49 protein-coding genes, 1 tRNA gene, 1 other RNA gene and 1 pseudogene (2 of these 52 only partly in view) are annotated in these 57,000 nt (G+C 68.4%); 5 read left to right on the plus strand and 47 right to left on the minus strand.

Annotation, left to right across the window (positions count from 1 at the left end; translation table 11 throughout):
• The 24 genes and pseudogenes from lpxC to GBZ48_RS06310 form a co-directional block, all read right to left on the minus strand.
• Nucleotides 1-728, minus strand: the 5' portion of a protein-coding gene (gene lpxC, locus GBZ48_RS06195) for a UDP-3-O-acyl-N-acetylglucosamine deacetylase (protein ID WP_343049340.1). It extends 208 nt beyond the left edge of the window; the window shows 728 of its 936 coding nt (coding positions 1-728); its start codon is at nt 726-728; its stop codon lies off the left edge, out of view.
• Nucleotides 729-1,144: 416 nt separating this feature from the next.
• Nucleotides 1,145-3,073 carry a cell division protein FtsZ gene (gene ftsZ / locus GBZ48_RS06200; protein ID WP_174470218.1) on the minus strand — a complete coding sequence of 643 codons (1,929 nt, stop codon included), beginning with the start codon at nt 3,071-3,073 and terminating at the stop codon, nt 1,145-1,147.
• Between the two features lie 121 nt (nt 3,074-3,194).
• Entirely contained in the window at nt 3,195-4,469 is a 1,275-nt protein-coding gene (ftsA, locus tag GBZ48_RS06205; protein ID WP_174470289.1) for a cell division protein FtsA, read from the minus strand.
• Between the two features lie 84 nt (nt 4,470-4,553).
• A complete protein-coding gene (locus tag GBZ48_RS06210; RefSeq protein ID WP_174470219.1) occupies nt 4,554-5,513 on the minus strand; it encodes a cell division protein FtsQ/DivIB in 960 nt (319 codons plus the stop codon).
• Nucleotides 5,498-6,445 (minus strand): D-alanine--D-alanine ligase, encoded by a 948-nt coding sequence (locus GBZ48_RS06215; RefSeq protein WP_109052115.1) that lies wholly within the window; start codon nt 6,443-6,445, stop codon nt 5,498-5,500. The genes GBZ48_RS06210 and GBZ48_RS06215 overlap by 16 nt, the downstream gene beginning before the upstream one ends.
• Nucleotides 6,446-6,579: 134 nt before the next feature.
• A pseudogene (gene murB, locus GBZ48_RS06220) lies at nt 6,580-7,536 on the minus strand (UDP-N-acetylmuramate dehydrogenase); the annotation flags it as partial.
• Nucleotides 7,533-8,951 (minus strand): UDP-N-acetylmuramate--L-alanine ligase, encoded by a 1,419-nt coding sequence (gene murC, locus GBZ48_RS06225; protein ID WP_174470220.1) that lies wholly within the window; start codon nt 8,949-8,951, stop codon nt 7,533-7,535. The pseudogene murB and the gene murC, both read right to left, overlap by 4 nt.
• Nucleotides 8,952-8,958: 7 nt before the next feature.
• Nucleotides 8,959-9,198, minus strand: a complete 240-nt coding sequence (locus tag GBZ48_RS06230) for a hypothetical protein (protein WP_244592762.1) — start codon at nt 9,196-9,198, stop codon at nt 8,959-8,961.
• 8 nt (nt 9,199-9,206) lie between these two features.
• Complete coding sequence (murG, locus tag GBZ48_RS06235) at nt 9,207-10,466, minus strand: undecaprenyldiphospho-muramoylpentapeptide beta-N-acetylglucosaminyltransferase (protein WP_281362374.1); 1,260 nt, start codon at nt 10,464-10,466, stop codon at nt 9,207-9,209.
• Nucleotides 10,463-11,584: a putative lipid II flippase FtsW gene (ftsW, locus tag GBZ48_RS06240; protein ID WP_174470221.1), complete on the minus strand. Its 1,122-nt coding sequence runs from the start codon at nt 11,582-11,584 to the stop codon at nt 10,463-10,465. The genes murG and ftsW overlap by 4 nt, the downstream gene beginning before the upstream one ends.
• On the minus strand, nt 11,581-13,002 hold the full coding sequence (murD, locus tag GBZ48_RS06245) for a UDP-N-acetylmuramoyl-L-alanine--D-glutamate ligase (RefSeq protein ID WP_174470222.1): 1,422 nt from the start codon (nt 13,000-13,002) through the stop codon (nt 11,581-11,583). The genes ftsW and murD overlap by 4 nt, the downstream gene beginning before the upstream one ends.
• Nucleotides 13,003-13,016: 14 nt before the next feature.
• Nucleotides 13,017-14,102: a phospho-N-acetylmuramoyl-pentapeptide-transferase gene (mraY, locus tag GBZ48_RS06250; protein WP_098739423.1), complete on the minus strand. Its 1,086-nt coding sequence runs from the start codon at nt 14,100-14,102 to the stop codon at nt 13,017-13,019.
• A 9-nt stretch (nt 14,103-14,111) separates the two neighbouring features.
• Nucleotides 14,112-15,611, minus strand: a complete 1,500-nt coding sequence (locus GBZ48_RS06255) for a UDP-N-acetylmuramoylalanyl-D-glutamyl-2,6-diaminopimelate--D-alanyl-D-alanine ligase (protein ID WP_174470223.1) — start codon at nt 15,609-15,611, stop codon at nt 14,112-14,114.
• Nucleotides 15,608-17,083 carry a UDP-N-acetylmuramoyl-L-alanyl-D-glutamate--2,6-diaminopimelate ligase gene (locus GBZ48_RS06260; RefSeq protein WP_174470224.1) on the minus strand — a complete coding sequence of 492 codons (1,476 nt, stop codon included), beginning with the start codon at nt 17,081-17,083 and terminating at the stop codon, nt 15,608-15,610. Before GBZ48_RS06260 ends, GBZ48_RS06255 begins: the two co-directional genes overlap by 4 nt.
• Nucleotides 17,049-18,920, minus strand: coding sequence for a peptidoglycan D,D-transpeptidase FtsI family protein (locus tag GBZ48_RS06265; RefSeq protein WP_174470225.1), 1,872 nt, complete (start codon nt 18,918-18,920; stop codon nt 17,049-17,051). The genes GBZ48_RS06260 and GBZ48_RS06265 overlap by 35 nt, the downstream gene beginning before the upstream one ends.
• Nucleotides 18,917-19,741 (minus strand): cell division protein FtsL, encoded by an 825-nt coding sequence (ftsL, locus tag GBZ48_RS06270; RefSeq protein WP_174470226.1) that lies wholly within the window; start codon nt 19,739-19,741, stop codon nt 18,917-18,919. The genes GBZ48_RS06265 and ftsL overlap by 4 nt, the downstream gene beginning before the upstream one ends.
• On the minus strand, nt 19,738-20,712 hold the full coding sequence (gene rsmH, locus GBZ48_RS06275) for a 16S rRNA (cytosine(1402)-N(4))-methyltransferase RsmH (protein ID WP_174470227.1): 975 nt from the start codon (nt 20,710-20,712) through the stop codon (nt 19,738-19,740). Before rsmH ends, ftsL begins: the two co-directional genes overlap by 4 nt.
• Nucleotides 20,712-21,158: a division/cell wall cluster transcriptional repressor MraZ gene (locus GBZ48_RS06280; protein ID WP_343049346.1), complete on the minus strand. Its 447-nt coding sequence runs from the start codon at nt 21,156-21,158 to the stop codon at nt 20,712-20,714. The genes rsmH and GBZ48_RS06280 overlap by 1 nt, the downstream gene beginning before the upstream one ends.
• A gap of 790 nt (nt 21,159-21,948) precedes the next feature.
• Nucleotides 21,949-22,350, minus strand: an RNA gene (gene rnpB, locus GBZ48_RS06285) — RNase P RNA component class A.
• Between the two features lie 61 nt (nt 22,351-22,411).
• Nucleotides 22,412-23,104, minus strand: a complete 693-nt coding sequence (locus GBZ48_RS06290) for an N-acetylmuramoyl-L-alanine amidase (RefSeq protein WP_174470229.1) — start codon at nt 23,102-23,104, stop codon at nt 22,412-22,414.
• Nucleotides 23,105-23,111: 7 nt separating this feature from the next.
• Nucleotides 23,112-23,990: a DMT family transporter gene (locus tag GBZ48_RS06295; RefSeq protein WP_174470230.1), complete on the minus strand. Its 879-nt coding sequence runs from the start codon at nt 23,988-23,990 to the stop codon at nt 23,112-23,114.
• Nucleotides 23,987-25,828 (minus strand): ATP-binding cassette domain-containing protein, encoded by a 1,842-nt coding sequence (locus GBZ48_RS06300; protein WP_174470231.1) that lies wholly within the window; start codon nt 25,826-25,828, stop codon nt 23,987-23,989. The genes GBZ48_RS06295 and GBZ48_RS06300 overlap by 4 nt, the downstream gene beginning before the upstream one ends.
• A 129-nt stretch (nt 25,829-25,957) precedes the next feature.
• A complete protein-coding gene (locus GBZ48_RS06305; protein ID WP_174470232.1) occupies nt 25,958-27,112 on the minus strand; it encodes a hypothetical protein in 1,155 nt (384 codons plus the stop codon).
• A gap of 131 nt (nt 27,113-27,243) precedes the next feature.
• The gene (locus GBZ48_RS06310) at nt 27,244-28,026 is read right to left on the minus strand and encodes a TerB family tellurite resistance protein (RefSeq protein ID WP_174470233.1); all 783 of its coding nucleotides are present in this window, start codon (nt 28,024-28,026) and stop codon (nt 27,244-27,246) included.
• A gap of 286 nt (nt 28,027-28,312) precedes the next feature.
• On the opposite strand from GBZ48_RS06310, the gene GBZ48_RS06315 reads away from it, so the two are divergent.
• Both GBZ48_RS06315 and GBZ48_RS06320 read left to right on the plus strand, forming a co-directional pair.
• Nucleotides 28,313-28,894: a GNAT family N-acetyltransferase gene (locus GBZ48_RS06315; protein ID WP_174470234.1), complete on the plus strand. Its 582-nt coding sequence runs from the start codon at nt 28,313-28,315 to the stop codon at nt 28,892-28,894.
• Between the two features lie 167 nt (nt 28,895-29,061).
• Nucleotides 29,062-32,757, plus strand: coding sequence for a hydantoinase B/oxoprolinase family protein (locus GBZ48_RS06320; RefSeq protein ID WP_174470235.1), 3,696 nt, complete (start codon nt 29,062-29,064; stop codon nt 32,755-32,757).
• A gap of 45 nt (nt 32,758-32,802) precedes the next feature.
• Here the strand turns inward: GBZ48_RS06320 and GBZ48_RS06325 are convergent, their stop codons facing one another.
• Nucleotides 32,803-34,749, minus strand: a complete 1,947-nt coding sequence (locus GBZ48_RS06325; RefSeq protein WP_174470236.1) for a sigma-54-dependent Fis family transcriptional regulator — start codon at nt 34,747-34,749, stop codon at nt 32,803-32,805.
• A gap of 254 nt (nt 34,750-35,003) precedes the next feature.
• On the opposite strand from GBZ48_RS06325, the gene GBZ48_RS06330 reads away from it, so the two are divergent.
• Nucleotides 35,004-35,918 carry a GGDEF domain-containing protein gene (locus GBZ48_RS06330; protein ID WP_174470237.1) on the plus strand — a complete coding sequence of 305 codons (915 nt, stop codon included), beginning with the start codon at nt 35,004-35,006 and terminating at the stop codon, nt 35,916-35,918.
• Between the two features lie 114 nt (nt 35,919-36,032).
• Here the strand turns inward: GBZ48_RS06330 and GBZ48_RS06335 are convergent.
• The 7 genes from GBZ48_RS06335 to epsC form a co-directional block, all read right to left on the minus strand.
• Nucleotides 36,033-36,107, minus strand: a tRNA-Met gene (locus tag GBZ48_RS06335).
• A gap of 168 nt (nt 36,108-36,275) precedes the next feature.
• Nucleotides 36,276-37,463: a tRNA 2-thiouridine(34) synthase MnmA gene (mnmA, locus tag GBZ48_RS06340; RefSeq protein WP_174470238.1), complete on the minus strand. Its 1,188-nt coding sequence runs from the start codon at nt 37,461-37,463 to the stop codon at nt 36,276-36,278.
• 131 nt (nt 37,464-37,594) lie between these two features.
• Nucleotides 37,595-37,924 carry a ferredoxin family 2Fe-2S iron-sulfur cluster binding protein gene (locus tag GBZ48_RS06345; RefSeq protein ID WP_109086201.1) on the minus strand — a complete coding sequence of 110 codons (330 nt, stop codon included), beginning with the start codon at nt 37,922-37,924 and terminating at the stop codon, nt 37,595-37,597.
• A 62-nt stretch (nt 37,925-37,986) separates the two neighbouring features.
• Nucleotides 37,987-38,685, minus strand: a complete 699-nt coding sequence (locus GBZ48_RS06350; protein WP_174470239.1) for a molecular chaperone DnaJ — start codon at nt 38,683-38,685, stop codon at nt 37,987-37,989.
• Nucleotides 38,686-38,889: 204 nt separating this feature from the next.
• Nucleotides 38,890-40,041 carry an aminotransferase class V-fold PLP-dependent enzyme gene (locus tag GBZ48_RS06355; protein WP_174470240.1) on the minus strand — a complete coding sequence of 384 codons (1,152 nt, stop codon included), beginning with the start codon at nt 40,039-40,041 and terminating at the stop codon, nt 38,890-38,892.
• A 45-nt stretch (nt 40,042-40,086) separates the two neighbouring features.
• Nucleotides 40,087-40,572: an Rrf2 family transcriptional regulator gene (locus GBZ48_RS06360; RefSeq protein WP_014248224.1), complete on the minus strand. Its 486-nt coding sequence runs from the start codon at nt 40,570-40,572 to the stop codon at nt 40,087-40,089.
• The gene (gene epsC / locus GBZ48_RS06365; protein WP_174470241.1) at nt 40,569-41,354 is read right to left on the minus strand and encodes a serine O-acetyltransferase EpsC; all 786 of its coding nucleotides are present in this window, start codon (nt 41,352-41,354) and stop codon (nt 40,569-40,571) included. Before epsC ends, GBZ48_RS06360 begins: the two co-directional genes overlap by 4 nt.
• A gap of 346 nt (nt 41,355-41,700) precedes the next feature.
• Between epsC and GBZ48_RS06370 the strand changes: the two genes are divergently transcribed.
• Nucleotides 41,701-42,363, plus strand: coding sequence for an alpha/beta hydrolase (locus GBZ48_RS06370; protein WP_085089866.1), 663 nt, complete (start codon nt 41,701-41,703; stop codon nt 42,361-42,363).
• Between the two features lie 59 nt (nt 42,364-42,422).
• Here GBZ48_RS06370 and GBZ48_RS06375 read toward each other — a convergent pair whose 3' ends face one another.
• From GBZ48_RS06375 to GBZ48_RS06405, 7 genes are all read right to left on the minus strand, one after another.
• Nucleotides 42,423-42,842, minus strand: a complete 420-nt coding sequence (locus tag GBZ48_RS06375; protein WP_343049352.1) for a DUF2155 domain-containing protein — start codon at nt 42,840-42,842, stop codon at nt 42,423-42,425.
• Between the two features lie 164 nt (nt 42,843-43,006).
• Entirely contained in the window at nt 43,007-43,273 is a 267-nt protein-coding gene (locus GBZ48_RS06380; protein ID WP_174470242.1) for a hypothetical protein, read from the minus strand.
• Nucleotides 43,274-43,374: 101 nt separating this feature from the next.
• The gene (gene mlaD, locus GBZ48_RS06385; RefSeq protein WP_174470243.1) at nt 43,375-43,896 is read right to left on the minus strand and encodes an outer membrane lipid asymmetry maintenance protein MlaD; all 522 of its coding nucleotides are present in this window, start codon (nt 43,894-43,896) and stop codon (nt 43,375-43,377) included.
• 104 nt (nt 43,897-44,000) lie between these two features.
• Nucleotides 44,001-44,393, minus strand: coding sequence for an NADH:ubiquinone oxidoreductase subunit NDUFA12 (locus tag GBZ48_RS06390; RefSeq protein ID WP_174470244.1), 393 nt, complete (start codon nt 44,391-44,393; stop codon nt 44,001-44,003).
• Between the two features lie 134 nt (nt 44,394-44,527).
• Nucleotides 44,528-44,935 carry a hypothetical protein gene (locus tag GBZ48_RS06395; protein ID WP_174470245.1) on the minus strand — a complete coding sequence of 136 codons (408 nt, stop codon included), beginning with the start codon at nt 44,933-44,935 and terminating at the stop codon, nt 44,528-44,530.
• Between the two features lie 11 nt (nt 44,936-44,946).
• Entirely contained in the window at nt 44,947-46,197 is a 1,251-nt protein-coding gene (locus GBZ48_RS06400; RefSeq protein WP_174470246.1) for an MFS transporter, read from the minus strand.
• A 122-nt stretch (nt 46,198-46,319) separates the two neighbouring features.
• Nucleotides 46,320-47,273, minus strand: coding sequence for a LysR family transcriptional regulator (locus GBZ48_RS06405; protein WP_174470247.1), 954 nt, complete (start codon nt 47,271-47,273; stop codon nt 46,320-46,322).
• 122 nt (nt 47,274-47,395) lie between these two features.
• Between GBZ48_RS06405 and GBZ48_RS06410 the strand changes: the two genes are divergently transcribed.
• The gene (locus GBZ48_RS06410) at nt 47,396-47,863 is read left to right on the plus strand and encodes an NUDIX hydrolase (RefSeq protein WP_174470248.1); all 468 of its coding nucleotides are present in this window, start codon (nt 47,396-47,398) and stop codon (nt 47,861-47,863) included.
• Here the strand turns inward: GBZ48_RS06410 and GBZ48_RS06415 are convergent.
• The 8 genes from GBZ48_RS06415 to GBZ48_RS06450 all read right to left on the minus strand — a co-directional run.
• Entirely contained in the window at nt 47,817-48,728 is a 912-nt protein-coding gene (locus tag GBZ48_RS06415) for an EAL domain-containing protein (protein WP_109052147.1), read from the minus strand. The two genes, GBZ48_RS06410 and GBZ48_RS06415, sit on opposite strands and share 47 nt — an antisense overlap.
• Before the next feature lie 183 nt (nt 48,729-48,911).
• Entirely contained in the window at nt 48,912-50,582 is a 1,671-nt protein-coding gene (locus tag GBZ48_RS06420; protein ID WP_174470249.1) for a Na/Pi cotransporter family protein, read from the minus strand.
• A gap of 138 nt (nt 50,583-50,720) precedes the next feature.
• Nucleotides 50,721-51,821, minus strand: a complete 1,101-nt coding sequence (gene ychF / locus GBZ48_RS06425) for a redox-regulated ATPase YchF (protein ID WP_174470250.1) — start codon at nt 51,819-51,821, stop codon at nt 50,721-50,723.
• Nucleotides 51,822-51,935: 114 nt separating this feature from the next.
• Nucleotides 51,936-52,508, minus strand: coding sequence for an aminoacyl-tRNA hydrolase (gene pth / locus GBZ48_RS06430; RefSeq protein ID WP_174470251.1), 573 nt, complete (start codon nt 52,506-52,508; stop codon nt 51,936-51,938).
• 94 nt (nt 52,509-52,602) lie between these two features.
• Entirely contained in the window at nt 52,603-53,199 is a 597-nt protein-coding gene (locus tag GBZ48_RS06435; protein ID WP_174470252.1) for a 50S ribosomal protein L25/general stress protein Ctc, read from the minus strand.
• A gap of 225 nt (nt 53,200-53,424) precedes the next feature.
• Complete coding sequence (locus GBZ48_RS06440) at nt 53,425-53,685, minus strand: hypothetical protein (protein WP_174470253.1); 261 nt, start codon at nt 53,683-53,685, stop codon at nt 53,425-53,427.
• A 132-nt stretch (nt 53,686-53,817) separates the two neighbouring features.
• Complete coding sequence (locus tag GBZ48_RS06445; RefSeq protein ID WP_174470254.1) at nt 53,818-55,839, minus strand: S8 family peptidase; 2,022 nt, start codon at nt 55,837-55,839, stop codon at nt 53,818-53,820.
• A gap of 184 nt (nt 55,840-56,023) precedes the next feature.
• Nucleotides 56,024-57,000: the final stretch of a transglycosylase domain-containing protein gene (locus tag GBZ48_RS06450; protein WP_246307009.1), read on the minus strand. Its footprint extends 2,053 nt past the window's final position; the window shows 977 of its 3,030 coding nt (coding positions 2,054-3,030); the start codon falls outside the window, past its right edge; it ends in the stop codon at nt 56,024-56,026.

Genomic DNA, 57,000 nt, shown 5'->3' on the forward strand with positions numbered 1-57,000 from the left:
AACTCGTCCTTGAAGCGCAGGCCCTCGGCGTTCATCACCGTGTCGCCGGAGATGACCACCGCGTTGTCCAGCGAGCCGCCGCGGGCGAGGCCCATCTTGCGCAGCCCCTCGACCTCGTGCAGGAAGCCGAAGGTGCGAGCGCGGCTGATCTCGTCCTTGAAGCTGTCCGGATCGATCTCCAGGGCGCGGGCCTGACGGGAGATGGCGGCGCTGTCGAAGTCGATCTCGAAGCTGTAGCTGGTCGCATCGTCCGGAGTGAAGGACGCGCTCTTGACGCCGTCGCCGATGGCGACCGGCTTCAGGATGCGGATGAAGCGGCGGGGCGACTTCTGCACGGCGATGCCGGCCTGCTCGATGGCGGCGACGAAGGGAGCGGCGCTGCCGTCCATGATCGGCACCTCGATACCATCCAGCGAAACCACGGCGTTGTCGATGCCGCAGCCGGCCAGCGCCGACATCAGATGCTCGATCGTGCCGACGGTGGTGCCGTGGTCATTGCCGATCACGGTGCACAGGCGGGTGTCGACAACCGTGTCCCAGCGCGCCGGAATTACAGCGGCCGCACCACGGAGATCGGTGCGCAGGAAAGTGATCCCGGAATTCGCATCGGCCGGCGAAATCGTCAGCGTGACGATGACGCCCGAATGCAGCCCGACGCCGGCGATGGTCACCGACTTCTTCAGGGTCTGCTGGAACATGCCGTCCACGTTGCTGCGATTGTTGGCCACGATGTCTTTTCCATCTTGGTCGTGAAGGAGAGGTTTTCTGCGATCTGCGCCGCTTGACCTTGGGAGATCATCGCGTCGGCAGCTTTCGCTTTCGACCATGCTGATAGGTAACACCGGGGATCGGAAATCGGCAAATCACTCATTGTTACCGTTTGTTGCAAGGCAAAAGTGGTGCGCAATACAAGCAATCAGTTGTTTGATGGAAGTAGCGTGAAATAAAAAATCCCCGGCGACGCACGACGGCATCACCGGGGTCCGAAAGGTTCGGTCAGGTTGTGGAGCCGCCGGCGCCGCGATTAGGAGGCTGCGGCGACGGCGGTTATCTCCGGCTTTCGCCGGGATCGGCCGGCCGCCAAACCCGATATGTCGTCGGGGAAGGCGGCCAAGATCGGTTTACGTCCGGACGTTCCGGCGCCTCAGTTGGCCTGACGGCGCAGGAAGGCCGGGATGTCCAGTTCCTCCTGTTCGGCCGGCTTGCCATCGGCCCGCGGGGCCGGAGCCTGCGCCTGCGGAGTGGCGGGATAGCCCGGCGCATGCTGCGGAGCGGACTGCTGCGGCGGATAGACCGGCTGCTGCTGCGGCGCTGCCGGATACTGCTGGCCCGCCGGGTAGCCCTGGTGGGGAGCCTGCGGCGGCTGCTGCGGGTAGGCGGGCTGCTGCTGCGGATAGCCCTGGGGGGCCGGCTGGTACTGTTGCGGGGCCGGCTGCGGCTGATAGGCCTGCGGCGCGGGCTGCTGTTGCACCGGCTGCGGTGCCGGTTCGGACTTGCGACCCAGGCCGGTCACCAGACCGAAGAGGAAGTTGCCCTTGCGGGCCGGCGCCGGTTCCGGCGCGGGGGCCGGGGCCGGACCGACGGACAGGCCGCCCGGATGCTGCTGGCCGGGGTGCTGCTGATGGCCCTGCGGGGCGGCATGGTGATGCTGCGGCGCCATCGGGGCCGGCTGCTGCGGCTGGTGCTGCGGCTGCTGGTGGCTCTGCATCTGCGGCGCCTGCGGGGCGTGCTGCTGGTGGGCCGGCTGCTGCGGGGTCGACAGCGGCGCGGCGCCGACGGTCACCGGCTGGCGCGGACCGGCGTCGGCCGGCTTCGGCGCGAAGAAGTGGCCGCCCTGGTTCTCGCCATGCAGCGGACCGGCGGCCGGCTTCGGAGCCTCGACAGGCTGCTGGCCATACTGCTGGGCCGGGTCGTGCTGGATGGCGGCGGCACCGGCGGTGACCGGCTGCGGCGTGCGCAGGCCGGCTGCGGCGCTGGGAATGGCCGAGCCTTGGGCGGCGGCCGGAGCCGGGGCGCCGGTCAGGTTGCCGGGAGCGGCCGGCTTCTTGGCGCGGTCGCCGACCAGCGACAGGTTGACCGGGTGCAGGGTGCGCGGGTTGCTCATCGCCGCGGCGTCGATGCCGGTGGCGACGACCGACACGCGCATCACGCCGTCCAGCGAGCTGTCGAAGGTCGAGCCGAAGATGATGTTGGCGTCGGGGTCGACCTCGTCACGGACGCGGTTGGCCGCTTCGTCGACCTCGAACAGGGTCATGTCGTAGCCGCCGGTGATGTTGATGAGGACGCCGCGGGCACCCTTCATCGACACGTCGTCCAGCAGCGGGTTGGAGATGGCGGCCTCGGCGGCTTCGATGGCGCGGCGTTCGCCGCCGGCCTCGCCGGTGCCCATCATCGCCTTGCCCATCTCGGTCATCACGGACCGGATGTCGGCGAAGTCCAGGTTGATCAGGCCGGGCATCACCATCAGGTCGGTGACGCCGCGCACGCCAGAATGCAGAACGTCGTCGGCCATCTTGAAGGCGTCCGCGAAGGTCGTCTTCTCGTTGGCGATGCGGAACAGGTTCTGGTTCGGGATGATGATGAGGGTGTCGACATACTGCTGCAGTTCGGCGATGCCGCCTTCTGCCAGCCGCATGCGGTGACCGCCCTCGAAATGGAAGGGCTTGGTGACGACGCCGACGGTCAGGATGCCGCGCTCGCGGGCCGCGCGCGCGATGACCGGGGCCGCACCGGTGCCGGTGCCACCGCCCATGCCGGCGGTGATGAAGACCATGTTGGAGCCTTCGAGATACTGGACGATCTCGTCGATCTGCTCCTCGGCCGAGGCACGGCCGACGTCCGGCTTGGAGCCGGCGCCCAGACCGCGGGTGGTGCCGGTGCCGAGCTGGATGCGCTTTTCGCACAAGGAACCCTTCAGCGCCTGCGCGTCGGTGTTGCCGACGACGAAGTCCACGCCTTCCAGGTTCGACTTGATCATGTTGTTGACGGCGTTGCCGCCGGCCCCGCCGACGCCGAACACGGTAATGCGCGGCTTCAGTTCGGGCTCGATCTGGGGGATGGTCACGTTGATCATTCTATTCAGGCCTCCACAACCTGTTTTCGTTGGGTTTGATGTTTGATATGCCGCGACCGGCGCCCGGTTGTGTCCGGTGTCTGTCCGTTCGGGAATCGGTGAATGGCTGTGGCGAGGATCATTACAGATTCTCCCGCAGCCACAGGCCGACGCGGCCGAGGAGCCCGGTTGACGCGACCGCCTCTTGGCCGGTCACCATCAGCTCCGTCGGGTTGCGGACGGCATGTAGGAGAAGGCCCGCCACCGTCGAGAAGGCCGGTCCGCCATGCGCCTCGTTGAGGCCGGCGATCCGGGTGGGGCGGGCGATGCGGACCTGCTTGTCGAGGATGGGGGCGGCCATCTCGCGCGTGTTGGGCAGCTGGCTGGCGCCGCCGGTCAGGACGACGCGCCGGCCGACCAGCTGGGAGTGGCCGGACTGCTCGATGGCGCTGCGCACCTCTTCGAAGATCTCTTCCATCCGCGCCTGGATGATGCTGACCAGGAAGGAGCGCGGGTGGCTGGCGGTGCCGCTGCCGCTGCGCTCGTCCTCGCCGATCTGCGGCACCTCGATCATCTCGCGCTCGTCGGCCGGGTTCACCCGGGCGCTGCCGTAGAGCACCTTCAGCCGCTCGGCATGGACCAGCGGGGTCGCCAGCCCGTGGGCGATGTCGTTGGTGACGTGCCGGCCGCCCAGGGGGACGAAGCCGGTCCACACCAGATTGCCCTCGGCGAAAATCGAGATGGTGGTGCCGCCGCCGCCGATGTCGACGCAGGCCGCCCCCATCTCCATCTCGTCCTCGACCAGACAGGCGAGGCCGGAGGCGAAGGGGCTGACGACGATGGACTCGATGTTCAGGTGGCAGCGGGCGATGCAGGCGTGCAGCGTGCGGATGGCGCCGGCCGCCGCGGTGACGACGTGTAGCTGGGCGCCCAGCGTGTGGCCGCTCATCCCCTTGGGATCGCGGATGCCGCGGCTGCCGTCCAGGGTGAAGCCAAGCGGGATGGTGTGGATCAGCGCCTGATCGGGGCCGGCCTGCAAAGTGCGGGCATGGGCCATGGCGCGTCGGATGTCGCCCTCCGTGACCTCCTGGCCGGAGACGGGGACGGTGGCGGTAAAGGCGTGGGAGCGGGGATGGCCCATCGACAGGTTGACGACGACGTCGTGCACCGTCTCGCCTGCCATCTGTTCGGCGGCATGGACGGCGGCACCGATCGAGGTCTCCGCCGCCTCCATGTCGATGATGGTCCCGGCGCGGATGCCCGTGGCGATCTGGTGGCCGACGCCGATCACGCGGAGGGAGCCGGGCTCCCCCATCCGCGCGATGACGCAGCACACCTTCGTCGAGCCGACGTCCAGCGCCGTGACGATCCCGCCACGGGCCGGCCGCTTCGGCTTCTTGGCGCCGTTGAGTCCCATCCCGAACATGCCCCCCAAGACTTTCCCTCGACTCCTGTCCGCCGGCGACGGGCGCTTCCCCACAAGCGCCTGTCGTCGCCGGGGCTAAGATTTCTTGCCGTTTTTCTTCTTCGTGTCGTCCTCCCAGCCTGGAAGCTGGGCGGTGGCGGAGGTCTGGATCGCGGCCTTGTCGGGCAGGCGCAGGTCGATGGCGACGATGTCGCGGTCCAGCACATGGCTGGCCGTGTGCATCTGCTCCAGCTGGCGCAGCGCGCGGCGCATGTCAGCATTGCCTTCCGGCAGCTTCACCGTCACGCCGTTGCTGAGCTGAAGGTTCCAGCGGCGGTCGCTGATCCAGCTGGCGGACGACAGCATCGGGGCGATGGTCGGCGCGCCGTCCAGCGCCGACAGCAGGGTGTGGACCTGCTGCGGAGCGTTGGCGCCGATCACCTGCGGCAGAGTCTCGATCCGCTGGTTGCCGCGGCGCGCCAGTTCCGCCGCGTCGGCCAGCGGACGGCCGGCGCGGTCGATGACGGTGAACTGACGGTCATGCTGCCAGATCGCCATAGGCTGGCGCTCGGACAGGCGGATGTAGAGGAAGCCGGGCAGACGCCGCTCGATGGAGGCGGACGACACCCAGGGCAACTCCTCCAGCCGCTGTTTGGCATCGGCAAGGTCGATGGACAGGATCGGCTCGCCACGGCGCACGCCCAGCGCGTCGAGCACGACGTCGCGCTCGGTCTCGCTGCGGCCGACCACCAGGATCTCCGACAGGCGGAAGCCCATGTCGCCGGTCAGGCGGATGACGCTTTCCTGCGCCGCCTCCATCGTCTCGGCCAGATTGCCGCGCTTCCAGGTCGAGCCGGCGGCACCGGCCAGTCCCAGCACCGGCACCAGCAGCAGCGCCGCCTTGATGGCGGAGCGGGTCCAACGCGGCCAAGCGCGGCGGCGCTTGCCTTTTTCCGCCGACGCGGCCATGGCGCGCGGCGGGGTCGGCATCTCGTCCCGGGCACGCGCGCCGGCGGCGGCGCGGAAGTCCGGGTCGGCCATCAGGCGAGCTGACATGCGGCATTCTCCACGAGCCAGCCGACCAGCGCGCCGTAGGTGATCCCCACATGCGCGGCCTGTTCGGGCACCAGCGACAGGGGCGTCATGCCCGGCTGGTTGTTGATCTCCAGGAAGTACAGACCGTCCGTTCCCGGCCGGCTGTCATCCCAGCGGAAGTCGCTGCGCGACACGCCCCGGCAGCCCAGGGTGTTGTGCGCCAGCACCGCCAGCCGCTTCGCCTCCTCCGCAACGACCTCGGGGATCGCGGCGGGGACGGTGTGGACGGCGTGTCCGGCGCTGTATTTCGCGGTGTAGTCGTAGAGCTGAGCCTGGAAGACGATCTCGGTCACCGCCAAAGCGCGGTCACCCATGACGCCCACGGTCAGCTCGCGACCGGGGATGAACTCCTCGATCAGCGCGCGCTCGCCAAAGGTCCACGCATCGCCGACCGGGCTGTTCTGCCCCTCGCGGACCAGGGTTACGCCAACGGTCGAGCCTTCGTCCACAGGCTTGACGATATAGGGCGCAGGCATGGGGTGGCTGCCGCCGGTGATCTCTCCACGTGACAGCACCATGCCCTTGGGCGAGCGGACGCCGACGGTGTCCAGCACGCGCTTGGTCATCGCCTTGTCCATGGAGATGGCGGCGGCCTGGACGCCCGAATGGGTGTAGGGCAGGCCGAGGAACTCCAGCACGCCCTGGATCGTCCCGTCCTCGCCGCCGCGGCCATGCAGGGCGTTGAACACCACGTCGGGGCGCGGGCTGCTCAGGGCGTGCATCAGCCCGCCCAAGTCGCGCTGCACGTCGATGGCGGTGACGCGGTAGCCTTCCTCCTCCAGCGCCTTGGCGACGCCGGCCCCGCTGACCAGAGACACCTCGCGCTCGGCCGACCAGCCGCCCATCAGGACGGCGACATGCTTCTTGTGGGCGTGCAGAAGGGCTTCGGTCATGCGTGGCCTCCGTCGGCCGTCTCTCCCTCTCCCCCCCGGGGAGAGGGTTGGGGTGAGGGGGAACCGTCGGCTGGAGCGTTCGGCTGGCGCCGAACCCCCTCATCCCGACCTTCTCCCCGGGGGGGAGAAGGGGAAAGCTCCACGCCGATGCGCTTGATTTCCCAGTCCAGCGTGACGCCGCTGGTCTCGAACACCCGGCGGCGGACCTCCTCGCCCAGCGCTTCCAGCTGGGCGGCGGTGGCCGTGCCGTTGTTGATCAGGAAGTTGCAATGCTTTTCCGACACCTGGGCGTCGCCGATGGACAGGCCGCGGCAGCCGGCCTTGTCGATCAGTTCCCAGGCCTTATGGCCCCCGGAAATTTCAGGGGCAGGGTTCTTGAAGGTCGAGCCGCCAGTGCGGGAGCGGACCGGTTGGCTGTCGGCGCGCTTGTCGGAGATCTCGGCCATGCGCCGGGCGATCTCCAGCGGGTTGCCGGGCTCGCCGCGCAGGACCGCGCCGGTGAAGATGTAATCCTCCGGGGCCGCGCTGTGGCGGTAGGTGAAGCCCATGCCGGCATGGCTGAACTCCAGCCGCCGGCCGTCGCGCGCCACGGCGGTGACGGAGACCAGCACGTCGGCCAGCTCGCGGCCATAGGCGCCGCCATTCATGCGCAGCGCGCCGCCGATGGTGCCGGGAATGCCCGACAGGAACTCCAGCCCAGCGATCCCGGCGTCGCGGGCGACCATGGCGACATTCAGGTCGAGCGCCGCGGCTCCCGCCGTCAGAGTCATCCCGTCCGCCGTGATGTCGGTGAAGCCGCGGCCGAGCCGGATGGTGACGCCCGGCACGCCGCCGTCCCGCACCAGCAGGTTGGAGGCGACTCCGATCACCGTCACCGGGACCTCGGCCGGCAGCGCCGCCAGGAAGTCGGCCAGATCATCGGCGTCGGCCGGGCGGAACATCACCTCGGCCGGGCCGCCGACGCGGAACCAGGTCACCGGCGCCAGCGGGGCGTCGGCGGTCAGCCGGCCGCGCACGGCGGGCATCCGCTGGATCAGGTGGCCGCTGGGCAGATGACTGTCAGCCGGGCTCATGCTGGGCGCTGCCGTCATCGTGTCGCGCCGTAGAGGGAGGCCAGCTCACCCGGCAGGGCGTTCGCCCACTGGGTGATGTTGCCGGCACCCAGGCAGACGACAAAGTCGCCGGGCTTGGCCATCTCGCGCACCACCTGGGCCAGTTCCTGCTGGCCGTGCAGGGCGACGACATGGCGGTGGCCATGCATGCGCAGACCCTCGACCAGGCTGTCGCGGCTCACACCCTCGATCGGCGCCTCGCCGGCGGCATAGACGTCGGCGACGATCACGGCATCGGCGTCGTTGAAGCAGGTGCAGAACTCTTCGAACAGGGCGGCGAGACGGGAATAGCGGTGCGGCTGGACCACGGCGATGGTGCGGCCGGTGCCGGCGGTGCGCGCAGCCTTCAGCACCGCGGCGATCTCCACCGGATGGTGGCCGTAATCGTCGATGACGGTGATGCCGTTGGTCTCGCCGGTCTTGGTGAAGCGGCGTTTCACGCCCTGGAACTTGGCCATGCTGTCGCGCATCACCACGTCGGGCAGGCCCATCTCGTTGCCCACCGCGAAGCAGGCCAGCGAGTTCTGGACGTTGTGCGGCCCGTACATCGGCAGGCGCACACCGGCGATGGCGCGGCTCTCGCCGGTGTGGCGGTCGTAGATCAGCACATCGTACTTGGCGCCGTCGGGGCCCAGCTCGACATTCACCGCGCGGATGTCGGCCTGCGGCGAGAAGCCGTAGGTGACGATGCGGCGGTCCGACACGCGGGGGATCATCGCCTGCACCTCGGGATGGTCGATGCAGAGTGCCGCGAAGCCGTAGAAGGGAATGTTCTGGACGAAGCTGTCGAAGGCGGCCCGCGCGTTGTCGAAGGTGCCGTAGAAGTCCAGATGCTCCGGATCCATGTTGGTGACGACGGCGATGCAGGCCGGCAGCTTCACGAAGGTGCCGTCGCTCTCGTCCGCCTCCACCACCATCCAGTCGCCGGTTCCGAGCCGGGTGTTGGAGCCGTAGGCGTTGATGATGCCGCCGTTGATGACGGTGGGGTCGAGGTTGGCATGCTCCAGCATGTGGCCGACCATCGAGGTGGTCGTGGTCTTGCCATGGGTGCCGCCGATGGCGATGGCCCATTTAAGGCGCATCAGCTCGCCCAGCATCTCGGCGCGGCGGACCACCGGCACCAGGGCGGCGCGGGCGGCCACGACTTCCGGATTGTCGCGCTTGACGGCGGAGGAAACGACGACGACGGCGGCCCCGGCGATGTTCTCGCCGCGATGGCCGACGAACACCTTGATGCCCAGCTCGCGCAGGCGTTTGACGTTGGCGTTCTCGGCGAGGTCGGAGCCCTGGACGGTGTAGCCCAGGTTCCGCAGCACCTCGGCGATGCCGCTCATGCCGATGCCGCCGATGCCGACGAAGTGGATGGTGCCGATCGAGAGGGGGAGGGCGCGCATGTCAGGCTTACTTTCCGCGGCGAAGCATCAGGCGAAGGGTGGCGTCGACCGCCCCGTCGGACAGGTCGTTGGGGAGGGGTTGCGATCCGTGGATCATCGACAGGCGGTCGCGCAGGAAGCCGCCTTCGGCGAGGAAGCGCGGCACCAGCGGGCAGCCCGGACGGTTGTACCAGCCGCCCTCGGTCCGAGTCATGTCCGCCGGCCAGTCCTGCAACGGCCGCGGCGTCGGCCGGGTCAGATTCCGCATGGGTTTCATCATTCCGCGGCCCCCTTGGCGCTGGCACCGGCGGATGAGCGCCGGGCGTGTTGGGATTGGTCGTGGTCGGAGTTGGTGTGATCGTGAGCGGCGGGGCCGCCGTCCAGCATCGCCAGCACGGCGTCGGCCAGCGCTGTGGCGGCGTCGGCGGTGCCCCAGCCATGGGCGGCGCGGGCCGCGGTGGCAAGCGCCTGCGGATCGGCCAGCAGGGCGGACAGCCGCCCGGCCAGGGCCTGGGCGGTGAATGAGGGCTGCGGTACCAGCCAGGCGGCGCCGGCTTCCGCCAGATGGCGGGCGTTGGCGGTCTGGTGGTCGTCGGTGGCGTGCGGGTAGGGCACCAGGATCGCCGGACGGCCGACGCAGGTCAGCTCGGCGATGGTGGAGGCTCCGGCGCGGGTGACGGCGAGGTGGCAGGCGGCCAGCCGTTCCGGCACGTCGCGGAAGAAGGTCTGCAACTCCAGCCGGGCGAGGCCCAGCGGTTCCAGTGCGTCGCGGGCGGCCTCAAGATCCTCCGGGCGGCATTGCTGCGCCAGATGGATGCGGGCGCGCATCTCCTCGGGCAGCAGGGCCAGCGCCGCGGGGATCACCTCAGAGAAGATTCGGGCGCCCTGGCTGCCGCCCATCACCAGCAGGCGGACGGGGCCGGCGGCACCGGGCGCCTCGTAGGGGGACAGGCGGCGGGCGGCGACGGCAGGGCGGACCGGGTTGCCGGTGCGGACGATCTTGGCGCGCTGCGCCTCGCCTAGCTTTTCGATGTCGGAGAAGGCGACGGCGATGCGGCTTGCGCCGGCGATCAGCATCCGGTTGGCGCGGCCCAGCACGGCGTTCTGCTCGTGCAGCAGGGCCGGCAGCTTCGACTGGATGGCGGCATAGACGGTGGGGACCGACGGGTAGCCGCCGAAGCCGACCACGGCGGCGGGATCGAGCCGGCGCATCAGCGCCCGCGCCTCCAGCAGGCCCAGCCCCATCTGCAAGGCGGCCTTCAGCTTGCCGACGATGCCGGCGCCGGGGGAGGCGGCGCGGATGCGATGGACCGGCACCTCCGGCAGGTTCTCGCCGAAGGCATGGCCGCGCTTGTCGGTGACCAGCGTCACCGCCCGGCCACGGGCCAGCAGCTCGCGCGCCAGCGCTTCGGCCGGGAACATGTGCCCGCCGGTGCCGCCGGCGGCCAGCACGATCACCTTGTTGGCATTGGCGTCGAAGCCCGCAGGGAAGCCCGCATTGGAGTCCGTCGTGCTCAAGTCGGTCGGCCTCCTCATTCCGCGGGGCCGAAGCGTTTGCGTGTCAGTGCCAGAACCATACCCATGCCGAACCCGAGAGCGAGCAGCGAAGAGCCACCGTAGGAGATGAACGGCAGGGTCATGCCCTTGGTCGGCATAAGATGCAAGGACGAACCCATGTTGATCGCCGCCTGAAGCCCGAATTGGATCAGAAGACCGGCAGCAGCCAGCAAGACGAAATAATTGTTGTCGTTGAAGACACGAGCGAACCCGCGCAGAACGACGAAGGCGAACAGAACCACCAACCCCAGGCAGAAGATAAGGCCCAGCTCTTCGCCTGCGACCGCGAAGATGAAGTCGGCATGGCTGTCGGGCAGATAGAACTTCACCGTGCCCTGGCCGGGGCCGGTGCCCATCAGCCCGCCGTTGGCGAAGGCCTCCAGCGAGCGGTTGACCTGATAGTTGTCGCCGGCATGCGGATCGAGGAAGCGGTTGATGCGGCTGGTGACGTGCGGCAGCGTGTAATAGGCACCGACCAGCCCGACCACGCCCAGCCCGCCGAGCCCCATCACCAGCACGAGGTTCAGACCGGCCAGGAAGAACTGGGTGAACCAGACGGCGGAGACGACGAAGGTCATGCCCAGGTCGGGCTGAAGGATCAGGCCGGCCATGGTGAGGCCGTAAAGCGCCATCGACACCAGCGCGCCGGGGAAACCGGGGTTGGTGCGCGACAGCGAGAACAGCCAGGCGGCGACCACGGCGAAGGCCGGCTTGACGAACTCCGACGGCTGGATCGACAGGCCGGGGATATGGATCCAGCGACGGGCGCCCTTGATCTCGACGCCCACAACCAGCGTGGCATAGACCAGCGCCACCGAGATCAGGAACACCGCCAGCGCCACCCGCCGCACGCCGCGGGGGCTGAGCAGGGAGACGCCGACCATAATGATGACCGCGGGGATCAGCATCATCACGTGGCGTTCGACGAAATAGAAGGTGTCCTGGATGCCGATGCGCTCGGCCACCGGCGGGCTGGCGGCGGTGATCAGGACGGTGCCCAGGAACATCAGCAGGGCGACGGCGCCCAGCTGCCAGCGGTCGACGGTCCACCACCAGCGGCCGAAGATCGATTGGTCGGTACGGTCGAAGGTGATCATGCAACGCCCCCGCTGGTGCCGTCCCCGGTGCTCTCATGCGCCGCGACGATGTTCGCGACATAGACCGCGAAGGCTTCGCCGCGCTTCTCGAAATTGGCAAACTGGTCCCATGACGCGCAAGCTGGGGACAACAGCACGCAGGAGCCCTCCAGCCGTTCCGCCAGGGCCAGTCCGGCCGCCTTCGCGGTCGCAACATCCAGCGTTCCACAGCGTGTATAAGCAACACCCTGCGCGTCGAGCCATGCGGCGAATTGTTCCTGCGCCTCGCCGATCAGGAAGGCGTGGCGGACCCGGCCCATATAGCCCTCCAGGCCGTTCAACCCGGTGTCCTTGGCCTGTCCGCCGAGGATCCAGTAGATCGGGTCGAAGGTCGCCAGCGCCTTTTCGGTGGCGTCGGCGTTGGTCGCCTTGCTGTCGTTGACGAAGCGCACGCCGCTTGCCGTGCCGACCAGCTGCTGCCGGTGGGCGAGGCCGGGGAAGGTCGCCATCGCCGCGACGATGGCCGGCACCGGCAGGCCGGCGGCCTTGCAGGTGGCGAAGGCGGCAGCGGCGTTCTGCCAGTTATGGGCACCCAGCAGGCTGGGCAGGCCGGACAGCTCCACGACCTTAGCCGCCTCACCGTCGGTGTCGTCGACCAGCCAGCCATCGGCGGCATAGACGCCGCCCGCCACCGGCCCCTGGGCGGAGATAGGCCAGATGCGCTGATCGCCGGCGGCGACGAGGTCGGCGTGGATTTTGCGGCAATGCTCGTCGTCCACCCCGATCACCGCGGTGCGCGGCCAGGTCTGGCGGTGGAAGATCAGTTTTTTGGCGGCGATGTAGCCCTCCATCCCGCCATGGCGGGCGAGATGGTCGGGCGTGATGTTCAGCAGGACAGCGATGTCGAAGGTGATCGAATGGGTCAGCTCCAGCTGATAGCTCGACATCTCCAGAACGCAGGTGCCGCCGGACCCGATATGATCGAAGGTCAGCACCGGCGTGCCCAGATTGCCACCCACCGCGGCCTTGCGGCCGGCGGCGGCCAGGATGTGGCCGATCAGGGTGGTGGTGGTCGACTTGCCGTTGGTGCCGGTGATGCCGATGAAGGCGCAGTCGCGCTCCGCCCGGCCCAGCAGCTCGATGTCGCAGATCAGCTCGATCCCCAGCGCGCGGGCGCGCTCGGCCACCGGATGCGGCTTGGGGTGTGTGTGGGGGATGCCGGGCGACCAGACGATGGTGGTCAGGTCCGACAGGTCGGCGCTGGCGAGATCGACCACGGCGAAGCCCTCGGCCTCCGCCGCGGCGCGGGAGGTGGGGTTGTCGTCCCACACCCGCACCTCGGCCCCGCTGTCGCGGAGCGCGCGGGCGGTGGCGAGGCCGGACTTGCCCAGCCCCATCACCGCGACCGGCAGCTCCTGCATGTAGAACAGGTCGATCATCGCCGGTGCCTCCCTCAGCGCAGCTTCAGCGTGGACAGGCCGACCAGCGCCAGGATCGAGGCGATGATCCAGAAGCGGATCACCACCGTCGGTTCGGCCCAGCCCTTCTTCTCGAAGTGATGGTGCAGCGGCGCCATGCGGAATACCCGCTTGCCGGTCAGCTTGAAGGAGGCGACCTGCACGATCACCGACACCGTCTCCAGCACGAAGAGGCCGCCGATGATGGCCAGCACGATCTCATGCTTGGTCACCACGCTGACCGCGCCCAGCGCGCCGCCCAGCGACAGCGATCCGGTGTCGCCCATGAAGACCATGGCCGGCGGGGCGTTGTACCACAGGAAGCCCAGACCGGCACCGACCAGCGCGCCGCAGAACACCGCCAGTTCGCCTGAGCCCGGCACATGGTGGATCTGGAGATAGTTGGCGAAGATGGCGTTGCCCGACAGGTAGGAGATCAGGCCGAAGCAGCCGGCGGCGATCATCGTCGGCACGATGGCCAGCCCGTCCAGCCCGTCGGTCAGGTTCACCGAGTTGGAGGCGCCGACCATGATGAAGGCGCCGAAGGGCACGAAGAACCAGGACAGCTGGACCAGGAAATCCTTGACGAAGGGAACCGCCACGCCACCCGACAGCGGCGGGGCCGACACCCACATGATCAGTGCCGAGGCGACCAGCCCGATGGCGATCTCCCAGCCCAGGCGGAAGCGGCCGGACAGGCCCTTGGTGTTGCGCTTGGTCAGCTTCAGGTAATCGTCGCCGAAACCGATCAGACCGTAGCCGATGGTCACCAGCAGGACGATCCAGATATAGGCATTGGTCAGGTCGGCCCACAGCAGGGTGCTGACCGTCATGGCGATCAGGATCATCAGGCCGCCCATGGTGGGCGTGCCTTTCTTCTTGAAATGGCTCTCCGGGCCGTCGGCGCGGATGGGCTGGCCTTCGCCCTGCTTGCGCTTCAGCCAGGCGATCAGGCGCGGAAAGAAGACGAAGCTGATGACCAGCGACGTGATCACGGCGCCGCCGGTCCGGAAGGTCAGGTACCGGAACAGGTTGAACGGCGAAAAGACGTCGGCCAGACCGAAGAGGAGGTTGTAGAGCATTTGGGTCCGTCAGCCTCGCGGGGCCTGCGCGGATTGCGCGGCCGCCTGCGGCTGGTTGGTGGTTCGGGAGGCGGCTTTGTCCTCGCTTTCGCGCCCGCTGTCGAGTGCCGCGAGCGCATCGACGATCAGACCTGTACGACTGCCCAGGGACCCCTTGACCATGATGACGTCGCCGCCCTTAACGGTCCCGGTCACGAGGGGGGCCAACTCCACGCTGGTCTCGGTCCAGGCGCCGCGCATCGCCGCCGGCAGGCGGTCGAACAGCGTCTTCATGTGCGGCCCGCAGGCATAGACGGCATCGACATGAGCGGCGCGCAGCGGCTCGGCCAACCCGATGTGCAGCGCGTCGGCGCGCTCGCCCAGTTCCCGCATGTCGCCCAGCACGGCAATGCGCCGGCCGCCGGCGCCGGGGTCGATCTTGCCCAGCACTTCCAGCGTTGCGGCCATGGCGGCCGGGCTGGCGTTGTAGCTCTCGTCGATCAGCGTGAAGGCGCCTTGCGGCAGCTGGATGCGCTTGCGGGTGCCGCGCCCCTTCACCGGCGGCAGGCTGGACAGCGATCTTGTGGCGGCGGCGACATCGGCGCCCAGAGCCTTCACCGCCAACAACACCGCCAGACTGTTCATCACCCAGTGCCGGCCTGGCTGCGACAGGCAATATTGCACCCGTTCGCCGCGGATCAGTGCTGTCACCGCGCTGCAAGTGGCGTGCAGCGAGCAGTCAACCAGCCGGGCGTCGGCCTCTTCATGGGCGCCGAAGCTCCAGATGTCGGTCAGTCCCTGACGGCGGGCGGCAGCGGCCAGCCGGGCATACTGCCCGTTGTCACGGTTCAGCACGGCGATGCCGCCGGCATCCATCCCCTCGAAGATCTCGGCCTTGGCGTCGGCGATGGCCTCGACGCCGGAGAAGAATTCCAGATGCACCGCCTCGATGGTGGTGATGACGGCGACATGCGGCCTGACCTGCCGCGACAGCGGGCCGAGTTCGCCAGCGTGGTTCATCCCCAGCTCGAACACGCCATAGCGGCTGTCGGCCGGCAGGCGGGCGAGCGACAGAGGCACGCCCCAATGGTTGTTCAGGCTGCCTTCATTGGCATAGGTCGCCCCCTGTGCCGACAGGACGTGGCGCAACGTCTCCTTGGTCCCGGTCTTGCCGACGGAGCCGGTGACGCCGACGAAGCGCGCGTCGCAACGCGCCCGTGCCACCACGCCTAGCGCCGCCATCGACTCCAGCGTGTCGGACGGGGCGATCAGCAGCGGCGCGCCTTCAGGGAAGCCGTCCGGCAGATGGTCGACCATCGCCGCCGCGGCCCCGGCGGCCAGCGCGGCGCCGATGAAGGCATGCCCGTCGAAATTCGGTCCGCGGATGGCGACGAACAGGTCGCCCGCCGCCACCTTGCGGCTGTCGATGGCGACGCCGGTCGCGGTCCAGGCGGACGGGCCGGCAAGACGCCCGCCGGTCGCGGCCGCCGCCTCATCCGCTGTCCAAAGGACCGTCTTGTCCCCGCTCATGCTCCAACCTCCGCTACGGCTTTCCGGGCCTCGTCCGCATCGTCGAACGGACGCACCTCGGTGCCGATCGTTTGTCCCTGTTCGTGGCCCTTGCCGGCGATGACCAGCACGTCGCCGGGCTGAAGCTGCCGAACCGCGGTGCGGATCGCCTCGGCCCGGTCGCCGATCTCCTCCAGCCTGCCGGCCAGATCCCCGGTGGCCCCGGCCAGCACCTGACCCCGCACGAAGGCGGGATCCTCAGTCCGCGGGTTGTCGTCGGTGACGATGGCGCGGTCGGCCAGTCTGGCCGCCAGCGCGCCCATCACCGGCCGCTTGCTGCGGTCTCGGTCGCCACCGCAGCCGAACACCGTCACCAGATGGCGCGCGGCATGCGACCTCAGCGCCAGAAGCACCGTTTCCAGCGCGTCCGGCGTATGGGCGAAATCGACGTAGACCGTCGCCCCGTTGGGATGGGTCGCGACATGCTGCAACCGGCCCGGCACACCTTCCAGCGAGGAAAGGCTGTCCAGTGCCCGCCCGGCGTCGCCGCCGGATCCGATGACCAGACCCAGCGCGCAAAGCACGTTCCAGGCCTGGAACCTACCCGCCAGCGGCAGGTCCACCGTCACGTCGCGGCCGAGCACGGACAGGGAGAGGCGCTGGCCATGGGCCAGCGGCTCCACCCCGGTTACCCGAAGCTCGGTGCCGGCCAGACCATAGGACAGGACCCGGTGGCCACGGTCGTTACAAATGGTGGCAAAATGTTGAAATTCCGGAGAGTCGGCGTTCAGCACCGCCACCGCGCCCGGCGGCAGGACGCGGTCGAACAGCATCGCCTTGGCGTCGCGGTACGCCTCCATCGTTCCGTGATAGTCGAGATGGTCCAGCGTTAGGTTGGTGAAGCCGGCGGCCTTGATCGCCACCCCGTCCAGCCGGAACTGCTCCAGCCCGTGGCTCGACGCCTCCATCGCCAGATGCTCGATGCCGGCATCCTTGGCGGCGGCAAGGTCGCGGCGAAGCGACACCGGATCGGGCGTCGTCATCCCGCCATAGCCGTGCAGGCCGGGGCCGAGCAGGCCCAGCGTGCCGAGGCTGCCGGCGGGCAAGCCGAGGCGCGTCCAGATCTGGGCGGCGAACTGGACGGTGGAGGTCTTGCCGTTGGTCCCGGTCACCGCCACCACCGTTTCCGGCTGGCGCCCGCCATGGAAGGCGGCGGCCATAAGCGCGAAGGCGAGGCGGGGCTGCGGGTCGGCCAGCAGGACGGCGGTGGAGCCGGCGGGCAGCTCGGTGCCCTCGGGCGCCAGCACGGCGACGGCGCCCCTGGCGAGTGCGTCGGCGATGAAGGCGCGGCCATCGGCCTTCACGCCGGGCAGGGCGGCAAAGACAAAGCCGGGCCTGACCGCCCGGCTGTCGGCGGTCAGCCCGGCGATGTCGGGGTCGGCAGCGCCGCGGGTGGCGTCAGCGCGGCTTGGTCTGAGTTGGGAAAGACGCAACGGTGCTTCCCTTCGCGGGGGGTGGGGCGGTGACGGGCGGCAGCGACTGCTGCCAGTTGGTGGAACCGGCGGCGTTCAGGTAGGTGGAGTTCAGGATCTCCGGCGTGTTCTCGTCCACCACCGGCACGTTCAGCAGCGGGCCGATCTGCTTGACGATGCGGCCCACCGCCGGGGCGGCGACCCAGCCGCCGGTGGCGTAGCCGTAGGTCTTGGCCGTCGCCTGCGGTTCGTCGACCAGCACATAGACGATGTAGCGCGGATCATTCATGGGGAAGGCACCCAGGAACGACGACATGCGCGAGTTCTTCTGGTAATGCTTGCCCTTTTGCTTGTCGGCGGTGCCGGTTTTTCCGCCGACGACATAGCCCTTCACTTCCGCTGACTTGCCGGTCCCCTCGGTGACGACGAAGCGGAACATGCGCCGCATCATGTCGGAGGTCTGGCGCGACACCACCTGTTCGGTCGGAACCTCGCCGTCGGGCTGGCGCTTCAGCAGCGTCGGCTTGTGGAAGAGGCCGCCGTTGATGACGGACGCGGCGGCGGCCACCGTGTGCATCGGGCTGACCGAGATGCCGTGGCCGAAGGAGATGGTGTAGCTGTTGACCTCGCGCCACGGGTTGGGCACCAGCGGCCAGCCGCTTTCCGGCAGCTCCAGCCCGGTGGGCTTGGTGAAGCCCATCTTGGTCATGAAGGCTTTCTGCGCCGCCACGCCCACCTGCTGCACCATGCGCACGGAGCCGAGGTTGGAGGAGTGCTGGAACACTTCCGCCACCGTCAGGGCGCGGTGCAGATTGTGGTAGTCGTTGATGGTGAAGCGACCGATCTTGACCGGGTGTGCCGCGTCGAACATGTCCGACACCCGGATTTTGCCGGTGTCGAAGGCCAACGCAGAGTTGAAAATCTTGAAGGTGGAGCCCATCTCGTACACGCCGAGCGTTGCCCGGTTGAACAGCGTGTCGGGGTTCAGGCCGGTCGGGTCCTGCGGGTCGAAATCGGGCAGCGAGACCATCGACAGCACTTCGCCGTTGCGCACGTCGAAGACGATGCCGGCGGCGCCGATGGCGCTGAATTCCTGCACCGTGGCGGCCAGCTCCTTCTTCAGGACATGCTGCAACCGCAGGTCGATGGACAGCTGAAGCGGCGTTCCTGGCTCCTCGGTCAGCCGCTTGTTGAAGCCCTGCTCCATGCCGGCAAGGCCGTTGTTGTCGATGCCGGTGAAGCCGACGATGTGCGAGGTCAGCGGGCCAGCCGGATAGAAGCGGCGCTCTTCCCGCTCGAACGCGACGCCGGGGATGCCCAGCCGGTGGACGGCGGCCTGCTGTTTCGGCGTCAGGTTGCGCTTCAGCCAGACGAAGCGGCGGTCGCCGCTCAGCTTGCCGAGGACATCCTTGTAATCCAGGTCGGGCAGGGCGCCGACCAGCTTCTGCGCAGCCTCTTCCGGGCGCGAGACCAGCTTGGGATCGGCGTAGAGCGACTGGGTGACCAGCGAGGTCGCCAGCAGGTTGCCGTTGCGGTCGGTGATGTCGGCGCGGTTGGTGGTGGTATCGCCCACCTCGAGCGCCACATGCTGGCGCGGCTCGCCGCCGCCCGCAAGCAGCGTGGCCATCGCCAGCTTGACGCTGATGGCGGTGAAGACGGTCGTGACCACGGCAGCCGTCACCATCAGGCGGTAACGGCTCTGCTCCAGCGCGACCGCCAGCGATGTCCGCGGTTTGGCGGACGGCTGCGGGGCCGGCTGGGGAAAGGGCGAGGGCGCCGGCGGCGGCACATAGGTGCTGCCGGTGCTGGCACCCGGCTGGCCGTAGCCGGCCGGGCCGCCGTGGTCGTGACCGATCATCGATTGGCCCCCAGGCGCGCAACGAGCAGCCCGAGGCTGTCGGTCGGCTTGGGCTGATAGGGCTGCTGCGCGGCCGGTGCCGCGGCGGCAACCTTAGGTGCGGGCGCCGGCGCCGGGATCGGGCGGGAAGCCAGTTCGGTCGGGCGCGCGGTCGGGGCGTTGGGCGCCAGCTTGCCGGCGGCGGCCGGCGCAACCGGAGCCGCCGACTTCTCCGTAGGCGCACGGGCGGAGCCGGGAACCAGGGCGGCCGGCTTGATCCGGTTGGCGCGGGACGGGTCGGCAAGGGCGGCGCCGGAGGGCAGGGACGCTGGCACGACGACAGGCGCGCGTTCCAGCGCCTTTTCCATCGGCAGCGGCTTCGCCAGTCCGACCTGCGCGCTGACCGGAACGATTCCGGCAGCGGCGTTGTTGTTGGGAGCGGCGGGCACGCGGGCGGCGGCCAGCTGGGAATTGCCGGTGCCGGGCGCGCGGACCATCGGCGGCAGCGGAGCGCCGGGCAGGGCCTTGCCGGGCAGGGCCTGGGCCGGCGGCGGGACCGCGTCGGCCGGGCGCATCGGGATCATGTCCATCGCCAAATACTGGCGCGGCTCGGTCGGCTGCAGCGTCAGATAGGCCTGGGCCATCTGCTCCAGCTTGGTGGGGTCGTTCAGGTAGCTCCACTCGGCCTTCAGGACCTGGATCGACTCCTGTTCCAGAATGATCTTGCGGTTCAGCCCGGCGAGCTTCTCCTCAAGATCCTGGACGTCGTAGCTGGTCTGGAACAGCACGCCACCGGCGGCCGCGATCAGGCCACCCCAGAACAGCCAGGTCTTGCCTTTCATGCTGCCTCCTTGCCGGACGCCGGGAACGCGGGCGCCTCGGTACGTTCAGCCGCGCGCAGCCGGGCGGACCGGGCGCGGGGATTGTTACGGGCTTCGGCCTCGCTCGGGTCCACGGGTTTCCGGGAGAGCAGGCGGAAGGATGGGTGATGCGCCGCGACCGCGGTCACGGGCGTGTGGCGGGACGGGGAGGGCGGCGGCGAGGAGCGTTCCCGCAGGAACGCCTTGACCTCGCGGTCCTCCAGCGAATGGAAGGAGACGACGGCCAGACGCCCGCCGGGCGCCAGCAGCGACTCGGCGGCGGACAGGCCGCGCCGCAGTTCGCCCAGCTCGTCGTTCACATGGATGCGCAGCGCCTGGAAGGTGCGGGTGGCCGGGTCGATCCCGTCTCCCTTCCCCTTCGGCACCACCGACCGGATGATCTCGGCCAGCCGTCCCGTGCGCTCGATCGGCGCTTCGCGGCGGGCGGCGACGATGGCGCGGGCGACGCGGCGCGCCATCCGCTCCTCGCCCAGGTGGTAGACGATGTCGGCCAGATCCGATTCGTCGGCGGTGTTGACCACGTCGGCGGCGGTCGGCCCATCCCGTCCCATCCGCATGTCGAGCGGGCCGTCGAAGCGGAAGGAGAATCCGCGCTCCGGTTCGTCGATCTGGGGGGAGGAGACGCCGACGTCGAGCGCCACGCCGTCGACCGTCCCGACGCCATGGTCGGCGAGCAGCCGGTCCATATCGCCGAATCGGCCCTCAATCACCTCCAGCCGTCCGGGGAACTCCTGGGCCAGCGCACGGCCGCGCTCGATCGCGGCGGGGTCGCGGTCAATGCCGATCACGCGGCAGGAGGCCGATTGCAGCAGGGCGCGGCTGTAGCCGCCGGCGCCGAACGTGCCGTCCACATAGAGGCCGCCGTCGCGCGGGGACAGCGCAGCGATCACCTCGTCCAGCAGGACGGGAATATGAATGCGGGTGTCGGTCATCAGGCACCCTCCCCGCTCCGGCCGGCGGCGCCGCGGGACGCCTTGGCGACGATCTGGCTGAGGGAGATGTCCTTGCGCACGACCTGTTCGCGCAGTGCCGCCTCGTGGGCTTTCAAGGCGTTGGGTTCCCAAATTTGGAAGGTTTTGCGGCGGCCGATGAAAGCGGCCTCTTCGGTGATGCCGGCGAACTCCGCCAGCTCCTTGGGCAGGACGATGCGGCCTTCGGCGTCGGAGGAGACGGGGATCAGCTTTCCGAAGATGAAGGTCTCGATCATGTCGCGCTCGTCGGCATCGAGGTCGGGGGATTCGAGGCTTTCGGAGAGAACGTCGAGATAGTCCTGGTCGGCGCCTTCCAGCGCCTGGTGGTTCAGCGAGGGCCAGAGATAGACGGTGCTGGGAGCCGACGTCTTGGCAAGCGACTGCCTGAACTGTGCCGGGATGGACACACGCCCTTTCCTGTCAACTTTGTTGACGTATGTGGACAGGAAAACGGCCATAGGCCCGGCGATCCCCCCTGCTATCCCCCGTGCGCGGTCGGGTGCTCCGCGCTAGCCCCGCTTGGCCCATTCAGCCCCCGCCCCCGGTGTTAACCAGAATGGGTAAGAGCCCCCCTTAAATGGGCATTCTTGGGATAGCATGGGACGGCATGGGCGTCAACGCTCCCCCGAGTATTCAGACGGGGGTGTCAAGACTTTTGGGTCATGCTGTGGCATCCGGGCAAGTTGGTGTACGAAATCTCAGAATCTTCGCAGTATTCCGCTGGACTCTCGCGATGTGGATAAAGTTATCCACACACGTTCTTCGAACGTTCCAAAATTTTAAGAAAATGCTGCGTACGCATGGTTTGTCGGACTGTCGAATCGACCCCCTCGGACGGCATAGAACCTTGGGTGGGAAACCCCGGTCCGGCATGGGACGGCATGGGAAATCGCCCCACAGTTATCCACTGGCTGTGGATTAGTCTGGGGAAAATGTGGATGGGGCCGTGCACATCCTGGGGATGGCGGCGGAAAAGCCCGGCGGACTGCGGGGTGCCGGGGGAGGAGCGGTCGCATCCGCCCTGTGGATGACATCGCAAACCGCCCGTCGACTGTCCGTCTCCCGCCCACGCCGTCCCATGCCCGCCCGTCGGAAGGGGTGGGGCGAGGGCAAATGGGTGCCGCCATGGGGCGCCATGGGATCGGCCGCCCCGATGGGGAGGCCGATTTGGGACGGGCTGGGCAAAAGAGATGGGAAAGTGCCAGATGGCCTGTAAGCCGGGTTCTGTGTCCCGCCCCGAGGGGCAGGCGATGGCCATTCGTCTGGGACGCCGGTTGCCCGGACGCCTCGCGCGACCAACCCGAGCGGCGGCGCGGAAACGCGCTTGACCCACGCCCGTCCCGTTGCAGGGACAGTGGTCGGGCCGCTCCTATTCGGTCTTGCTCCCGGTGGGGTTTACCGTGCCGTCCCCGTTGCCGGGTCCGCGGTGCGCTCTTACCGCACCCTTTCACCCTTACCTGCGTCGAAACGCCGGCGGTTTGCTTTCTGTGGCACTTTCCCTAGGGTCGCCCCCGCCGGCCGTTAGCCGGCACCGTGTTTCCGTGGAGCCCGGACTTTCCTCCCCCGGTCGAAACCGAAGGCGGCCATCCGGCCATCTGGCGCGGTCGTTCATATAGGGAAGCGACCGTGGGGGCAAATCCCAAATCGCGGATGCCGACCGTTACCGGCCCGTAAGCCGCAGCAGCGCGCGCAGGCGCCGCACCGTCTCAGGGTTGGGAATGCCGGTCAGGCAGTCGGGGTGGAAGTGGCGCTGGAAGGCCAGCAGCGCCTGCGGTCCGGCTGGGTCGTACCCATAGCGTCCTAGCAGTGCTGCGACCTCCACTGTGTCGGCGGGGCCGTCGTTTGTCTGGGATGGCGTGGGCCAGAGCCCTAGTCCCTGGGCAGCGAGGCCCGGCCAATCGAACAGCTCGCCCGGATCCTCCTTGCGGGAGGGGGCCACGTCGCTGTGGCCCAGCACGTCGGCGGCGGCGATGCCGTGCCGGGCGACGATGTCCAGGCAAAGCTCGGCGACCGCGGCCATCTGCACCGGCGGGAAAGGCCGATAGCCGAACTCGTGGCCGGGATTGACGATCTCAACCCCGATGGAGCGGCTGTTGACGTCCTCCGTCCCGCGCCAGCTCGACCGGCCGGCATGCCAGGCGCGCCGGTCCTCCGGCACATGGGCATAGACGGTGCCGTCCTCGTCCACCGTGTAATGGGCGCTGACCTGGGACGCCGGGTCGCACAGCCGCTCCAACGCATGGGCGGCGGTGGGCATGCCTGTGTAATGCAGGATCAGCAGTTCCACCCGCGCACCGTCGGCGCGCGGGCCGTGGTTGGGGGAGGGGAGGTCGATCCGGCGGAAGCGGCTCATGTCGGCATCAGGTCGGGTTGGTGACGGTCTCGCTGACGGTGCGCGGACGGCGCTTCACGATGACCGCGACGCCTCCGATGGTCAACAGCCCGCCGATGGCGAGATTGATCGTCACCGGGTCGCCCATCAGAAGCACGCCGCTGGCCACGCCGAAGACCGGCACGGTCAGAAGATAGGGCATGGTCTGGTTGACGGAATAGCGTCCCAGCAACGGATACCACAGCCCGTAGGCGACGATGGTGACGGCGACGGCCATGTAGGCGATGGATGCCCAGCCGACCCAGGTCGAGTTCGCCAGCGCCGCCATCTGCCCATGCTCCAGCAGCAGCGACAGGACAAGCAGCTGCGGCATGGCGAACAGCGCCATCCAGCCATTGACGGCAAAACCGTTCACCGCCCCGATCAGCTTCATCTGCACGCTCGCCACCGCAAAGGCGAAGCTCGCGGCCAGGATCAGCAGCAGCGAATAGAGCGACTCGTCCAGCCGCGGCTCGCCGGCGATCACCGCCACGCCGGCGAAGGCGGCGGCCATGCCGATGCCGCGACGCCAGCCCAGCTTGTCCTTGAACACCAGCGCTGCCAGCAGGGAGGAGAAAGGCACCTGCGCCTGCGCCGCCAGCGAGGCGGTGGCGGCGTCGATCCCCTTCAGCCCGGTGAACATCATCGGGAAATGGATGCTGCCCAGCGTGACCGACAGGAGGGCGATCTTCCACAGCTTGTCGCGCGGCACGCGGAAGAAGGGGATGATCAGCACCGCCACCAGGGCGAAGCGCAGGAACATCACGAACAGCGGCGGAAATTCGGCCAGCGCCCATTTCGCCACCACGAAGTTCAGTCCCCACAGCGCCATCACCACCAGCGCCTGGAGCGTGTGGGCAAAACTCATGCCCGCCCGCCTTCCAACTCCTCGCGCATCGCCTCGAGCTCCAGCCAGCGCTCTTCTGCCGCGGCCAGCGCCGCCTGCTTGGCGTGCAGTTGCTCGCTCGTCTTCTGGAACTTGGCGGGGTCGCGGGTGAAGAGGTCGGGATCGGCCAGCGCCTTCTCCAGCTTGGCGATCTCGCTCCCCAACGTGTCCATGCGGGTGGGCAGCTCGTCCAACTCGCGCTGGTCCTTGTAGCTCAGTTTGCCGCGCGGCTTGGCCGCGGCGGCCGGCGTCGTCCCCGTTGGGGCGGCGGGCTTCGGCTTGGCCGCGGCCGTGGCGGGCGCCACCTTGGCCGGGCGCTGCACCAGATAGTCGGAATAACCGCCGGCATATTCGGTGGCGGTGCCGTCGCCCTCCAGCGCGATGGTGGCGGTCACCAGCCGGTCGAGGAAGTCACGGTCGTGGCTGACCAGCAGCAGCGTGCCCTGATAGTCGCCGAGCACATCCTCCAGCAGGTCCAGCGTGTCCATGTCGAGGTCGTTGGTCGGCTCGTCGAGGATCATCATGTTGCTGGGCTTGGCGAACAGCCGGGCCAGCAGCAGCCGGTTGCGCTCGCCGCCCGACAGCGCCTTGACCGGGCTGTCCAGCTGCCGGGTGTCGAACAGGAAATCCTTCATGTAGCCGGCGACATGGCGCGACACGCCGTTGACCACCACCGCATCGCCGCCGAAGGGGCACAGCACCTTTCGGATGGTGTCCTCCGGGTTCAGCCCCTCGCGCCGCTGGTCGAAATAGGCGGTGTCGAGGTTGGTGCCCAGCTTCACAGTGCCCTCGTCGGGATCGAGCTGGCCGGTCAGCATCTTCAGCAGGGTGGACTTGCCGGCGCCGTTCGGCCCGATCAGACCCACCCGGTCGCCGCGCAGGATGCGGGTGGAGAAGTCCTTCACAATGGTCTTGCGGCCGTCGGGCGTGTCGAAGCCCTTGGAGATGCCGGTCGCCTCGATCACCAGCCGGCCGCCGCGCTCGGCCTCGGCGATGGCGAGCTTGGCCTGCTGGCCACCCTTGATCTGCTCCGCACGCCCGGCCCGCAGATCCAGCAGATTGCGGACACGGCCCATGTTGCGAGTGCGCCGGGCGGAGATGCCCTCGCGCAGCCACTTCATCTCGCTTTCGATCTTGCGGTCCAGCTTGTGGGCCGCAGCCTCTTCCGACTCGAACACCTCGGCCTGCCAGGTCTCGAACTCGGCGAAGCCGCGGTCGGTCGCGCGCACCGTGCCGCGGTCGAGCCACAGCGTCCGTTTGGCCAGCCGGTTCAGGAAGGCACGGTCGTGGCTGATCAGCAGCAGGCCGCCGCGGAAGGACAGCAGCTCCTCTTCGAGCCACTCGATGGTGGGGAGGTCGAGGTGGTTGGTCGGCTCGTCCAGCAGCATGACGTCGGGGTTGCCGACCAGCGTGCGGGCCAGCGCGGTGCGGCGCGATTCGCCGCCCGACAGGGTGCGGGGGTCGAGATTGCCGTCCACCTGGAGCCGGTCGAGCACGGCGTTGACGCGGTGCGCCTCGTCCTGCTCATCGGCGGGCAGGCCCTGCACGACATAGTCCTGGACGGTGGCACAGCCGGTGAAGTCCGGCTCCTGCGGAAGATAGGCGAGGCGGGCGCCCGGTTGGACGAACACGGTGCCGCCGTCGGGTTGGATCATCCCGGCCAGCACCTTCATCAGCGTCGACTTGCCCGACCCGTTGCGTCCGACCAGGCAGGCGCGGTCGCCGCGGCCGATGGACAGGTCGATGCCGTCGAACAGCGGACGGCCGCCGAAGGTGACGGAGACGCCCTGGAGCGCCGTGATGGGTGCGGAAGGAGCCATGGACCGTTCGTGCGCCGGAAAATCGAGGGAAGAGGATGGGTTATAGCGCGCCGTCCCCCTCCACCGCGACCCGGAAAAACGGTTGGGCGGGTTGCGCCCGGTGGAACCGCCCCGGCCGTCAGGCCGGGATCAGGCCGGTAATTGCGCGATGCCGGTGGGAGCCGGCACCTGCTGTTCCTGCATCTTGAAGCCGAAATAGGTGCCGTTGCTGATGCCGGTCAGGGCCAACAGATTGGCCGAAAGCTCCGGCATGCCCAGCGTACGGGTGACCTCGTAGAGGAAGGTGATGCCCAGCACCCCAGTCCAGGCCAGCAATTGCAGGCGATGAATGTTGTAGCCGGCGGCATCGCTCAGCAGATCGGGCAGAAGCCCCTGGGTGGGTGGATAGACCTGCTCCAGGCTGGCGGCCATGGCCGTCCGGTCGGGCGGGTTGGCCGTGGCGGCGGCGATGTAGAGGGCGGCGTGCTGCTGGCGCCGGGTCTGGTCGTCACTCGGCCGGCGGTCCTGGAACGCGGCCAGGACCGAGGTGCCGCCGACGATCCCCATCAGCGCCATGGTGCCGGTGGTGATGGTGTCCATCGATCCGGTGATGGTCAGGATGGCGGCGTAGGAGGCGGTGACGATCCCACTCCACCACAGAAGCTGGAAGCGGGCGAGGCTGTAGGGTGCCCGATAGTTGGCCGGCATCGGCACGCCGGCAATCGGGGTGATGGCATCGGTGCGTCCGAAATGTCGGAAGAAGGCGAACAGGAACACCGCCGCCACCAGGGCGAACCACACCGCCGCCAGCCCGAGGTCGCGGTCGCTGGCACCTTGGATGGACACCATCTGCGGCGCGGTCGTCATGCCGCCGGTGGCTGGGCCGAAGGCGACCGGCAGGGTCTTGGCCCCGGCGAGGCTGAAGAAGCCGCTGAAGGCGGTCTGCCAGGATGCCCGCCGCTTCGCCGCGTCGTCGCCGCTGCCGGCGATGGAGGTCGAGGCGGTGCCCACCAGTTCGCCTTTGGCGGAACAGGCGAAGCTGGCGCGGGCGCCGGGAATGGTCTGGCCGTTGGCGACCAGGACCAGCGCCTGCGCGTTCAGCGTTGCCGCCTGCGTGGCGCAGTCGGTGCCGGCAGGCGGCGTTCCCAGATTCAGCGTCAGCGGCTGGCCCAGCACCACCGTGGCGTCGCCGGCTGTTGCGGGGGCCGACACCGGGGCCGCCATCTGCGCCTGGGCGCCGCCCGCCATGGCAATCGTCGTTCCCAGTACAGCGGCGAAGACCGTCCGGATGATCGTGCGTCGCATCGTCGTGTCGTCCCCAGAACACGCGGGCAACCGGTCGCCCACCCCGCCGGGGACGATACGTCAGAAAACGAGATAAAGACTACAGGAAAGCAATTTCAAATGAAGGTTGGCGGGTAACGGCTCGCGACAGGTCAGGATAGGGCGGCTGCGCCTTCCCGTTCGCGGCGGATACGGTCGTAGGCGGCATTGATCAGCGCGAGCTTCTGCGTTGCCAGATCGATGAATTCCTGTGGCATGCCCTGGGCGATCAGCCGATCCGGGTGGTGCTCCCGGACCAGCGCCCGGTGCGCGGCCTTGACCGCGTCCTCACCGGCCAGACGCGCCACGCCGAGCACGGCATAGGGGTCGGTTTCCGTCGGGGTGCCGGCCAGATGGTGACCGGCGACGATGCGGCGGAAGTCGGCTTCGTCGAAGCCGAAGATCACGGCGACGGCGTGCAGATACTCCACCTCCGTCTCGTGCAGCTCGTCATCGGCTTCGGCGATCATCAGCAGGCTGTCGAGCAACTCCTCCAGCACCGCGTGCTTGTCCTCGAACAGCTTGGCGATCTGGCGGGCATATTCCTCGAACCCGCGGGTGTCGCGGCGGGCGAGGTCGAAGACGCGGCCGACATTGTCCAACTCCTCCGGGGGGACGCGGAACAGCCGCTTGAAGGTGTCGACCTCCACCCGCTTCACCACGCCGTCGGCCCGGGCCATCTTGGCGGCCAGCGCGATCACGCCGATGGTGAAGGCGACGGTCTGCTTGGCCGCTTCGGCTTCGGCATCGCTCATGCCGCGGCGCGGTTGCTCGTCCGCGCCGCAGGGCGACCACAGATCGACCGCATGCCCGGCCAAACCGCCCAGCAGGGCGCCGAGCGGACCGCCGGTGAACAGGCCGGCCGCGCCGCCCAGGATCTTGCCCCAGATGCTCATGTCATGCCCTTTTGTGCACAGGCCACCCCACCCGTGAGCGCAGCATAGCGGCCGGGAAAGGGCAGGCCAACTGTGGCTTGCCGGCAACAGGCCAGCATTGTTGGTATCGCGAATTTCTAATAAGCGCTTGCGAATCCCGCCGGCCACGCCATGTTGCAATGCAACAAAAGGCGCCGGAGAGAGCGCCGCTCGCGATAAGACGGTGCCTGCCGACGGCGGTGCCGGAGCCTGGGGAAAACGTTCTGCACGAATGCGTTTTCGGATTTCGAGAACCGTGAGCAGAGCCATGCCTGTCATCCGCAAGATCATGCCGACCGAGCTGCCCCAGTACCGGGCGCATCTTCTCCGCCTCGACCGCACGGACCGTTATGCCCGCTTCGCCGGCACCCTGTCGGACGAGGCGGTGGAGCGGCATTGCGCAGCGATCGACTGGGGCCGGACGGTGATTCTCGGCGCGTTCGAGGACGGCGTGCTGCGCGGCGCCATCGAACTGTGCGGCGACCGCCTCCTCTGGCCCGAACAGGCCGAATTCGGCATCAGCATCGAATCGGGATTGCAGGGCAAGGGTGTTGGCAGCACGCTGGTCCGCCGCATCCTGACCGTCGCCCGCAACCGTGGCATCCGCCATGTCCATATAGTGTGCCTAGCGGAAAACTCCCGCATGCGCGCCCTGGCCCGCCGGTTCGGCGGACGGCTGGCGCTCGACGGAGGCGAGATCACTTCGATGTTCGATCTGCCGGCACCCAACCAGTTCTCCATCGCCCTGGAGGCGCTGGAGGATGGCAGCGGCGCCTTCAACAGCATCCTGTCGGGCAATGCCATTCAGTCCCGTCTGTCCACCCGCTCGCGGGAGCGGCTGGCCGCCTGACGGCGATATCCGCCGGGCCGGTCGTCTGTGATCCTGTGTTCTTTCCGCCGCGTCCTTCCTTCCTGATGGGGGCGGGCCACTCAGGCGGTTGAAATTCGCTGCCGGATCGCGAAACTCCGGCCCACGCGCGGTGCGGTTGCCGCGCATGGAATTCGGCGGGTGCGACAATGGGTGAGACGAAGAACGCGGCGGTGGCCGGAGGGGCGGTGGCCGCAACGGCGGAGACCAGGCCGGCCCGGTGGCAGTTCTGGGTGGATCGCGGCGGCACCTTCACCGACATCGTCGGCCGCCGGCCGGACGGGTCGGTCGTGACCCACAAGCTGCTGTCGGAAAATCCGGAGCGCTATGCCGACGCCGCCGTCCAGGGCATCCGTGAGCTTCTTGGCCTGAAGCCGGGCCAGCCGATCCCGCCGGACACGGTGGAGGTGGTCAAGATGGGCACCACCGTCGCCACCAACGCCCTGCTGGAACGCAAGGGCGAGCCGACCGTCCTGCTGATCACCGAAGGTCTCGCCGACCAGCTGCGCATCGGCCATCAGGCCCGCCCGAAGATTTTCGCCCGCCGCATCGATCTGCCCGACCAGCTCTATTCCCAGGTGGTGGAGGTGCCGGAACGGGTGATGGCCGACGGCCGCGTGCTGAAGCCGGTCGATCTGCATGCCGTGCGCCGCGGGCTGGAGGAGGCCTATCGCCGGGGCTTCCGCGCCGCCGCCATCGCGCTGATGCATGGCTACCGCTATCCCGAGCATGAGCGTCAGGTCGCCTCGCTGGCCCGCGCGGTCGGCTTCACCCAGGTGTCGGTCAGCCATCTGGTCAGCCCGCTGATGAAGCTGGTCGGCCGCGGCGACACCACGGTGGCCGACGCCTACCTCTCGCCGGTGCTGCGCCGCTACGTCGACCGGGTCGCCAACGACCTCAGCGTCGATGGCACGCCGGTGCCGCTGATGTTCATGCAGTCGAACGGCGGGCTGACCGACGCCCGCCGTTTCCAGGGCAAGGACGCCATCCTGTCGGGTCCGGCCGGCGGTGTGGTGGGCGCGGTGCGCACCGCCGGCATGGCCGGCTTCGACAGGGTCATCGGTTTCGACATGGGCGGCACCTCGACCGACGTGTCGCATTACGCCGGCGAGTATGAGCGCGCCTTCGACGCGGTGGTCGCCGGCGTGCGGGTGCGCGCGCCGATGATGCACATCCACACGGTAGCGGCCGGCGGCGGTTCGCTCTGCGTCTTCGACGGCACCCGCTTCCGTGTCGGGCCGGACAGCGCCGGTGCCAACCCCGGCCCCGCCTGCTACCGTCGCGGCGGGCCGCTGACCGTCACCGACTGCAACGTGATGGTCGGCAAGATCCAGCCGCGCTTCTTCCCCAATGTCTTCGGCCCCAACGGCGACCAGCCGCTGGATGCCGACGTGGTGAAGGCCCGCTTCACCGAACTGGCCGCCACCGTCAATGCCAAGCTCGGCACGACGATGACCCCGCAGGAGGTCGCCGAGGGCTTCCTGCGCATCGCCGTCGACAACATGGCGAACGCCATCAAGAAGATCTCGGTCGAGCGCGGCTATGACGTCACCGGTTACACGCTGAACGGCTTCGGCGGGGCGGCGGGCCAGCATGTCTGCGCCGTCGCCGACGCGCTGGGCATGACGCGGGTGTTCCTGCACCCGCAGGCCGGCGTGCTCTCCGCCTACGGCATCGGGCTGGCCGACACCGTCGCCATCCGCGAACGCGCGGTCGAAGGGCCGCTGAGCGACGCCGTCGTCGACCGGCTGACCATGCTGTTCACCGATCTGGAGACCGAAGGGCGGGCGGAGCTGACCCGCCAGGGTGTCGATGCCGGGCGGCAGGCGATCAACCGCCGCGTCCATCTCAAGGCCGCCGGCTCCGACACCACCCTGACAGTCGCCTTCGGGTCGAAGGTGGCGATGACCAAGTCTTTCGAGGAGGCGCACCGCCGCCGCTACGGCTTCCTCACCCCCGGCACCGCGCTGGAGGTGGAGTCGGTGACGCTGGAGGCGGTCGGCCTGACCGACGTTCTGGAGGATCCGGAGCTTCCTGCCGCCACCGCGGTGCTGCCGCGCCGGCTCGCCACAGTCGCCATCCACAGCGGCGGCCCTGGAGGGGGGCAGCGCCGCGAGGCGCCGCTCTACGACCGTCGTCAGCTTCAGCCCGGCAACCGTGTCGTCGGTCCGGCGATTCTGGCCGAAGCGGTCTCCACCACCGTGGTCGAGCCGGGCTGGATGGCGGAGGTCACCCGCAAGAACCATCTGGTGCTGACCCGGCTGGAGCCGGCGGCCCAGCGTCAGGCCGCCGGGGTCAAGGGCGGGGCGAAGGTCGATCCGGTGACGCTGGAGGTCTTCAACAACCTGTTCATGTCCATCGCCGAGCGGATGGGCGTGACGCTGGAGAAGACCGCCCGGTCGGTGAACATCAAGGAGCGTCTGGACTTCTCCTGCGCCCTGTTCGACCGCGACGGCGGCCTGATCGCCAACGCGCCGCACATGCCGGTTCATCTGGGATCGATGGGCGAGAGCGTGCGCGCCGTCATTCAGCGTCGCGGCGGCACCTTTACCGCCGGAGAGAGCTTCGCGCTGAACGACCCGTACCATGGTGGCACCCACCTGCCGGACATCACCGTCGTCTCCCCGGTGTTCGACGAGGCGGGCAGGGAGCTGCTGTTCTTCGTCGCCTCCCGCGGGCACCATGCCGACGTCGGCGGCATCACCCCCGGCTCGATGCCGCCGGACAGCAGGACCATCGCCGACGAGGGCGTGCTGCTGGACTGCGTGCCGCTGGTGGATAACGGCCAGTTCCGCGAGCAGGAGATGGTGGAGCTCTTGCGCTCCGGACCGCATCCGGCGCGCAACCCGGCGCAGAACATCGGCGACCTCAAGGCGCAGGTCGCCGCGAACGAGCAGGGCACCCGTGAACTGCACCGCGTCGTGCGCCTGCACGGCCTGTCCACCGTCATCGCCTATATGCGCCACGTCCAGGACAATGCCGAGGAGCAGGTCCGCCGCGCCATCGGCGTGCTGAGCGACGGCGATTTCGCGGTGACGCTGGACAACGGCGCGGTCATCAAGCTGCGGGTGACGATCGACCATGGCGCACGCTCGGCCATCGTCGATTTCTCCGGAACCAGCACCCAGCTGACCAACAACTTCAATGCCCCGTCGGCGGTCTGCCGGGCGGCAGTACTCTATGTCTTCCGCTGTCTGGTGGACGACGAGATCCCGATGAACGAGGGTTGCCTGCGCCCCATCGAGATCGTCATTCCGCCGGGCTCCATGCTGTCGCCCAATCCGCCCGCCGCGGTAGTCGCCGGCAATGTGGAGACCAGCCAGTGCATCGTCGACGCTCTGTTCGGCGCGCTGGGGGTGATGGCGTCGGCCCAGGGCACGATGAACAACACCACCTTCGGAAACGAGTGGCACCAGTATTATGAGACGGTCTGCGGCGGGTCGGGTGCCGGCAACGGCTTCAACGGCACCGACGCCGTGCAGACCCACATGACCAACTCGCGCCTCACCGATCCGGAGGTGCTGGAATGGCGCTTCCCGGTTCTGGTGGAGAGCTTCCGCATCCGCAGGGGATCCGGCGGGGCAGGGCGCTGGCGCGGTGGCGACGGCGTGATCCGCCGCCTGCGCTTCCTTGAGCCGATGACCGCCGCCATCCTCGCCAACCACCGCAAGATCGCTCCCTTCGGCTTGAAGGGCGGTGCCGACGGTGCCGTCGGCCGGACCTGGGTCCAGCGCACCGACGGCAGCGTGCAGGAACTGGCCTCCCAGGACAGCGCCGCGATGCGGCCGGGCGACGCCCTGGTGGTGGAAACACCGGGTGGCGGCGGGTTCGGAGCCGTGGGGTAAAGGGGAAAGTAGGGGGCGGCCGAGACAGACTCTCGCCCCCTCCCTTCACTCCGCCCGGTGCGGCGCCACGATGCCGAAGCGGTGCATCTGCCGATGGACGGTCGAGCGGTCGACCCCCATCGCGCGCGCCGTCGCCGATATGTTCCAATGGTGCCGCCGCAGCGTTTCGCGCAGCCGGGCAGCCGGGTCCTCCTCCGTCGCCACCGTCTGGGCAACCTCCTCCGGCCAGGCCCGGAACAGGCCGCTGTGCTGCACCGGCTCCGGAATGTCGTCGAGGTCGATCAGCCCGCCATCGCTGACCGCGCAGGCATAGTCCAGCGCATTCACCAGCTCCCGCACATTGCCCGGCCAGCCATGGCCGCGCAGGGCGGCCAGCGCCGCCGGGGTGAGGCGGTAGCCGACGCCGTCACGCTCGGCCCGCTCGGCCAGCAGCCGTTCGATCAGCCAGTCGAGGTCGCCGCGCTGGCGCAGGGGCGGCACGGTGAACACCGCGCCGTTGAGACGAAAGTACAAGTCGTCGCGGAACTGTCCTGCCTTGACCAGTTCCACCAGATCGCGGTGGGTGGCGCCGATGACGCGGACATCCACCGACACCGCCTTGGTCCGGCCGATCGGCGTCACCTCCCGCTCGGCCAGCACGCGCAGCAGCCGGGTCTGCGACGACAGCGGCATGTCGCCGATCTCGTCCAGGAACAGGGTGCCGCCGTCGGCCTCCAGGATCAGCCCCTTCTTGCCGCGCGCCGTCGCCCCGGTGAAGGAGCCGGGCTCATAGCCGAACAGTTCGCTCTCGATCAGGTTCTCCGGCAAGGCCGCGCAATTGACGGCGACGAAGGGCTTGTTGCGGCGGATGCTGGCCTTGTGCAGGGCCTTGGCGAGATGCTCCTTGCCGGTACCGGTCTCGCCATGGATCAGCAGGCTCATGCGGGTGTTGACCAGCTTGGCCGCCCGCGTCAGCACCGCCTTCAGTGCCGGATCGCCGCCGGACACCACACGCAGCGGCTCCGGCAGCGGATCGCCGGCGTGATCCGGCGCGTGGCTGCGCGGCAGCGACACGGCGGGTGGCGGCATCGCCTGGGCGAACAGCGGCAGTCCGGTGCGGCGCAGGCGCAGCGTGCGCTGCTCGGTCGGCAGCGAGCGGACGAAATGGACCAGATCGTCCACCTCGCAATCGAACAGTTCGGCGAAGGAGCGGCCAAGCGGTGACGCTCCGTCCTCCGCGAGCAGATCATGGGCCTTGTGGTTGAAGCCGACCACCCGCCCGCCGGCGTCCAGCGCCAGGACGAAGTCGGGGTCGACCTCCGCGAACTCCTGCGACGCCGACAGCTTCAGCACCCAGTCGCGGCGGAAGTTGTTGTACAGGTTGGCCGTTTCGATCTTGTGGACATAGGCGCGCACCATCTGCAGCGCCAGATACTGGCTGATCTTCGGTTCCGGCGAGTGCAGGGCGGAGATGTCCAGCACGGCGGCCAGCTCGCCGCCGCTGTCGAAGACGGGTGCCGCGGTGCAGGTCAGCGGGATGTGGGTGGAGTCGAAATGATCGGTCTGGTGCACGGTCAGCGCCTGGGCGGTGGCGATGCAGGTGCCGACCGCGCAGGTGCCGGCATGCCCCTCGTTCCAGTCCGACCCCAGATACAGCCCGGCCCGGCGCAGATGGTTGTCGAAGGTCGGGTCGCCGATGAAGTCCACCGTGACGCCGTTGCTGTCGGTCAGCAGCAGGACATAGCCCATGCCGGCGACCTGCCGGTACAGCGCCTCCAGCCCGAAGCGGGCCATGCGCAGGAACTCGTCCATCGCGTCACGATGCTCGCGCAGCCGTTCCTGCGGCAGGATGTGCGGCTCTCGCCCGACGGTGGGGTCGAGCTTGTGGTCGGCGACACAGCGGCGCCACGAATTTTCGATGATCGGATCGCGCGCTGACCGCAAGCCAGCAGAGATACGGCCGGTGGAGACACGGACGAGTTCATCGATGTGGGCCGCGCGCGCGCTGTCCATGGTCGTGCCTCCCGCACTCATCGTCCGCTTGTCCTGCGAACATATTTGCCAGGACAGTATCAACCGGTCGGCCCAATAGGCAACATGTGCAAAAGCATCAGATCGTTCCACCGGCTGGATGCCACTCACCAACTCGGCATACCGGCGTATGACCCCTGCTTTTGGTTATCCTGCCATGGCATGACGTTAAGGACATTTGCACAAGTAAGGTCGCATGCTCCATAAACGGGCAGGGATCGCCGGGAGCTTTCGATTTGCGGATTCTGATCGTCGACGATTCACCGCGCCACCTGACCATGATGGTGTACGAGCTGAACAAGCTCGGCTACGCCACCAGCGTGGTCAACAACGGCGCCGCCGCCATCGAGGCGGTGGCGAATGAGCGATTCGACGTGGTGATGGCGGACATCCGTCTGGCCGACATGACCGGGCTGGAGTTGTGCTGGCACCTGCGCACGGCCCAGGGGCTTCGTCACCTCTACCTGATCCTGATGATCCCCGGCAGCATGACCGACCAGTTCCACGAACTGGTGGAGGCCGGTGCCGACGAGTTCCTGCGCAAGCCTTTGGACTGGAAATGGACGGCGGCGCGCCTGCTGGCGGCTTCGCGCGTCGTGGCGATGCAGCGCGACCTGGAGCGGCTGGCGACCACCGATGCCCTGACCGGCGCCATGAACCGCCGCCGCTTCCTGGAGAGGGGGGCTGAAGAGTTTACCCGCTCGCGACGATACGAGCGCCCGCTGTCGGTGGTGATGCTGGACATCGACCATTTCAAGCGGGTCAACGACAGCTATGGCCACGCCACCGGTGACGAGGCGATCCGCAGCACGGTGCGCGCCTGCAAGGACAGCCTGCGCGCCTGCGACCTGATCGGCCGGCTGGGCGGCGAGGAGTTCGCCGTGGTGATGCCGGAAACCCCACCCGTGAACGCCTTCGCCGCCGCCCAGCGCCTGCGCCAAGCAATCGCCGCCCAGCCGGTGAAACGGGATGACGGCGGAGAGCTGTTCCTGACCGTCAGCCTGGGCCTGAGCTGGCTGACCGGCAGCGACACCGGCATCGAACCCCTGCTGGCCCGCGCCGATGCCGCCCTCTACCGCGCCAAGAACGCCGGCCGCAACCGTGTGGAGGTCGAGCCGCGGATCGCGCTGCCGAAGTCGATGACGGGATAGGGGGAGCCACTGGTTCTCCACAGTCGCCGATCTGCAGTCCACACTGCGTCAAGCTGAGAGCGCGCAAAGAAAAACCCCCTGACGTCCTTCCGGAAATCAGGGGGTTTTCTATGATGGTAGCAGCGGAGGGATTTGAACCCCCGACCAAGGGATTATGATTCCCCTGCTCTACCACTGAGCTACGCTGCCATCGTGTTCGCCGTCGTTGGCGTTTCCGCCGCCGTGGCTACCATCGTGTCCCGTCGTTGCCGCCGGGAGCCGCTATATAGGATAGGGCGACTTGGCCTGTCAACGCGGATTTTTCGGGGGGTGCAATTTTTTTCGCCCGACCGGCGGAAGGTCGCATAACCCTCTGATTCAGGCCGCCGTTTCCCCTGCTCCCACAAGCTTGGCCGCATTCTCGCCCACGCTGCCAGCGGTGGCGGAAATCCAGCCGCCGCCGAGCACGCGGTCGCCTTGATAGACGACGCAGGCCTGACCCGGAGCGATGCCGTGCTGGGGCTCCAGCAGTTCGACCTGCGCGGTGCCGTCCGGGCCGGCGCGCCACAGGGCAGGGGCCGCCGGCTGGGCGGAGCGGAGCTTCACCGACACCTCGATCCCGGCGCCATTGGCCGTATCGGGGGCCAGATCGGGACCCAGCCAGTTTACGTCGCGCACCATCACCAGCGAGCGGGCGAGGTCGCGGCGCGGGCCGACGACCACGCGGCGGCGGGCAGGCTCCAGGCGGACGACGTAGAGCGCCTCCTCCTGCTGGCCGCGGATGCCGCCGATGCCCAGCCCCTTGCGCTGCCCGACCGTGTAGTGGACGACGCCCTTGTGGCGGCCCAGAACGCGGCCGTCGACATGGACGATGTCGCCGGGCTCCACGGAGCCGGGGCGCAGCTTCGCCACCACCTCGGCATAGTTGCCGTTGGGCACGAAGCAGATGTCCTGGCTGTCGGGCTTGGCCGCCACCTCCAGCCCGTGGCGCTCGGCCAGCGCGCGGGTCTCCGGCTTGGTCAGGCCGCCCAGCGGGAAGCGCAGGAACTCCAGTTGTTCGCGCGTGGTGGCGAACAGGAAATAGCTCTGGTCCTTGGCGGGATCGACGGCGCGGTGCAACTCGGCGCCCTGCGGGCCGGCGATGCGGCGGACATAATGGCCGGTGGCCAGCGCTTCGGCCCCCAGGTCGCGGGCGGTGTTCAGCAGGTCGCGGAACTTGACGCGCTGATTGCAGCGCACGCAAGGGATCGGCGTCTCGCCGCGCAGATAGCTGTCGGCGAAATCGTCCATCACGTCCTGGCTGAAGCGGCCTTCGTAATCCAGGACGTAATGCGGAATGCCGATGCGGTCGGCCACCTGACGGGCATCGTAGATGTCCTGGCCGGCGCAGCAGGCGCCCGGCTTCTGCAAGGCGAGGCCGTGGTCGTAAAGCTGCAGCGTGATGCCGACGACGTCATAGCCCTCCTCCCGCAGCACGGCCGCGGTGACGGAGGAATCCACCCCGCCGGACATCGCGACGACGACGCGGGTGTCCTGGGGGCGCTTGGGAAGGCCGAGGGAGTTCATGGCGCCCTATATAAGGCGGGCAGGCGCCCGGAAAAGGCAGGAATGCGCAGCAGGGTAACAACACAGGCGGCCGCCGGGTGCCGCAGCGCGCGGCGCCGTCCCGGCGGCTGGAACAGGGTTCCCCCGAACGCTTACTTCATCGCGTTGTTGCTGCCGCCCGGCAGGCGGACGACAAGGCCGTCCAGCTCTTCGGTCATGATGATCTGGCAGCCCAGGCGCGAGGTCTTGGTCAGACCGAAGGCGAGGTCCAGCATGTCCTCCTCATCCTCCTGCGCGTCCGGCAGGACGTCGAACCACTCCGGCTCGATCACGACATGGCAGGTGGAGCAGGCCAGCGAGCCCTCGCAGGCGCCTTCCAGATCCAGGCTGTTCTTGTGCGCGATCTCCAGCACGGACAGGCCGAGCGGGGCGTCCACCTCGCGGCGGGTGCCGTCGGTCTCGATGAAGGTCATCTTGGGCATGGGGTCCTCGTTCTTCTACGGTTGCCTAGCGATTTAAAGGGCGATTGTAAGAAAAATGTGAATCACGGCCGCGGGGTCGTCCGCGCGGCACGGCGGTCGCGCACCTCTGCGGCCAGGGCCTCCAGCCGTTCCACCCTGGCCAGGATGCGGGCGGCACCGTCGATGGCCGGCGGGCTGTCGGGTGTCGACGCCGTCTGCGCCTTGCGGAAGGCGGGAGCGAGATATTTGATGCAGGCCTCGACCCGCTGGTTGAGGTCCAGCCCGATGCGGTCCAGTTCCAGCACGTCGTCGGCACGAGCCAGCCGGGCCGCGAGGTCGGCGATCTCCTCGTCGCCATCCTCGTCGCCATCGGCCGGTGTGCCGCCGATCAGTTCCAGCAACGCATGGGCACGGCGTATGGGATCGCGCAGCACCTCATAGGCGTCGCGCAGCGCTTCGACCTGGGTCTTGGCATTGGCCTGCTGGCGTGGGCCGCGGGCGGCGAAGCGCTCCGGGTCCATGGCGCGGGTGAAGCCGGCATGCTGTTTCGACAGCTGCTCCAGATCGATGTCGAAGCGGCGCTCCAGCCCCAGCCGGGTGAAGGGGTCGAGCGGCCGCGGCGGCTGTACCGCGCCGCAGGCGTGGCAGAACAGGGCGCGTGGCGCCACCGAGCGGCCACAGGTGCCGCAGGGCTCCAGATCGCCGGCGATGGCGCCGGAAATGCCGCCGCTGCTGTTGCCGGGCGGGCCAGATTTGGGCGGGCCGGATTTGGAGCTGGTCATGCGCGCAGTCCGTCAAAACGCCGAAAGGCTCGGCCGATGGGATGGTTTACCCGACATGAGGCCCCTGTTGTCACGAAGGCCACTGTCACGAAGGCCGCCTTCCGCGGGGTCATACCGATAAGCCGCATCCGGCGCAATGCGCGAATGCGGGCTTTCCGGGCCGAGGACAGATGGTCGCGCAGCCATGGCGGGTAACAGGCGGGATCAGCCATCCGCGGGCGCGCTTCGCCGCGCCATCGCGGTCCAGGCCGTCAGGAAGCGGTCGACCGCCTCGTCGTCGCTGGTCCAGCCCAGACTGACCCGGATGGCGCTGGCGGCGGACCGGTCGTCCTCGCCCATCGCCGCCAGCACATGGGATGGCTTCACCTTGCCGCTGGAGCAGGCCGATCCGGCGCTGACCGCCACGCCGGCGAGGTCCAGCGTCATAACCTGGGTTTCGCCAGGCAGGCCGGCCAGCATCAGGCAACTGGTGTTGGCGACCCGCGCCGCACCGGCCCCCATCGCCTGGGCGCGCGGAATGGCGGCCAGCGCTTCCCGTTCCAGCCGGTCGCGCAGGGATGCGAGGTCGGCGGCCTCCGCCAGCCCGTCCAGCGCCAGCCGGGCCGCGGCGCCGAAGCCGACGATGCCCAGCAGGTTCTCGGTGCCGGCCCGCTTGCGCCGTTCCTGCCCGCCGCCGCGGATCAGCGCGTCGGGCTCGAGCCCCTCCGCCAGGATCAGAGCGCCGACGCCGGTCGGCCCGCCCAGCTTGTGGGCCGACAGCGTCATCAGGTCGACGCCGAGATCGCGCAGGGAGAGCGGCATCCGGCCGGCCGCCTGCACCGCGTCGCAATGGACCAGCGCGCCATGGGCGTGGGCGATCCGGGCGGCGTCGGCCACGGGCTGGATCACCCCGGTCTCGTTGTTGACCAGCATCAGGGAGACCAGAGCCGGATCGCCGGCAGCGGCCAGCCGGCGTTCCAGTTCGTCCAGATCGACAACGCCATCGCGGTCCACGCCGAAGCGCTCCGCCTCGGGCTGGGCGGCCAGAACCGACTCATGTTCGATGGCGGAGGTCAGCATGCGGCGGCCGGGGAAGCCACGGAGCGCGAAGTTGTTCGCCTCCGTCCCGCTGCCGGTGAATAGCACCTGGGCCGGCTTCACGCCCACCAGCGCCGCCACGGCGGCACGCGCCTCCTCCACCGCCCGGCGGGCGCTGCGGCCGAAGGCGTGGACGGAGGACGGGTTGCCGACCAGATCCATCGCCTGACCCATCGCCGCCTTGACCTCCGGCTTCAGCGGAGCTGTGGCGTTGTGGTCAAGATAGACGCCGGTCCGCCGGAACGGGGCAACATACGGGGCAACGGGCGGTGAAGTCACTTTTCAGGCACGCTCAACGTGAAAGGCCAATCTCGCTCCGCCGGATCACTCGGCAGCGGCGACGGCGGCGCTGTCGGCAGCCGGGGCCGGGCGCAGCAGGTTCAGGCCGCTGGTGCCGATGATCCGCCGTTCCACCACATCGGCGACGGTGACCGAGCTGAGATACATATGGATCTGGTTGCCCAGCTCTTCCCACAAATCGTGGGTCAGGCAGCGCGAGCGGTTGGTACGGCAACCCTGCGGCGTGCCGTTGGCGCAGCGGGTGGTGCGGATCGGCTCGTCCACCGCCAGGATGATGTCGGACACCCGGGTCGCATCGGCCGGATGGGCAAGCAGATAGCCGCCACCGGGGCCGCGCACGCTCTTGACCAGACCGCCCTTGCGCAGCTTGGCGAACAGCTGCTCCAGATAGGACAGGGAAATCTCCTGCCGCTCCGCGATGTCGGCCAGCGCGACCGGGCTGCCCTGGCTGGTGGCGGCCAGATCGACCATCGCCATCACGGCATAGCGTCCCTTGGTGCTGAGTCTCATCGCGATTCTCCTTGCGCTTCGTGCATCCCGTTTGCGTGGGACGCCACCGTCTCTAGCGGTGTGGGTGTTGAACGGGGGAGGGCAGCGGGCGGACGATCCGCTTCCAGCTCACCGACACGGGCCTGCAACGCCGTCATCTGGTCGAGCAGGCCGGTCAGCGCGCGGGCCACCGGGTCGGGGATGTCGCCGCAGGGTGTGCCGTAGGGCATGAATTTGCGGGTTTCGGCGCGGTCGCGCGCCACCACCGGCTTCGCCGGGATACCGACAACCGCGGTGTCGGCCGGCACGTCGGCCACCACCACCGCATTCGCGCCGATGCGCGCCCCGCGGCCGATGGTGATGGCACCCAGGATCTTGGCGCCGGCGCCGACGATGACGCCGTCGCCCAGCGTCGGGTGGCGCTTGCCGGGATTGAGCGAGGTGCCGCCCAGCGTCACTCCATGATAGAGCATGACGTCGTCGCCGATCTCCGCCGTCTCGCCGATCACGACACCCATGCCGTGGTCGATGAAGAAGCGGCGGCCGATGGTGGCGCCGGGATGGATTTCGATGCCGGTCAGCGACCGGGCGACCTGGGAGATCAGGCGGGCGGTGGTGTGCAATCCGGCGTCGCGGGCACGCCGGGCGATGCGGTGGAGAATGATCGCGTGCAAGCCGGGGTAGCAGAGCGCGACCTCGAGCCGGGACCGCGCGGCGGGATCGCGCGCCATGATCCCATCGATCTCTTCGCGAAGATGCTTGAACACGCCATCACCCGCCGTGGTATAGTCCGCCGCTCTCATCGGCCGCCCGTGCCCGGTTTCGGCCTGTCGGACCCTTGCGGTTCAGGACCTTCCGGTCCGGAACCTCGACGGTTCCGACCGGTAGGGACCCGGACTTATCGATGGGTCCGGCTAGCGCTGGAGCCGATCGGGCGGGTCAGGCGGGTTGTCCCGGAGGACGTTACGACGCATATATGATGACCAAGCAAAACGGTCAAGAATTGTGTGCGGAAAACCCCACTCCAAGACGGGAAAATCCGTGACGGGCCGGACGGCCCGTGCGCCGGGGCGGTTTGCCGGATGAAAGTCCGGCCGGTCGCCGCGGCGGTTCCAACAACCCTTTGTCCGCGTCAGGAACGTCGTTCCCATGCCTGAAGTGCTCTTCAACGGTCCCGCCGGTCGCCTGGAAGGCCGTTACACCCACGGCAAGCAGCCGAACGCCCCGGTCGCGCTGCTGTTGCACCCGCACCCGCAGCACAATGGGACGATGAACAACAAGGTGGTTTTCACCCTGTTCCAGTCGTTTACCAAGCGCGGCTATTCGGCGCTCCGCTTCAACTTCCGCGGCGTCGGGCGCAGCCAGGGCACTTATGACAAGGGGGAGGGCGAACTGGCCGATGCGGCGGCGGCGCTGGATTGGTTGCAGACCTACAACCCCAACGCTCCGCTCTGCTGGATCGGCGGCGTGTCGTTCGGCGCCTGGATCGGCATGCAGCTGCTGATGCGCCGCCCGGAGATCGACGGTTTCGTGTCGGTCTCGCCGCCCGCCAACCTGTTCGACTTCTCGTTCCTGGCGCCGTGCCCGTCCTCGGGCCTGATCATCCATGGCGACAAGGACGAGGTGGTGCCCCAGGCCGCGGTGACCAAGCTGGTGACCAAGCTGTCGCACCAGAAGGACATCCGGATCGACCACCGCGTCGTTCCCGGCGCCAGTCACTTCTTCGTCAACCGCACCGACGATCTGGCGACCCAGGTGGACGATTATCTGGACAAGGCGCTGGGCAATCCCATCGCGGCGGTGGCCGAGTAAGCAGGGTCAGGCAACGGAGATCTGGGGAGGGGGCAATCGGCCCGGACCTCCCCACTTCCTCATTGTTCGCAGCCCAGAACCCACACGTCGTAGATCGGGTTCTCCATCGCCGACAGGGCGGGGCTCGAGGCGAACATCCAGCCGCTGAAGACCTGTTCCGCCTGCTCGCCGGGCTTGAGCTCCGTCACTTCCAGGAAGGCGGCGGATTCCGGCGTTTCGATCGGCGGATTTTCGCGGCAGGCGCGCAGGGTGATGCGCAGGCTGCTCATCGCTTTGGTCTCCCCGACCTTCATGGTGAAGGTGGAGGTGCGGGCGGTCACCTTGTCCAGCCATTGCAGCTTGGCCGCCGGCCGCTCGATCATCTGGCTCGGCACCGGAGCGGCCTGAACGGCCACGGATGCCAGCAGCGCCACGGCACCCAGCAGGCCGGCGGTGGGCCGAAGAAGATTGGGCCGGAGATAACTAGAAAGTATCGTCACGTCGGATCGCTTCCGTAATTGCGGACGACACCCCATGGCAAGGCCCAGCCTGTCAGCGGGAACTCTGCCGGGGCGCTCCGCCTTCTATCCCGGAAGCGGGGTCACCGTCTAGTGGTGGGGTCCAGTGGCGGGGACGCCGGTGTACGGTGTGTGGAAATTGCGGGTCAGCGCGTGACGGTGCTGCGCGACGCCGGCGCACTGTAGGTGGCGCCGGACCCGCTCTGCGTGGCGTTGCGGTCTTCGATCTTCTGGGTCGCCGCACCGGCGCCGGCGCCTGCGGCCGCTCCGACTACGGCGCCCACCGGCCCGCCGACCACGGCTCCTGCCGCGGCACCGCCAAGACCGCCGCTGGCCGACTTCTCTTCCATGTTGGCGCCGCAGGCGGCGGTCGCCAGAGCCAGGCCGAGGGCGGCCGAATGGAACAGACGCATCGCGTTCCTCCTGCTTCTTGGTCCGGCGGCAAGGTCCGTCCGGACTGAAGAAGGAACGCTTGGGCGCGGCCGTCGGTTCCGGCCACGTCCTGGGTTGGAGATTACAGCTTCGGCGGCTGGGCCGGCGGCTGTCCGGGGGCCTGACCCTGCTGGCCGTTGGCCTGATCGCCCGACTTGCTCATGCTCTGGAGCGAGAAGATGACCTGACCCAGCAGCTGTTCCAGGCCCGGCGTGCTCTGGGTGAATTCGATCTTGCCGTTCGGCTTGATGGCGTCAGGATCGCCGCCCGGCTCCAGCGACAGGAACTTGCCGCCCAGAAGGCTTTCCGAGGCGATGACCGCTGCGGTGTCCTTCGGCAGCTTCACCGAATTGTCGACCGACAGGTGGACCACCGCCTGATAGGTGGTGGGATCGAGCGTCAGTCCGGTGACCGTGCCGACCTTCACGCCGCTGATCCGCACGTCGGCGCCGCTCTGCAGGCCGGTGATGCTGTTGAAGTTGGCGGTGACGTCATAGCCCTGCACCTTGCGCAGGTCCGCACTTTTATAGGCGAAGGCAAGGAACACGGCGGCCACGGCGAGCACGACGCCGCCAAGCACGGTCTCAATCACATTCCGGCGCATAGAGCTATCCTGCTGCGAATTCCCGAATCGAAACCCGGCCCGCATGGGGCCGGGCTTTCCGCTCCGCTTTCCGTTCCGACCCGATGGTCGGTCCCGGTGTGGGATCAGCTCGGAGTCCAGGGCTCGTAATCGCCGGTGGCCGGCACGCGCCGCCCGCCGGCCAGCACATGGCCGGGCGGACGGTAGGCCTGGACCGAGCCCGACATGTTGGGCAGATGTTCCTTCTGCCACGGCTTGTGGTAGGCGCTCGACCCCTCGGGCAGCGGCTCCTTGGTGGTGTGGTGCAGCCACCCGTGCCATTCCGGCGGGATCTTCGAGGCGTCGGGCTCACCCGCATACAGGACCCAGCGGCGCTCGCGCGTGCCGGGCTTGGTGTCCTTGTTGCGGTAATAGACGTTGCCGAAGCGGTCGCTGCCGACCTTGGCGCCCCGACGCCACGTGACGTAACGGATGTGAATGTTCGCCAGTTTGGTGAACAGGGAGATCGGCTCGCTCATCGTCGCTCACGAATTCCGGAGTCTGGCCCCGCGGAAACGGGGCTGGTCGAATGCGGGCCGCACTATGACACCGCAAGGCACGCGCGTCCACCGTTGGTGAGGCCCAAGCTGCCCACAGGGTGGAAAGAAGGGAGCTATTGCAAGCGGGTCGCAGCGATCTTGGCCGTATCGACCGGGGTGGCGGTGCAGCCGCCCAGCGTCGGGCCGACCGGAAGCTCGCCGAAGGCCGCCAGCGCGCCCTCCGCCTTCAGCCGGCCGACGAATCCGGGTTCAACCCCGCGGGCGACCCAGGCGAATCCGAGCCAGGTGGACCGCACCGGCTCTCCCCCGGCCCGCACCATCGCCGCCATCGCCTCGGCATCGCTGGTGCCGGGTGAGAAGACAGCCAGCATCATGCCGTCGGTCGTGTCGGGCAGCGCGGCACGTTGCAGCGACAGCCCCATCAATCCGGCCCAAACCAGCAGGATGCCGCCCAACAGCGCCACGGCCAAGCCGTGGCGGATGGGAAATGCAGCGGAGGAAGGGACAGGGCTGTCGCTCATGGTTGGATATCTTACGCCTTTGCCTCGGCCGCCGCCAGCGACGGGGCGGGCTTCTCGGCGATCGGCCAGTGGACGATGGTCGCGAACATCGCCAGCGCCACGCCCAGCCACCACACGACGTCGTAGGACCCCGTCCGCTCATACAGCACGCCGCCGAGCCAGACGCCCAGGAAGCCGCCGACCTGATGGCTGAAGAAGGCGAAGCCGTAGAGGGTGCCCATGTAGCGGGTGCCGAACATCAGCGCAACGAGACCGGAGGTTGGCGGCACGGTGGACAACCACAGCAGGCCCATCACCGCAGCATAGGCGATGACCGTGACCGACGAGATCGGCAGCAGGATGAAGACCGCCGTCGCGATGCCGCGCGAGAAATAGTTGGCGCACAGCAGGTAGCGCTTGCTGACCTTGCCCGCCAGGATGCCGGAGGCGTAGGAGCCGATGACGTTGAACAGGCCGATCAGCGCCAGCGCCCAGGCGGCCAGCGTCGGGCTGATGCCGGCGGCGGTGAGGTAAGGCGGCAGGTGGGTGGTGATGAAGGCCAGTTGGAAGCCGCAGACGAAGAAGCCGGCGACCAGCAGCACATAGCTGCGGTGCTGGAAGGCCTGACGCACCGCGGCGATGTAGCCGATGTTGGCGCCGGTTACCGCCGGGGTGCCGCTCGCCGTCATGCCCTTCGGGCCAGGGAAGACACCGGCCAGCAGCGGCACCGTGATCATCGAGGCGGCCAGCAGGAGCAAGGCGGTCTGCCAACCGAAGCCGGCGATAAAAGCCTGACCCATCGGAGCGAACAGGAACTGGCCCATCGATCCGGCGGCGGTGGCGATGCCGACCGACCAGCTGCGCTGTTCCGGCGGCAGCAGCCGGGTGAAACCGGCGATGATGATGCCGAAGGAGGCACCGGACAGGCCGAGCCCGATCAGCACGCCGGCGGTCAGGTACAGCTCGACGCTGGTGGTGGCATAGGGCATCAGCGCCAGCCCGGCGGCATAGAGAATCCCGCCGCCGGCCAGCACAGGGGCCGGACCGTAGCGGTCGGTCAGCGCCCCGGCGAAGGGGCCGCCGGCGCCCCACAGGATGTTCTGGATCGCCATCGCCAGCGCGAAGACGTCGCGGCCCCAGCCGCGGGTTTCCGAAAGCGGGCCGATGAACAGGCCCATGCTGGACCGGGGTCCGAAGGCCAGCATCGAGATCAGGCAGCCGCAGACAACGACGAGTGCGGGCGTCCTCCAGGAGGGCGCCGGTGCAGGGGTAACGGTGGTCAAGGCATCCTCCCGGATCCGGGCGCCGCTGCGGGGTGTCGCTGCGCGCCGGTGTTATGGAACTGCTCTGCCTGCGACGATAGGCGGGCCTCAACAGTTCGGCAAATTCATAATCGGCAATCAGGTCATTCCGCAGCGGAATGCAGGAAGGGATGCTCGTCCATCGCATGCTTCGCTGCTGTGCATTCGGGCAGGCGTCCGGCCGCCAGTTCCCGCCGAAGCGCTTCCTCCAGCCGGTCGAAGACCGAGGCGATGCGTCCGGCCGTCCGCGACTGGATCAGCCAGATCGTCACCGACATCCGGAAGTTGGGAAGGTCGAGCGGGCGCACCGCCGCTGCATCGGGGATCGGCGCGATCAGCCCCATCGGTGCCAGGCCGAAGCCGACGCCGCGGGTCACCAGCGACACCAGCAGGCTCTGGTCATAGGCCTCCACCGTCACGTTCGGCTGCAAGCCGAGCGGCGCCAACGCCTGATGCAACGCCTCGCGGTAGCGGCAGCCGTTCGGCTGCAGCACCCAGCCGTGCCGGTTCATGGCGACGAGATCGCTGGATGCGTCATCGGAAGAGGCGATGATGTTGACCGGTTCGGTGCCGATCCGGCGGACCGGCAGGTCGTCGGGGGGCGCCTGTTCCTCGCACAGCAGGATCACTGCGCCGTCCAGCGTGCCGGCGCGAACCTGCTCGATCAGCGGGTTGCTCCAATCCGAATGCAGCCGCAGGGTCAGGCCGGGAAAGCCGGCGCGCAGCTCGTCCAGCGGCCGTCCGGTGGCCAGCGCGGTCAGCACATGGGCCATGCCGAGCCGCAGCAGCCCGCGCGGTTCGGCCGATCCGGCGAAAGCGTCGGCGAAGTCGCTGGCCGCCGCCAGGATGCGCCGTGCATGGGCCAGCGCCAGTTCGCCGTCGCGGGTCAGCGCCAGCGGCTTGGTCTGCCTGTCGAACAGCACGACGCCAAGCTCCGCCTCCAGCCGTTGGATCAGCCGCGACACGGCGGACTGCGTCAGCCCCAGCCGGTTGCCGGCCTCCTGCACCGACTGCGCATCGGCAACGGCGATGAAGGTGCGGATCTCGTTGAGCTTCATGGGGCGGCCATAAGGTCGGGTGGGGTGCGCGCTGGCAGGACGCGGCACTGCGTCATCGCGTCTGGTGTACCAGTGTCGGACCGCGCTACCCTTCGGGTCAAGACATCGATAGGGAGCCGTTCATGTCCACCACCCCGCCCGACCGTTCCAGCCGCGAATATCCCGACCGCCCCTGGGTCGGCGTCGGGGCCGTCGTCTGGCGCGGCGACAAGGTGCTGCTGATCAGGCGGGGCAAGGCGCCGCGGATGGGGCAGTGGAGCCTGCCGGGCGGGGCGCAGTCGGTTGGCGAAACTGTGTTCGAGACCGCGGTGCGCGAGGTGCGGGAGGAGACCGGGCTGGAGGTGGTGCCGACCGGGATCGTCACCGTGGTGGACGCCATCACCCCCGATGCCGAAGGGCGCGTCCACTACCATTACACACTTGTCGAGGTGGCGGCGGAGAGTGCGGAAGGCGAGCCGCTCTGCGCCGACGATGCGCTGGAGGCCTGCTGGGCGACCGCCGATGAGGCCGGAGAACTGACGGAGTGGGACGAAACCCGCCGGGTCATCCTGATGTCTGCTGCCCAGCGGCAGAGCCCCCCGACCCGATAGGTGGCAGGATCGCGCTGCGCTCGGCAAGGAAATCGTCCACCCCGTCGGCGGTCAGCGGGCGCGACAGCCAATATCCCTGCAAAACATCGCAGCGGTAGGCTTGCAGGTAGAGCCGTTGTTCCGGCGTCTCCACCCCCTCCGCCACCACGCCCAGTTCCAGCGCGTGGGCCAGCGCCACCACCGCCTGGACGATGGCGGCGGCGTCACGGTCCTCCACCATCGCCTGGACGAACTGCTTGTCGATCTTCAGCGCCTCCACCGGCACCCGGCGCAGGGTCGCCAGCGAAGACCAGCCGGTGCCGAAATCGTCCAGCACCAGCCTGATCCCGGCGCCCCGCAACCGCAGCAGCGCCTCGCGCGCCTCGGCCGTTTGGCTGAACATGCTGGTTTCGGTCAGCTCCAGCTTCAGGTTGGCGGCGGGCAGGCCGGTCTCGGCCAGGATGCCCAGCACCTTGAGCACCAGTCCCGGATCGTCGAGCTGGCGCGCCGACAGGTTGACCGACACCGGAATGTCGGGATAGCCGGCGCGCAGCCAGCCGGTCGCCGCGACACAGGCCGTCCGCAGGGTCCATTCGCCGAGCAGGTGGATCGCCTCCCCCTGCTCGGCCATCGGCACGAAGACATCGGGGGGCAGCATGGTGCCGTCGGACAGGCGCCAGCGCGACAGCGCCTCGAACCCGGTCAGGCGGTTGGTGACGACATCGGCCTGGGGCTGGAAGACCAGCGACAACTCCTGCCGGTCGATGGCGTCGCGCACCCGCGCGGCGAATCCGGCGTCGGATATCCCCTGTGTGCCGGGTCCGTTCGCGGGTCCGTTCGACGTCGCGTGCGTGTTCGCCACCGTCCGCTCCCTCTCGACAACCATTCCTTGGCTCTTCAAAACCCCCTTGGGGTTCGCTGCCATAACAACCACAGGAGGGGTTTGTTAACCATGTCGCGAAAGAGCTTGACGAATTTTATATGGTTACGAAAGTGTTAACGTTGCTGCGCTGGTGACAAGAAAAGGTCGAAGCTCAGGCGGCGCAGCTATTCTATGGGACGTGAACACTTACGCCCGGGCTGCTCCCCTTTTGAGGCGACTGGGCAGCAGCTCACCCGATTGATCGAGCACTGGATAGGCGGCGGCAACCAGATGGGCGTTGATCCGGCGCAGGTCGCGCAGGATGTCGAGGTGGAGCGCGCTGGTCTCCACGCTTTCCTTGCGGCCGGCGCGCAGGCGGGCGAAATGCGCCTCGGTGGCGCTGGTCTCCAGATCGCGGATCACCTCCTTTTCATGGATCAGAGCGCGGGCGGAGCGGACATCGCGCGATACGAAGACGGCGGCGGCCAGTCGCTGGGTTTCGCTCAGCCTTTCCAGCATGCCGGCGATCTCGGCCGCCCCCTCGGTGGAAAAGCGCAGCTTGCGCCGGATCTTCTTCGAGGCCGTCTCCATCAGATTGCAGTCGACGATGTCGCCGACATGCTCGAGGTTGATGGTGAAGGTCAGCACGTCCGACATCCGGCTGGCGTCGCTTTCGTCCAGGTCCTCGACATTGATCTGGGTGAGGTAGCCTTTGATCGCCTCGTGCAGGCGGTCCAGCACGTCGTCCATCCGGCGGATTTCCTGCACCCGCTTGCGGTCGTCGGTCTGGATCACGTCCAAGGCGCCGCGCAGCATGCCGTCCACCGTGTCGGCCATGCGCAACGCCTCGCGCGAGGCATTGGCGATGGCGAGGTGGGGGATGCGCAGCGCGCTGCGGTCGAGATAGAGCGGCATCGCCGGGTCGGCGAACGCCACCCGCTCCGGGAACATCCGGGTCAGCGCCCGCGCGAACCAGGGCAGCGGACCGATGAACAGCCCGGCCATCGCCAGATTGAAGGCGAGGTGGAAGTTGGCGGCCAGCCGGGTGGCGTCCGGCGACACCGCTTGCAGGCCGGCGGTGATCGGCCCCAGCAGCGGCACGACGATGAGGCAGCCGACGAGGCGATTGATCAGGTTGCCGACCGGCAGCCGCCGGGCCGCCGGGTTGCGGCCATCACCGCCGGGCCCCTCGATCACCGGATTGACGGCGCTTCCCAGATTGGCACCGGCGACCATGGCGATTGCGGCTTCCGGACCGATCACCCCGCCGCCGGCCAGCGAGGCGATCAGCAGGATGGCGGCGACGCTGGAATGGGCGGCCCAGGACAGCAGCGCCGCCAGCATCACCGCCACCACCGGATCGGCGGTCAGCATCGCCAGCATCCGCCGCAGCATCGGTGCGTTCTCCGCCGGGGCGATGGTCGCCAGCAGCAGGTGCAGCGACAGCAGCATCAGGCCAAGCCCGATGGCGACCCGCCCCAGGTCGCGGCTGCGCGTGCGGGCTCCGCGGCGGAAGGCGATGAAGCCGCCGAGCAGCAGGACCGGTGCCACATGGGCGACGTCGAAGGCGAGGATTTGAACGATCAGGGTGGAGCCGACATTGGCACCCAGCATCACCGCCAGCGCCGGCATCAGCGACACCAGCCCGGTGGCAGTGAAGCCCGTCGTCATCAAGCCGGTCGCGGTGCTGCTCTGCAGCAGCATGGTGATGCCCATGCCGGACAGGAAGGCGGTCCAGCGATTGCGCAACCCCGCTCCGAGGATGCGGCGCAGATCGCCGCCCAGCGCGCGGGTCAGACCGCTCTGCACCATGTGCAGCCCCCACAGGAGCAGCACGACATTTCCGGCGAGTTCCAGCAGCACCCGTGTCGCCTGCATCGCACCCCCTCTGTCGGATCGGGGATGCGGTCAGGCAGCACCCCTAACTGAAGGGTAGGGTGCGCGGATTGTTACGACAATATGACAGTTGGGTGACAGCGTAGGTGGAGTGTGGGGCGACGACGCCGCCCCATCACCTCAGACGTTGAAGCGGAAGTGGAAGATGTCGCCGTCCTGGACGACGTACTCCTTGCCTTCCTGGCGCATCTTGCCGGCGTCCTTCGCCCCCTGCTCGCCGCCCAGCGTGACGTAGCTGGTGTAGTCGATGGTTTCGGCGCGGATGAAGCCGCGTTCGAAATCGGTGTGGATGACGCCGGCGGCTTCCGGAGCCTTGGCGTGGCGGCGCACGGTCCAGGCCCGCGTCTCCTTCGGACCGACGGTGAAGAAGGTGATCAGGTCCAAGAGCTTGAAGCCGGCGCGGATCAGCTTGTTCAGGCCGGTTTCCTCCAGCCCCATCGACTCGAGGAACTCGGCCTTCTCGGCCGGGTCGGACAGCTGGGCGACCTCGGACTCGATGGCGGCGGAGATGACGACGACCTCGGCATTCTCGGCCTTGGCCTTCTCGGCGACCTTGGCCGAGAAGCTGTTGCCGGTGGCGGCGGATGCCTCTTCCACGTTGCAGACATAGAGCACCGGCTTGGACGTCAGCAGCATGAACTGCTTGAACACCGGCTTCTCTTCCTCGGACACCTCGACCACGCGGGCGGGCTTGCCGTCCTGCAGCACCTTCAGGGCGCGCTCCATCAGGTCAGCCTTGATCTTGCTGTCCTTGTCGCCGCCCTTGGCCTTCTTCTGCAGGCTGGTCAGCTGGCGCTCAAGGCTTTCCATGTCGGCGAGCATCAGCTCGGTCTCGACCACCTCGGCATCGCGCAGCGGATCGACGTTGCCCTCGACATGGGTGATGTCGTCGTCCTCGAAGCAGCGCAGCACATGGACGATGGCGTCCACCTCGCGGATGTTGGCGAGGAACTGGTTGCCCAGCCCTTCCCCCTTCGACGCCCCGCGGATCAGGCCGGCGATGTCCACGAACTCCAACTGGGTCGGGATGACCTTCTGCGACTTGGCGATCTCGGCCAGCTTGTCCTGCCGCGGGTCGGGGACGCTGACGCGGCCGACGTTCGGCTCCTTGGTGCAGAAGGGGAAATTCGCCGCCTCGGCCGCCTGGGTGGCGGTCAGGGCGTTGAAAAGGGTCGACTTGCCGACGTTCGGCAGGCCGACGATGCCGCAATTGAAGCCCATGGTTGGGTGCTCGCCGTCGGAAATGCTGGAATTGACGCGCTTTATCCTACGATGGGGACCAAAGCGCAAACGCGAAGTGGGGGAGGGCGGGAACCGGCAAGGCCCGGCAGGGGCCTATTTGCCCTGCGTCGCCACCGTCACCTTGTTCATGAACAGCTCCGGCTGGCCGTCCACGATCAGCGGAAGATTGTCGGAGACGGCGTCGAGCAGCGGGTCGATCCAGCTCTGGTCGGCCTTGGCGAAGTCGTGCAGGACGTAGCCGCTGACCAGATCCTTGTTGCCGGGATGGCCGATGCCGAGCCGGACGCGCCAGTATTCCTTGCCGATGTGCGCATCGATGGAGCGCAGGCCGTTGTGGCCGCCATGGCCGCCGCCCTTCTTCACCCGGATCTTGCCGGGGGGCAGGTCCAGCTCGTCATGGATGACGACAACGTTCTCGGGCTTCAGCTTGTAGAACTGGAGGGCGGCCACCACCGACTGGCCGGACAGGTTCATGAAGGTGGCGGGCTCCAGCGCCAGCACCTTGTCGCCGGCGATTGTGCCCTCGGCGGTCTGGCCCTGGAACCGCTTCTTCCATGGGGTGAAGCGGTGGCGTTGGGCGATGGTCTCCACCGCCATGAAGCCGATGTTGTGGCGGTTGCGGGCATACTCGTTGCCGGGGTTGCCCAATCCGACCAGAAGCAGCATGTCCCTCACCCTTTCCCGGAAACCAGGCTCCACAAACGAAGCGGGGGGCCGAAGCCCCCCACCGTAACCATCATCAAAGGTCGAACGCTCCCGATCAGGCAGCGGCGCCCTCTTCCGACTTCAGGCCCGACGGCGCAACGATGGTCGCGATGGTGAAATCGCGGTCGGTGATCGTCGAGGTCACACCCTCCGGCAGCTTGACCGCGGAGATGTGGATCGAGTCGCCGACATCGAAGCCTTCGCACGAGATGGTGATGTGCTCGGGGATGTTGTCGGCCGGGCAGCTCAGCTCCAGCTCGTGACGGACGATGTTCAGCACACCGCCGCGCTTCAGGCCGGCCGACTTGTCCTGGTCGGCGAACTCGACCGGAACCTGCACGTTGATGCGGGTGTCGGACGAAACGCGCAGGAAGTCGACATGCAGCGGGACGTCGGTCACCGGGTGGAACTGCACGTCGCGCGGCAGGACGCGATGGGCAGAGCCGTCGACGGTGACGTCGAACAGGTGCGTGAAGAAGCCCGGCTGATGCAGGACGCGGGTGAACTCGAACTTCTCGAGCGAAATGGTGACAGGAGCCTGCTTACCACCGTAGATGACGGCCGGAATACGGCCATCACGGCGGGTCTGGCGGGCGGTCCCCTTGCCGGCCCGTTCGCGCGTCTCAGCGCCGAGCGGAATGATCTTGGTCATGACGATGCTCCAAAACGAAAAGGGCGCCGGCCTCCAGGGGTGCCGACGCGTGCGCGGCGTGCATACGGCAAATGGCGAAGCACGTCAAGGTCCGCGCGGAATGGAACATTTGAAACATCGCGCCGCCGGCTGTTCACCGTTCCATCCCTCGACCCGCCCCAACCGTCACCGCCAGTCTGCCACGGCGGAGCGGAGCGGGTGAAATTATCGTCAAGAAGGCTGGCATCAAGAAGGCTGGAGCGGGCGCGACAGGGCGATGGAGCGCACGGCCGGATCGGCCTCCAGCCCGGCAAGGTCGGCCGCGGCGATCTCGGCGGTGACGATGCCCGGGGCGATCGGCCTGCCGCTGGACAGACAGTCGGGTGCGGTGGCGTTCGCATGCAGGCGGACGATCACCGCGACGCGCTGGGCGTCGTCCAACGGCTGGGCCAGCATCGACGGGGAGGGGCTTTCCAGCTTCCTGAGCGAGGCGAGGTCAATCGGCATGCCGGCCATCCATAGGGAAGGGGCGGAGCGGGGCGGGGGTGGAACCGCCCTCCGCGTCTCAGCGATGATGAGCCCGACCCCCCGTCAGGGCAAGGGCGCGGCGATTGCGGATTGCCGGCTCAACTTGCCAGTTCAGTCTTGGACCCGGCCCTGACCCTGGGCGGCATGCCACTCGTCGAAGTCCGGATTGCGGGCGGAGTCGTGGTCCAGCTCCTCCAGGATGGCTGCGGCCGACGCCCGGCCGTGGCCGTGCTGCGGATCCCAGTCCGCTCCATCGGGCGGATCGCGGCGGACCATGCGGAGCAGGCGCTCGCGCAGCGCCGCATTGTCCATCGGCAGGCCCTTGCGGATCGACCGGGCATAGATCAGCGCGATCAGTCCGGTCACCGCCGGGGCGGCCATGCTGGTTCCGTACTTCTCGACCACGCCGGTCACCGTCCGCGACCACGCCGCCTTGACGCGGTGTCCGGGGGCGGACAGGTCCGGCTTCTGCCGCCCGTCGCGGGTCGGGCCGGCGCTGGAGAAGAAGGAGATGGGTGTACCGGTGGAGTGGGCATCGTGCGACCCGACGATGATCGTCGAATGGCCGGTCGAGATCGAGCCCAGCATATGGGAGGCGACCGGCTGGAGGAACTGCGCCTGACCGGCGTCCAACCGCTCGATCCAGGCATGATAGTCGACAGGGCCGTCGTCCAGCGCCCGGAGCCGGATGGTCCATTCCCCCTTCGGCGCCCCCATGGCGACCCAGATGCCGATCACGTTGTCGTGGTTGTTGGGGTCGTCCAACCGGTTGACGATGAAGACCGCCGGCGGTTTGCCGGGAATTCCGTAGGGCAACGAGCCGTTCGGATCGACCGGGCCGATCTCGGTGCCGTCGGGGGCGACCAGCGTCACCGACAGGCGCCGCCGGCCGGGATACCACAGCTCCACCTCGCAGCCGGCGGACGTGGTCTCGTAGCCGGCGATGCTGAGCGTGGGGATGCCCAAGCCGATGGAACACGCGCCGCTCGCCGGGACGGTGCCGCTGGTGTGGGTTCCGCTCTGCTGGGAATTGCCGGCGGCGATCACCACGGCCCGGTAGGGAGCCGCATTGACCATGGCGTCCAGCCCCTGTTCGACCAGGGAGGTGCCGTCATGCGGACCGCCATTGGTGCCCAGGCTGAGATTGACCACGCAAGGGCGGTTGCCGGCGGCGTTGAAGATGTAGTTGACCGCCTCCAGCAGCTGGACGGTGCTGCCCAGCGTGTGGTTCAGCTGGTCGGGCGAGTTGACCGGGGTGGGAAGCTTGGCATCGACGAAGATCAGCGACGCCTTCGGCGCCACGCCCGGCTGCTTCGACCCCAGCCCGTTGCCCGCGGCGATGTCCATGACATGGGTGCCGTGGGTGCCGTTCTCCAGGGGCTTGTTGGGGTCGTCCTTGGCGGGGGCGTAGCCGAGAGATTCGTAGGGATCGTCGGTGGCGAGCGCCGCGTCGATCTGCTCGGGCGTATAGAGCGCGCCGTAGGGGAAGGGCGAATTGGGCGTGCCGGACTGGTCCCACACCGCCAGCAGGCGCGTGCGCCCGTCGGCCTGCCGGAAGTTCCGGTGCATGTAGTCGCAGCCGAAATCGACCACGCCGACGATGACGCCCTCGCCATCCCGGTGCGCATGCTGGACCCAGGGCGGCAGCAGGCCCGGCACTGTGGGGTCGGGCGATCCCGGCACTGCGAGTGTGCCCAGCCCCATCTCGGAAATGGTGGCGTTCAGTGCCGAATGGGTCGGCTGCGCCGCCTTCAGGCTGAGCACCACGGCATGGGCGTGAACCGCCTCGACCTGATCGGCATGCAGGCGGCCGGTGACGATCCAAGACCCGTCGGCCGCCTTGCCGATGGTGTTGGCGGATTTGACGCCGGGAAGGGCTGCCCAGTCGTCCGGCGAGGTGACACGGGCGATGACCGGCACCTCTTCGTCTACAGCCGGTGTTGCGGCCACACCGTCCTGCGCCGAGCGGGTATGGCGGCGGGCATGGGAGTCGCGGTTGACGATGCGAAGCTGGAGCCGGTGATCCATCGGGGTGCCGGTACCGCCCGGAAGGCTCCGCGCGGCGGAAAGATCGGGAGAATCGACCGGGCTCAGGCCCATATGGTGGGCATGCAGCGGTAACCGTGGCGCCATTGGCGGGGGCCTCCGTAAGCGGGATCCGAACCACAGACCGCATTCCGGCCAGCCGGACGGGGGGGACTTCTACGGGAAGGCGCAGGTCCCGCCGCGATGCATGCGAAAGACTGTTATCTGCGGGTTATGTATACTTTTACGGAAGATACTTCCCGAATTGCAACCGTTTACGATGATCCCGACCTCACAGCCCCGTCGGGGTTGGGCGCGTGTCGGCGGTCCTCGTGGTGCCCTGGTCGATCAGCGGCTGGAGCGCCGGGGCGAGGCTCTTCAGCAGCTGGGCGGGCAGGGCGCTGGTGAAGCGGTAATTGTCGGCCTCCGGCCCATGGACGAAGGCGGTCATGGTGCCGAAGAAGCGGTCGCCGATGTAGAAGACGAAGGTGGCGGTGCGGTTGACCGCCTTCGATTCGATCAGCACGCCGCCCGGTCCCCAGCGATCCAGCCGGTGGTCACCGGTGCCGGTCTTGCCGCCCATTGGGATCGGCGCGCCGGCCGGATCCTTGAAGGAGCCCCAGACGCGCTTGGCGGTGCCGTTCTGCGCCACATCCATCAGGGCGCGGCGCAGGGTGGCGCAGACCTCCGGCCGTAGAACGCGCTCGCCCTGCAAGGGCCCGAGCCCCAGCTTCGCCTCATAGGGCGTGCCGGCGGCGAAATGCAGCGAGCGGATCTTCACCGTCGGCTGGCGCACCCCGTCGTTCAGGATCAGCCCCATCAGCTCCGCCAGCGCCGCCGGGCGGTCGGCCGAGCTGCCGATGGCGGTCGCCAGCGACGGCACCAGCGTTTCGAACGGATAGCCGACGCTGCGCCACTGGGCGGTGATGCGCTGGAACGCTTCCTCCTCCAGCCCGATGCGGATGCGGGTGTTCTGGGCGGCCATGCCCTTCTTGAACAGCCAGCGATAGCTCTCCTGGCGCTCGTCGGCGCTGGCGGCCAGAACCTCGGCCCGCTTGGCGTCGGGATGCTGCTGGAGGTAGGCGACCAGCCACAGCTCCAGCGGATGGACGCGGGCGAGATATCCCAGATCGTTCAGCGGGAAGCGGTCCGGCCCGTATTTGGAATAGAGCGCCGACAGCTCGGTGTCGGACAGCGCCTTTCCCGGCAGCCGGCCGCGCAGGAAGCTGGAGAACTCCGCCAGCCCGGCCTTGGGCCGCACGGTGCGGA

Source organism: Azospirillum melinis, from assembly GCF_013340935.1.
GTDB lineage: Bacteria > Pseudomonadota > Alphaproteobacteria > Azospirillales > Azospirillaceae > Azospirillum > Azospirillum melinis.

Bases quoted from the DNA above. Each gene is read 5' to 3' on its own strand.
- GBZ48_RS06215 (WP_109052115.1), bottom strand. From the start codon at position 6,445: ATGACCGAAGCCCTTCTGCACGCCCACAAGAAGCATGTCGCCGTCCTG.
- GBZ48_RS06265 (WP_174470225.1), bottom strand. From the start codon at position 18,920: ATGATCGGTCACGACCACGGCGGCCCGGCCGGCTACGGCCAGCCGGGT.
- GBZ48_RS06345 (WP_109086201.1), bottom strand. From the start codon at position 37,924: ATGCCCAAGATGACCTTCATCGAGACCGACGGCACCCGCCGCGAGGTG.
- murG (WP_281362374.1), bottom strand. From the start codon at position 10,466: ATGAGGAGGCCGACCGACTTGAGCACGACGGACTCCAATGCGGGCTTC.
- GBZ48_RS06360 (WP_014248224.1), bottom strand. From the start codon at position 40,572: ATGAGACTCAGCACCAAGGGACGCTATGCCGTGATGGCGATGGTCGAT.
- GBZ48_RS06410 (WP_174470248.1), top strand. From the start codon at position 47,396: ATGTCCACCACCCCGCCCGACCGTTCCAGCCGCGAATATCCCGACCGC.
- ftsL (WP_174470226.1), bottom strand. From the start codon at position 19,741: ATGAAAGGCAAGACCTGGCTGTTCTGGGGTGGCCTGATCGCGGCCGCC.
- GBZ48_RS06405 (WP_174470247.1), bottom strand. From the start codon at position 47,273: ATGAAGCTCAACGAGATCCGCACCTTCATCGCCGTTGCCGATGCGCAG.
- GBZ48_RS06440 (WP_174470253.1), bottom strand. From the start codon at position 53,685: ATGCCGATTGACCTCGCCTCGCTCAGGAAGCTGGAAAGCCCCTCCCCG.
- GBZ48_RS06420 (WP_174470249.1), bottom strand. From the start codon at position 50,582: ATGCAGGCGACACGGGTGCTGCTGGAACTCGCCGGAAATGTCGTGCTG.
- murD (WP_174470222.1), bottom strand. From the start codon at position 13,002: ATGATCGACCTGTTCTACATGCAGGAGCTGCCGGTCGCGGTGATGGGG.
- GBZ48_RS06255 (WP_174470223.1), bottom strand. From the start codon at position 15,611: ATGAGCGGGGACAAGACGGTCCTTTGGACAGCGGATGAGGCGGCGGCC.
- GBZ48_RS06370 (WP_085089866.1), top strand. From the start codon at position 41,701: ATGCCTGAAGTGCTCTTCAACGGTCCCGCCGGTCGCCTGGAAGGCCGT.
- GBZ48_RS06230 (WP_244592762.1), bottom strand. From the start codon at position 9,198: ATGCGGAATCTGACCCGGCCGACGCCGCGGCCGTTGCAGGACTGGCCG.
- GBZ48_RS06315 (WP_174470234.1), top strand. From the start codon at position 28,313: ATGCCTGTCATCCGCAAGATCATGCCGACCGAGCTGCCCCAGTACCGG.
- GBZ48_RS06445 (WP_174470254.1), bottom strand. From the start codon at position 55,839: ATGGCGCCACGGTTACCGCTGCATGCCCACCATATGGGCCTGAGCCCG.
- ftsZ (WP_174470218.1), bottom strand. From the start codon at position 3,073: ATGATCAACGTGACCATCCCCCAGATCGAGCCCGAACTGAAGCCGCGC.
- mlaD (WP_174470243.1), bottom strand. From the start codon at position 43,896: ATGCGCCGGAATGTGATTGAGACCGTGCTTGGCGGCGTCGTGCTCGCC.
- GBZ48_RS06305 (WP_174470232.1), bottom strand. From the start codon at position 27,112: ATGCGACGCACGATCATCCGGACGGTCTTCGCCGCTGTACTGGGAACG.
- GBZ48_RS06325 (WP_174470236.1), bottom strand. From the start codon at position 34,749: ATGGACAGCGCGCGCGCGGCCCACATCGATGAACTCGTCCGTGTCTCC.
- GBZ48_RS06350 (WP_174470239.1), bottom strand. From the start codon at position 38,685: ATGACCAGCTCCAAATCCGGCCCGCCCAAATCTGGCCCGCCCGGCAAC.
- ychF (WP_174470250.1), bottom strand. From the start codon at position 51,821: ATGGGCTTCAATTGCGGCATCGTCGGCCTGCCGAACGTCGGCAAGTCG.
- GBZ48_RS06290 (WP_174470229.1), bottom strand. From the start codon at position 23,104: ATGAGCCGCTTCCGCCGGATCGACCTCCCCTCCCCCAACCACGGCCCG.
- rsmH (WP_174470227.1), bottom strand. From the start codon at position 20,712: ATGACCGACACCCGCATTCATATTCCCGTCCTGCTGGACGAGGTGATC.
- murC (WP_174470220.1), bottom strand. From the start codon at position 8,951: ATGCGCGCCCTCCCCCTCTCGATCGGCACCATCCACTTCGTCGGCATC.
- GBZ48_RS06300 (WP_174470231.1), bottom strand. From the start codon at position 25,828: ATGGCTCCTTCCGCACCCATCACGGCGCTCCAGGGCGTCTCCGTCACC.
- GBZ48_RS06415 (WP_109052147.1), bottom strand. From the start codon at position 48,728: ATGGTTGTCGAGAGGGAGCGGACGGTGGCGAACACGCACGCGACGTCG.
- GBZ48_RS06295 (WP_174470230.1), bottom strand. From the start codon at position 23,990: ATGAGTTTTGCCCACACGCTCCAGGCGCTGGTGGTGATGGCGCTGTGG.
- pth (WP_174470251.1), bottom strand. From the start codon at position 52,508: ATGCTGCTTCTGGTCGGATTGGGCAACCCCGGCAACGAGTATGCCCGC.
- GBZ48_RS06435 (WP_174470252.1), bottom strand. From the start codon at position 53,199: ATGACCAAGATCATTCCGCTCGGCGCTGAGACGCGCGAACGGGCCGGC.
- mnmA (WP_174470238.1), bottom strand. From the start codon at position 37,463: ATGAACTCCCTCGGCCTTCCCAAGCGCCCCCAGGACACCCGCGTCGTC.
- epsC (WP_174470241.1), bottom strand. From the start codon at position 41,354: ATGAGAGCGGCGGACTATACCACGGCGGGTGATGGCGTGTTCAAGCAT.
- GBZ48_RS06390 (WP_174470244.1), bottom strand. From the start codon at position 44,393: ATGAGCGAGCCGATCTCCCTGTTCACCAAACTGGCGAACATTCACATC.
- GBZ48_RS06210 (WP_174470219.1), bottom strand. From the start codon at position 5,513: ATGTCAGCTCGCCTGATGGCCGACCCGGACTTCCGCGCCGCCGCCGGC.
- GBZ48_RS06395 (WP_174470245.1), bottom strand. From the start codon at position 44,935: ATGAGCGACAGCCCTGTCCCTTCCTCCGCTGCATTTCCCATCCGCCAC.
- ftsW (WP_174470221.1), bottom strand. From the start codon at position 11,584: ATGATCACCTTCGACCGTACCGACCAATCGATCTTCGGCCGCTGGTGG.
- mraY (WP_098739423.1), bottom strand. From the start codon at position 14,102: ATGCTCTACAACCTCCTCTTCGGTCTGGCCGACGTCTTTTCGCCGTTC.
- GBZ48_RS06310 (WP_174470233.1), bottom strand. From the start codon at position 28,026: ATGAGCATCTGGGGCAAGATCCTGGGCGGCGCGGCCGGCCTGTTCACC.
- GBZ48_RS06380 (WP_174470242.1), bottom strand. From the start codon at position 43,273: ATGCGTCTGTTCCATTCGGCCGCCCTCGGCCTGGCTCTGGCGACCGCC.
- ftsA (WP_174470289.1), bottom strand. From the start codon at position 4,469: ATGGGACTCAACGGCGCCAAGAAGCCGAAGCGGCCGGCCCGTGGCGGG.
- GBZ48_RS06320 (WP_174470235.1), top strand. From the start codon at position 29,062: ATGGGTGAGACGAAGAACGCGGCGGTGGCCGGAGGGGCGGTGGCCGCA.